The sequence below is a fragment of the Sutcliffiella sp. NC1 genome (assembly GCF_027594365.1).
GTDB lineage: Bacteria > Bacillota > Bacilli > Bacillales > Bacillaceae_I > Sutcliffiella > Sutcliffiella cohnii.
Genome location: NZ_CP115153.1, coordinates 2,971,006 through 3,028,676, shown reverse-complemented (window position 1 = coordinate 3,028,676; position 57,671 = coordinate 2,971,006). Strand labels below are relative to the sequence as shown.

The window sequence follows — 57,671 nt, the reverse complement described above, 5'->3', positions numbered from 1 at the left end:
AGGAAGAAATCGCAAAAGAAGAGCAATTATTTTTTAACCTAGTTGAAGATGTTGAAAAATTACGTATGTATAACGGAAACGTTAAAGTAAAAGGGACAGGAGTGGAAGTAACTTTAGCGGATGCTTCTTATGTTCCTAGTGAAGAAAATGTGAATAATTATATTGTACATGAGAGCCATGTTTTTAGAGTTGTTAATGAATTATTAATCTCAGGATCAGATGCAGTTGCTATTAACGGACAGAGAATTACAAAAAATTCGTATATTGTATGTAACGGTCCGGTTATTACAGTTGATGGAAATCAATATCCTGCCCCATTTGTTATTACGGCAATTGGTGAACCTGAAGTACTGATACCATCCTTAAATATAGTAGGTGGAGTGAAAGATCAGCTCGTTTTTGATAATATCACTGTTAAAATTACCCAAAAAGAAGAAATATTAATGGAACCTGTTATCCATTAAGGAAAAGGTGTTACATGTGTCCAAAGGAAAATTAAGTTTTTCACTCATTACTTTAATAATAGGTTTAATGTTAGCGATACAATTTCAGTCTATAAAAGAACCGGTCGTACGGGATACACGTGATACGTGGGAGCTTCGAAGTGACTTGAAAAAAGAACAGGAGGCTCAAGCTCAAATTATACAAGAAATTCGAAAATATGAAGAAACAATTAAACTTTATGAAGAGGAATTAAGTCAAAGTAAGGAGTATGCCCTCCGTTCTACTTTGGATGAATTAAAAAAAGAAGCAGGATTAACGGAAGTAAGTGGACCAGGTATCCGATTGACTGTAAAAACACTTTTTCCCGAAGACTCTTATGGGCAATCATATAACACAATTTCGGCCGAGTTGTTAAGGCGTTTTATTAATGAATTAAACTCGTATGATATTAAAGAAATTTCGATTGCAGAACAAAGAATTGTTCATAATACAGTTATTAGAGAGATTAATGGCCGCACTAAAATTAATAATGTGTGGGTGCCGGCTACTCCGTTTGAAATTATTATACTAACAGATGACCCTAGTAAACTGTATAACAGACTACAAGTATCGAGAGCAATGGATGAATTTGCAATCGAGAACTTCTTATTAGATATTTCTACACCTATTAATTATTTGACCGTTCCAGCTTACGAAGAGCCAATTCGTATTAAGTATATGGAATCAGTAAAAGGACATACGGAGGAAGGTTAAGCATGTGGCTCCCGTTAATTGGCTTATTAATTGGAATTTTTCTAGGTTTATCATCAGAAATTAAAGTGCCCGATGAATATTCGAATTATTTATCAATTGCAGTATTAGCTGCACTTGATACTCTTTTTGGTGGTATTCGTGCATATTTACAAAATAATTATGATGATAAAGTGTTTGTTTCAGGTTTTTTCTTTAATATAATTCTAGCTGCAAGTTTAGCTTTTCTTGGTGTTCATCTTGGTGTAGACTTATATTTAGCAGCCGTTTTCGCTTTTGGAGTAAGGTTATTCCAAAATATTGCGGTTATTAGACGTATTTTATTATCAAAATGGACATTTTTTAAAGAAAAAACTGAAAAAAAATAGTATTATAAAAAGGGAATAGAGAACGTATGTTGAATACTTTCTAGTATATTAAATTTGTAAAGTAATATTGTTGTTCTAATTTCGTTTTATAGTTTTTAAAGGAGGTGCCAGAGAATGAACAGCAATGCGATTTATGTAAGTTTAGACATCGGTACATCCAGTGTTAAAGTAATCATAGCTGAAATGTTAAATGATACTTTAAACATTATTGGAGTCGGTAATGTAAACTCTACCGGTATTAGAAAAGGATCGATTGTCGATATAGATGAAACAGTTCATTCCATTAAAAAGGCAGTAGAACAGGCAGAACGTATGGTTGGTATGTCTATCAATCGAGTGATTGTTGGAGTATCTGGCAACCATGTACACTTACAAAACTGTCATGGTGTTGTGGCAGTATCTAGTGATAATAAGGAAATAACAAATGAAGATATTACAAGAGTAATAGATGCCGCGCAAGTTTTCTCTATCCCACCGGAAAGAGAAATAATAGATTGTATTCCTAAACAGTTCATCGTGGATGGGTTAGATGGAATTAACGACCCACGTGGAATGCTTGGTGTACGTCTTGAGATGGAAGGTACTTTAATTACTGGCTCTAAAACTATATTACATAATGTACTCCGCTGTGTAGAAAGAGCTGGATTGGAGATCACTGACATTTGCTTGCAACCTTTGGCATTAGGCTCCATAGCATTGTCTAAAGATGAGAAAAATCTAGGTGTAGCACTTGTTGATATTGGCGGAGGTTCAACAACTGTAGCTATTTATGAAGAAGGTCAGCTAGTGACAACTAGTGTGATTCCAGTCGGTGGTCAACATATTACGAAAGACATCTCGATTGGATTACGAACTTCTACGGAAGATGCTGAAAAAATCAAAGTAAAACATGGACATGCTTTTTATGATTATGCATCTGAAGAAGAAGTGTTTAGTGTCCCAATTATAGGTAGTGATCAACATCAGCAATTTAACCAATTGGAAATTTCCGATATTATCGAAGCGAGAATGGAAGAAATTTTAGAACTTGTTCATCAAGAAGTGAAAAGACTAGGTGTGCAAGACATTCCAGGCGGTTATGTATTAACTGGTGGTGTTGTAGCGATGCCAGGTGTTCTTGAATTGTCACAAGCAATTTTAAAAAATAATGTACGCAAAGCAATACCAGATTATATAGGTGTTAGAGAACCACAATATACGACAGCTGTTGGTCTTATTCAGTTTGCATACAAGAATGCGAAGTTACAAGGAAGAAATGTCGAAGCAACTACACAAAATGAATTTACTGAAAACAGAGCACAAAAACAAAGTACTACCGTCACAAAAACTGTAAAACAAAAAGAAGAGCAAAAAACAGGTTCAAAGGTGAAAAAGTTTTTCGGGCTTTTCTTTGAATAAAACTCTCGGTAGAACATTTGGAATTAGGAGGATCAGTCATGTTGGAGTTTGATACTAGTATCGATCAATTAGCTACCATAAAAGTAATAGGAGTCGGTGGAGGCGGTAATAATGCTGTAAACCGAATGATTGAGCACGGTGTACAAGGAGTAGAATTTATCGCGGTAAACACAGATGCACAAGCTCTTAATCTATCAAAAGCTGAAGTGAAAATGCAAATAGGTGGGAAACTTACTAGAGGGTTAGGTGCAGGTGCTAATCCTGAAGTGGGTAAAAAAGCTGCTGAAGAGACGAAAGAACAAATTGAAGAAGCACTAAAGGGTGCAGACATGGTATTCGTTACAGCCGGTATGGGTGGTGGAACAGGTACTGGTGCAGCGCCTGTTATTGCTCAAATCGCCAAAGACCTTGGAGCATTAACGGTTGGAGTCGTTACTAGACCATTTACATTCGAAGGTAGAAAGCGTCAGACGCAAGCTACTGGTGGAATTGCTGCTATGAAAGAGGCGGTTGACACTCTAATTGTTATTCCAAATGATCGACTTTTAGAAATTGTAGATAAAAATACACCAATGTTAGAAGCTTTCCGTGAAGCAGATAATGTATTACGACAAGGTGTACAAGGTATTTCAGATTTAATTGCGACTCCTGGATTAATTAACTTAGACTTTGCTGACGTTAAAACTATTATGTCAAACAAAGGTTCTGCCCTTATGGGTATCGGTGTTGCAACTGGGGAAAATCGTGCTGCTGAAGCGGCTAAAAAAGCAATTTCCTCCCCATTACTTGAGAAATCAATTGATGGTGCTCAAGGTGTGTTAATGAATATTACTGGAGGAACAAACTTAAGTTTATACGAAGTGCAAGAAGCTGCTGATATTGTTGCTTCTGCTTCCGATGAAGAAGTTAATATGATTTTCGGATCCGTTATTAACGAAAACTTGAAAGAAGAAATAGTAGTTACTGTTATTGCGACAGGCTTTAGAGAAACTGACCTTGGTAGCGGCAATCAAAATAGTCGACCAAGTTTTGGAGCACCGAAGCAGCAACAACAACCAACTGTTAAAAGAGAAGTGAAACGCGAGGAGCATGTTCAAGAAGCACCTTCACGTCCTTCTCAATCAACTCAACCAGTTGAAGATACATTAGATATTCCAACGTTTTTACGAAACAGAAACAGACGTAGATAACATTAAGAGGATGGTATAGCTATTAGCTTACCATTCTCTTTTTTTACTTTACGTAGAGTCCTAAAGGCCATAACTTTTGTTATTAAAGTTGAGAAGCTTGAACACAATTAACCGTTTTTCATTAACAAATATTTAACATTTAAAAGAACGTTCCATCCCAATTTCAGGTAAGACTACGAACGTGTATTTGCTTTTGGCAGAACATCTACAATTCCTCCATAAAGCCATCATTTCATGACAAAATCCGAAAAGAATCCTCAAAAAATTGTTTTCTACTATCGGCATAAACTGACAGACTTTCTAATAGTGTGTACTATATACTAATTGCAAGTGAAAAAAGGTAGTGAACTGGATGTGGTAAAGAACTTCGTGAAAAAAACTATTGAATAAAAGAGGGACTATTTTGACTGTTTATTTAGATGCAATTTGGTTTTTAAATTTTACATTTGATTTTTTGCTCCTAAAAATTACAGCAATAGTTTTAAAAAGACAAACTGCAACGTGGCGTTTAGTTTTAGGTGCATTTATCGGTTCATTAATTGTTGTATTAATGTTTACATCTCTTCAAGCTATTGTTACTCACACTTTAGTAAAACTGGCATTCTCTGTTGCGATGATTTTAATATCGTTTGGTTTTAAACGGTTTCGATATACGTTTGAAAATTTATTAGTTTTCTATATTACTACATTTGCTGCAGGTGGTGGAATGATCGGTGTCCACTATTTTATTCAAGTAGATCAAACATTCGCGAAAGAGGCCATTCTTACCTTAACAGAAGGAATGGGAGATCCTATTTCATGGCTCTTTGTCATAATCGGTTTTCCGATTGTACTATACCTTTCACGGAGTCAGTCTACATTAGTGGAATCTAGAAAATATAAATATGATCAATTGGCATCTGTTTTATTAAAGATTGAAGAAGAAGAAATTGAACTAAAAGGTTTGATTGATAGTGGAAACCAACTTCAAGATCCGATTACAAAATCACCTGTAATGATATTACAAGTTTCAGAGGATACACAATTCGTACCGAAAGAAATCTTTCAAGCTATGGAGGCTTTAGACCAGATCGGTAATTGGCCAACTTTTCCAGAAGAGGGGAAATGGCTCAACCGTATTCGGATGATTCCTTTTAGAGCAGTTGGTAAGGATTCTACAATAATGATAGCTATTAAACCAGATAAAGCTATCATTCACCATGATGGATTAACATATGAAGTACATAAATTTTTAGTTGGTTTAACGAAAACGCCCCTTTCTTCTGAAGGAGATTATAACTGTATCCTACATCCAACAATGCTGAACGGAACGGAAAGTAAAAATGTATCTTAAAAATAGAAAGCATCAACATTATATCTGCTAAAAGGAGGAAGTTGTAAATGGGTAAATGGAAAATAAAAATTACGTATTTTTGGTATAAATTATTAATTAAACTTAAAATTAAAACGGATGAAGTGTACTATATTGGTGGGAGCGAAGCATTACCACCTCCACTATCTAAAGAAGAAGAAGAGCATTTATTAATTAAATTACCAAATGGAGATCAAGCTGCCAGATCTATTCTTATTGAACGTAACTTGCGACTTGTAGTATACATTGCCAGGAAATTTGAGAATACAGGTATCAATATAGAAGACCTAATTAGTATTGGTACGATTGGGTTAATTAAAGCAGTTAATACGTTTAATCCTGAAAAGAAAATTAAACTTGCAACGTACGCTTCAAGATGTATTGAAAACGAAATTTTAATGTATTTAAGAAGAAACAATAAAATACGATCTGAAGTTTCATTTGATGAACCTTTAAATATTGATTGGGATGGTAATGAGCTATTGTTATCCGACGTTTTAGGAACAGAAGAAGACATCATTACGAAAGATTTAGAAGCAAACGTCGATAGAAAGTTATTGTTAAAAGCGTTAGAACAGCTCAATGATCGTGAGAAGCAAATAATGGAGCTGCGTTTTGGTTTAATAGGTGGAGAAGAAAAAACACAAAAAGATGTTGCAGATATGCTTGGTATATCACAGTCATATATTTCTCGTTTAGAGAAAAGAATTATTAAAAGATTAAGAAAAGAATTTAATAAAATGGTGTAAAAAAATTTTTTAGCAACAAACATAATATTTACAAGGATTCCCAGTAGTTGTCAGAATTGCAAAAATTGTATATGTGCATAATTTTCCCTCTGAAGGAGATACTTAACTTTGAACAGCAACTCCTGTTAGGAGGGGAAGGAATGTCACGTAACAAAGTTGAAATTTGCGGAGTAGATACATCAAAGCTTCCTGTCTTAAAAAATGAAGAAATGCGGAAACTCTTTAAACAAATGCAAAGCGGAGATGACTCAGCACGGGAAAAACTTGTAAATGGAAATTTACGTCTAGTTTTAAGTGTTATACAACGATTTAATAACCGTGGTGAATATGTGGACGACTTATTCCAAGTTGGCTGTATTGGCTTAATGAAATCAATTGATAATTTTGATCTAGGTCAGAACGTTCGTTTTTCTACTTATGCTGTCCCGATGATTATCGGAGAAATTAGGCGGTATTTACGAGACAACAATCCTATTCGAGTGTCAAGATCTTTAAGGGATATTGCCTATAAAGCTTTACAAGTAAGAGAACGGTTAATAAGTGAAACTTCTAAAGAGCCAACAGCTGAGGAAATTGCCAAAGTATTAGACGTCCCACATGAAGAAATTGTTTTTGCATTAGATGCAATTCAAGATCCAGTTTCTTTATTTGAACCGATTTACAATGACGGTGGGGATCCAATTTTTGTAGTGGATCAATTAAGTGATGAGAAAAATAAAGATATTAATTGGATTGAAGAACTTGCATTAAAAGAAGGTATGAGAAGACTAAATGACCGGGAAAAACTTATCTTAAGAAAAAGGTTTTTTCAAGGCAAAACGCAAATGGAAGTTGCTGAAGAAATTGGAATATCCCAGGCGCAAGTTTCTCGGCTAGAAAAAGCAGCTATTAAACAAATGAATAAAAATATTCAAAGTTAGAAAAAACATCTTTTGGACAAGTCCAAAAGATGTTTTTTCATATTATATGGTGCACATCTTGCACCAGGCTAAAGTAACGCCCGCAACGACGCACAGGACGTGCTAGTGTCGACCGTTCGACAGACGAAAGCGGTACGGTCCACCAAGCACATGGCCTCCAGGAGCGACCGAGCCTAGGTCGTAATATATAGCGGGTGGGATTCCCGTCGAGAAAGAACTAGCCATTCACTCGTAGCGAGTCTTGGAGGGTAGGTGGTAACACGATACCTTTAAGCGTAGACAGTTAGGTGATGGGCCGTAGACCATAGCGACCAACTATGGTTGAAGGGAGAGAGCTTCGAAAACAGTGCTTGTTAGGAAGGCCGATATGTTCTGGAGCATAGAAGGCAACATTGTTACTGTCAATAAAGGCGAGAAAGTAACAACTTCCTCGGAGTCGTTCCCCGTGGCACGTTACACATTGATATATTACGGCAACTCGGGAGGTCCTTTAAGTCTCTCTTTATAGAGAGTAATGACGAACAAACGATAATAAAGTGAGGGCTGTCAAATGCTTAAAGGAAGTCGGATAGTGGCATAGTACCTATGAAATCGGACACAATCTGATGGAGGAAAGGCCACTACTCGTCACAACCCTTGAAAGGGACACATTTCTACACTCGGAGGTAGAGAAAGAATGGAAACAAAACTGACAAGGATAACAGAATTAGCGAAAACTAATCAAGACATGGTTTTCACATCGCTAGCACATTTACTCAATGAAGAAAATCTCAAACAATGTCATCATGAATTGCCAAGTAATAAAGCGACAGGTGTAACGGGAGTAACGAAAGCTGAATACGGCGAAAACTTGGATGAGAACATTAAGAATCTAGTAAGGAAGCTAAAGCAGAAGGCCTATCGTCCTGTTCCAGTTAAACGGACATACATCGATAAACCTGGAACTAAGATGAAAAGACCACTAGGTATTCCTGACCATGAGGATAAAATTGTTCAACGAGCCTTAGCTAAAATACTCAATGCGATATATGAGAATGACTTCTTAGACTCTTCCTTTGGTTTCCGACCAGGTAGGAACTGCCATGATGCATTGAAAATACTTAATGTATATATAGAAGAACGTTACACTAATTATGTGGTTGATGTCGACATTAAAGGATTCTTTGATAACGTAAATCATGAATGGATGATGAAGTTCCTTCAACATCGTATCAAAGACCTAAGTCTCCTAAGAATCATCGCAAGATTCTTAAAGGGCGGATATTTGGAGGAAGGTAAATATTTTGATACTAATAACGGAACTCCCCAAGGGGGTATCATTTCCCCAATCCTAGCGAATGTATATCTACACTATGTTCTAGATTTATGGTTCGAAATTGTGGTTCGAAAACAGTGCAAAGGCCAGGCTTATATGGTCCGTTATGCGGATGATTTTGTGTGCTGTTTCCAATATAAGAGTGATGCGGATGCATTTTATGCTTCCCTCAACGAGAGGTTACGAAAATTCCACCTTGAAATCGCAGAGGATAAGACGAAAATTATCTCGTTTGGTCGGTTTGCGGAGCGAGACAGTAATCGCAATGGGCAAGGAAAGCCCCCAACCTTCGACTTCTTAGGGTTTACTCACTACTGTGGCAAAAGCAAGAAAGGGACGTTCCGAGTTAAACGTAAGAGTAGTAGAAAGAAAGTGTCTGCCAAACTTAAGAAGCACAAAGAATGGCTAAAAGCTAATAGAACGATGGACATAAAAGACATCATGAGCAGAATAAATCGTTCACTGACAGGATACTACAACTACTATTGTATTACGGACAATCTAGAAAACGTAGAAAACTTTGAATATCGAGTCAGACTGTTGTTGTTCAAATGGTTGAATCGAAGAAGCCAACGGAAGTCTTTTAGTTGGGATAAATTCAACAAATTCTTAAGGAAGTACCCTCTGCGAAAACCAAGATTAAAAGTAAACATATACCACTTAAGGAAAGAGATAAACTACATTCTGTGAATGGTGTGACGAGAAGAGCCGTGTGCGGTAATACTGCACGCACGGTTCTGTGAGGAGTTAGGAACATCATCAAGTTGATGGTGTTTCGGCTTACTCGACCGCAGTGAAACGGACTACCATACTACTACCATGCTATTTTCATGGTAGACACACAAGCAAGCTAAATTTGCACCATGGTGTATGAAAATAGGGACTTGTATTTTGAACTGCTATATTGTCTTTTCCTCTCAAGGTCAAGAACCTAGAGTGGAACGTAGCGGAAGGTGTGAGACTCCTGCGGGAGTAGAGGGAAGGCTGAGACCCCACAGGGCTTTAGCCCGAGGGAGGCTCAGCTCCCTCCCCGCGGAAAGCGAACACCTGAAGCGAAGTGAAACGGACAAATTTAATACTGCCCTGCTATTTTCATGGTAGACCCTCATGCAAGTGAAATTATGCACCTATGAAAGCAATTCCGGCAATTTTAAAAGGAGTCACCATTCTACATAATTTCAATATATTTCGTACATGAAACAGCGCATTATTAACATATATATAGACTAACAGTATTTAAGCAAAATGGGATAGGAATGAGGAGGAACTAAAATGGTTAAAATATCAGAATTTCAAATAAAAGATGTTGTTAACGTTTCAGAAGGAAAAAGATTAGGAACAATAGGGGATATTGATATTAATTTAACTACTGGAAAAATTGAAGCAATAATCGTAAGCGGATCCGGAAAAATGTTAGGTCTATTCAATAAAGAACAAGAAATTATTATTCCATGGAGAAATATTGTGAAAATAGGAGCGGACGTTATTTTAGTTAGACATCAAACAAAATATGAAGAAATTGAGGAATAAGGAAGTCGAAATTTGAAAATACTCTTAAACTTACGGTGAATTATGGTACAATATGAAGGAATATGTAACAATTAGAGGTGTGAAAATGACTGAACCTTTTAAACTAGAAAAAGAATCATATTTGTCAATAATACCGTGGGAAAATGAAAACAGTACCTTAACAGTTGGCTTCTCAACAAAAAATGGTGGGTTCAGTCAAGGATATTTTTCTTCATTAAACTTAGGCTTACATGTTAATGACTCAGATGAAGATGTAAAGAAAAATAAAAAAACTCTCTCTAATCAACTTCAATGGGAAACAAAAGAGTGGGTTGCTTGTGAACAAATCCATAGTAATAATATAGTGAAAGTTCACGCACAGCATAAAGGATCTGGCTTATTTAACTATTCTAGTTCCATAAAAGGAACAGATGGAATATACACCAAAGAGAAAAATATATTACTTACGTTATGCTATGCAGATTGTGTACCTATTTATTTCTGGTCCGAACCTGATGAAATGATTGGTGTCGCACATGCTGGTTGGAAAGGTACTGTAAATGAAATCGGCAAAAAAATGATTGAAGCATGGTTGGAGGAAGGAATAAAAGTAGAAAATATTAAAGTGGCAATCGGACCTGCTATTTCTTCCTGTTGTTATGTCGTTAATGATTATGTTATGGATAAAGTGAAGCAATTAATTGGAGACAAGCCGGTTGATTCTATTTGGTCAGAAATAGAAACTGGCCAATATAAATTACATTTGCAACGCTTAAACGAAGCATTGTTGTTGCAAGTGGGTATAAAGAAAGAGAATATAATAGTAAGTTCATATTGCACTAGCTGTAATGATGATTTGTTCTTCTCTCATCGACGGGACGAAGGAAAAACAGGAAGGATGTTAAGCTTTATCGGTTTAAAGGAGGAGCAATAATTTGTCTGTGAAACAAAATCTCGAAAACATCCGAGGAAAAATAAAATCAACATGTGAAAAAGTAAATAGAAATGAATCTGACATAACGATTATTGCTGTTACGAAATATGTTAGTAATGATAGGGCAAAAGAAGCCATAAGTGCTGGTGTTACACATTTAGGTGAAAATAGAGATGAAGGATTTCGTGAAAAATGGGCAACTATACAGGAGGCTGCAACATGGCACTTTATTGGTACATTACAGACACGAAAAGTAAAAAACATAATAAATGAGATAGACTACATTCATTCTTTAGATCGCTTGTCCCTTGCGAAAGAAATAAATAATCGAGCTAATAGTGAAGTGAAGTGCTTCGTACAAGTGAATGTTTCTCAAGAAGATTCTAAACATGGGTTAAATCCTAATGACGTATTAACATTCATGAAAGATTTACATTCTTATCCAAACATTAAAGTAGTTGGTCTAATGACGATGGCACCATTTACAGACGACGAAGCGATTATTAGAGAGTGTTTTCGCAGTCTAAAGAAATTACAGTTAGATGTACAAGCTCTTAACTTAACATATGCACCTTGTACAGAGTTGTCAATGGGTATGTCTAATGATTATACAATTGCAATAGAAGAAGGTGCCACTTTTATTCGAATAGGAAGTGCACTAGTTGGTGAAGATTCGTAATTTGGGGGTGTTAATGAATGAGTATTAAAACAAAGATTAAAAGTTTATTTGCATTAGATGACGAATATGAATATAAAGAACAAGAAGTTTATGAGGAAGAAGAAGTAGAACCTCGCAAAACACGGTCTTCTATTCATCAAACTAACGGCCAAAGTAATGTTGTTAGTTTACAAAGTGTCCAAAAAACATCAAAAGTCATATTAATGGAGCCAAAATCTTATTCAGAAGCTACAGATATTGCTGACCATTTGAAAAATAGAAGAGCAGTAATTGTTAATTTACAAAGAGCTCATCAAGAAGAAGCTAGACAAATTGTTGATTTTTTAAGCGGGACTGTTTATGCAATAAGTGGTGAGATTCAAAAGGTTGGTATTAACATTTTTTTATGTACACCAGATACAGTTGATGTTGCAGGGTCCATCACGGAATTTTTACAACATGATCAGTCCAACAATACTGAAATAAAAAGGTGGTAAAAAGTTTATGGGTTTAATTTTATACATCGTAAGCCAATTAGTTATGTTCTATTCTTTTGCATTAATTATTTACGTCTTATTGTCATGGTTTCCAGGGGCAAGAGAGTCGGCATTTGGTAGAATTTTAGGTACAATTTGTGAACCATATTTAGATATGTTTCGTCGAATCATCCCACCACTAGGAATGATTGATATTTCTCCAATTGTAGGTATTTTAGCACTACGCTTTGCTTATAGTGGTCTAGTATCGTTATTTAGAATGCTTGGCTTAGTATAATTTTTAATACGAAAAAGATAGGATACTTTAACAATGAATATTTATCAACATTTTCGACAAGAGGAACATGATTTTATTGATCAAGTCCTTGAATGGAAAGAAACAGTTGAAGAACAGTATGCTCCTAAACTAACAGATTTTTTAGATCCAAGAGAGCAAGAAATAGTTCGAATAGTGGTAGGAGAAAATCAGGAAGTAAAAGTCGGCTTTCACGGTGGGAATGAAGGGGCAGAAAGAAAGCGAGCATTATTATATCCAAGTTATTTTAACCCTACATATGCTGATTACAATATAAAAGCATTTGAGTTGTCTTATGCAAGTAAGTTTATTAAATTAGAACATCCACAAATATTAGGTTCACTTATGAGTTTAGGCTTAAAAAGAAGTAAATTTGGGGATATCATATTTAAGGAAGATCGTATCCAAATTGTAGTCGCAGAAGAAATAAGTTCTTTTGTTGAACTGCAATTAAAAGAAATAGGTAGAGCATCTGTTTCTCTACGCTTAATCCCTTTAGAAAACATTAGTTCTGTAAAAGAAAACTGGGAAGAATCTACAACTACGATTACATCAACTAGACTAGATGTAATCGTAGCGTCAATTTATAATATGGCTAGACAAAAAGCAAAATTATTAGTAGAAGGCTCCAAAGTAAAAGTTAATTGGAGACTGGTGGAGCAGCCGTCTTTTGACTGTCAAGAAGGAGATGTTATATCGGTTAGAGGATATGGTCGATGTAAGCTAATTTCCCTTGAAGGTAAAACGAAAAAAGATAAATGGCGGCTTATTTTTGGAAAACGAAAATAAATGCTTGAAAAAGAAGGATTTCGTCTGTAATTGTCGAATATTACAAAGCAACATGATCGATCTATAAATGGAGGTGGCTTCTAATGCCGTTAACACCACTTGATATTCATAATAAAGAATTTAGTAAAGCCTTTCGTGGATATGATGAAGATGAAGTAAATGAATTTTTAGACCAAGTTATTAAAGATTATGAGATGATTATTCGTGAAAAGAAAGAGCTTGAAGAAAAAACGAAAGAATTGAATGAACGACTTTCTCACTTTAGTTCAATTGAACAAACATTAAATAAATCTATTCTCGTGGCACAAGAAACAGCAGAAGATGTAAAAAGTAATGCGCAAAAAGAGGCCAAATTAATTATTAAAGAAGCAGAAAAAAATGCAGATCGTATTATAAACGAAGCATTAATAAAATCTAGAAAAATTCAAACAGAAATCGATGAGTTAAAGAAACAGTCTAAAGTGTTCCGTAACCGTTTTAGAATGTTGATTGAAGCGCAATTGGAAATGATTCAAACGAATGATTGGGATCACCTAATGGAATACGAACAAAAAGATAAAGAATTAGAAGAAAATCGAGTATAAACTTGACTTTCAATCTTAAAATTATGTATAATACCTAACAAAATCACTTATTAATATTTAATAAAACGTAGATAGGGACAGTAGTTTTTTCACAAAATTATAAAAGCGAATCGAGGATGGTGGAAGCTCGATATAATTAGGAAAAATGAAGATCCCCCTTGAGTGCAAATTTGAAACTGTCATGGGAGTAAAAGATGCCGATTCATTCACGTTACGAATGATTTAAGTGGACTAATATGTATTAGTCAATTTAGGGTGGTACCACGGGAGTTTCTCTCGTCCCTTTCTAGGGATGAGAGAGCTCCCTTTTTATTTTATAAAGTAAACAAGTTGGAGGAAAGAAAATGGAGTATAAAGATACGTTACTCATGCCAAAAACGGAATTTCCGATGAGAGGAAATTTACCAAATAAAGAGCCGCAAATTCAAGAAAAATGGGCAGAAATGAACATTTATGAAAAAGTACAAGAAAGAACGAAAGGGCGCCCGATGTTCGTTTTACATGACGGACCACCGTATGCAAATGGAGACATTCATATGGGGCATGCTTTAAATAAAATTATTAAAGACATCATTGTCCGCTTTAAATCGATGAACGGTTACCATGCACCGTACGTCCCAGGATGGGATACGCACGGGTTACCGATTGAAACTGCTTTAACAAAGAACAAAAAAGTAAAACGTAAAGAAATGTCAGTTGCCGACTTTAGAAAGTTATGTGAAGAATATGCCTATGATCAAATAGAAAGACAAAGAGAGCAGTTCATGCGTCTAGGTGTACGTGGTGACTGGTTTAACCCTTATATCACATTAAAGCCAGAATACGAAGCACAACAAATTAAGGTTTTCGGAGAAATGGCAAAAAAGGAATTAATTTATAAAGGCCTAAAGCCTGTTTATTGGTCTCCATCTAGTGAGTCTGCATTAGCTGAAGCAGAAATTGAATACCAGGATAAACGTTCACCATCTATATATGTTGCGTTCCCAGTTATGGACGGAAAAGGTGTGTTAGATGAGACTGTTCGTATTATTATTTGGACGACAACACCTTGGACTATTCCAGCTAACCTAGGAATTTCTGTTCATCCAGAGTTAGACTATAGTGTAGTAAAAGTGAACGATGAGAAGTTTTTAATTGCATCTGCTCTTTTAGAAAATGTAACGAATGTATTAGAGTGGGAAAATGCAGAAGTAGTTCAAACGTTAAAAGGTGCACAGCTTGATAAAGTTGTTGCGAAGCATCCAATTTATGATCGTCCATCATTAGTAATGTTAGGAGAACATGTTACAACTGAATCAGGTACGGGCTGCGTTCATACTGCTCCTGGCCATGGGGAAGACGATTTTATCGTTGGTCAAAAATATGGTTTAGATGTTTTATGTCCAGTTGACGCTAAAGGATATATGACTGAAGAAGCAGTAGGTTTTGAAGGGTTATTTTATGATGAGGCAAATAAGCCAATTACAGAAAAATTAAAGGAAGCTGGAGCACTATTAAACCTTACCTTTATTACACACTCTTACCCACACGATTGGCGTACGAAAAAACCAACGATTTTCAGAGCAACTGCGCAATGGTTTGCTTCTATCGATAAAATTCGTGGCGAGTTACTACAAGCAATTAACGATACGAAATGGGTACCAGCATGGGGGGAAACACGATTATACAACATGGTTCGTGATCGTGGAGATTGGTGTATTTCTAGACAAAGAGCTTGGGGTGTGCCGATTCCAGTATTTTATGCTGAAAATGGCGAAGAGATTATAACGGATGAAACGATAGAGCATGTATCTAAATTGTTTAGAGAACATGGTTCAAACATTTGGTTTGAAAAAGAGGCGAAAGATTTATTACCAGCTGGATTCACGCATAAAGGTAGCCCAAACGGCCAGTTTACGAAAGAAACAGACATTATGGATGTATGGTTCGATTCAGGGTCTTCCCACCAAGCTGTATTAGAAGAAAGAGATGATTTACAACGTCCTGCCGACCTTTATTTAGAAGGTTCTGATCAATATCGTGGTTGGTTTAACTCTTCCTTATCAACAGGCGTTGCTGTAACAGGGAAAGCCCCATATAAAGGAGTTTTAAGTCACGGTTTCGCACTAGATGGTGAAGGTAGAAAGATGAGTAAATCATTAGGGAATGTAGTTGTTCCATCTAAAGTCATGAATCAATTAGGTGCGGATATTTTACGTCTATGGGTTGCATCTGTTGACTATCAAGCAGATGTACGTGTATCAGATAATATTTTAAAACAAGTGACAGAAGTGTATCGTAAAATCCGTAATACATTCCGATTCTTATTAGGTAACCTCGCTGACTTTAACCCAGCAGTAAATAAAGTAGAGGTTGAACAGTTGCGAGAAGTAGATCGTTACATGTTAGTGAAACTTAACAACTTAACAGATAAAGTTAAAAATGCATATGAAGAATATGAATTTGCTAGTATTTATCACGCAGTTCATAATTTCTGTACAATTGAACTAAGCTCCTTCTATTTAGATTTTGCAAAAGATATTTTATACATTGAAGCAACTGACGATCATGCTCGTCGTTCCATTCAAACAGTACTATACGAAACGTTACTTGCTTTAACAAAGCTAGTAACTCCTATTTTACCTCACACTGCCGATGAGGTATGGGGACATATTTCGTTTGTGGAAGAAGAAAGCGTGCAATTAGTTGATATGCCAACAACAATCCCAGTTAATAATGCAAAAGCAATTGAAGAAAAATGGGATGCGTTTATGACGCTAAGAGACGATGTACTAAAAGCATTGGAAGTAGCTAGAAACGAAAAAGTCATCGGTAAATCACTTAATGCGCATGTAACACTTTATCCAACAGAAACGACGAAAAACTTACTTCAGTCTATTGAAGAAAGTGTTCAACAAATCTTTATCGTTTCCGGTTTAACAATCTCTACTTCAATTAAAAATGAAGCACCTGAATCAGCTCAACAATTTGAAAATGTTGCTATTGAGATTGCACCAGCCGAAGGAGAAACTTGTGAACGCTGTTGGACAGTAACAACAACAGTAGGTGAAGATAAAGACCACCCAACACTTTGCCCGCGTTGTGCAAGTGTAGTAAAAGAAAACTATACAACTAACAATTAACAAACCGGTGCTCTTCATTGGATTAGTCCATGAAGAGCACTTTTTTTGATTTTTATGAAAAATTAGCACAATGGCGCATTAAAATGGGTGATTCGAATTTGTACAGCTATAACTTATTACCTTTAGGACCGTGAGTGGAACGGAGCGGAAGACACTTGACTCCAGCGGGAGATAGAGGGAAGGTCGAGACCCCACAGGCGCAGCCGAGGAGGCTCGAATCCACGAAAAGCGGAAGCGCATCGATCTAGCCCGTACAAACTGGAGCAGTCCGGTAGGAGATAAAGGAAACACAACGAAACGTTAGTTGAGTTGATGTTGACTTATCGTACGGACGGACTGGGAAGTTTGATAGGGCCAATGCGCTGGAGCTAGACATCTCCCCGCGGAAAGCAAGTGTCTGCAGCGAAGTGAAACGGACTAACTAATAACGAATTACAGTGATCAATGTTGATTTATAAACAAACCTATTTTCAGGCTAAACATCAACTATTCCAAATAAAATTGTCAATTCCCAAGCTGTTTTGATATAATTCTTAAAGTATATATATGACGGGGTGGAGGTACTAGCGTGATCTATTTTTTAATCGCATTATTTATAATCGCATTAGACCAATTAACAAAATGGCTTGTAGTAAAAAACATGCAAATTGGTGAAAGTATAACTATAATCGAAAACTTTTTATACATAACATCACATCGAAACCCAGGTGCTGCTTGGGGGATACTTGCTGGTCAAATGACCTTTTTCTACATCGTAACCCTTATTGTTGTATTAGGTTTAATTTATTACATAATGAAATTACCGAAAGATCAAAAGATATTCGGAATCGCTCTTTCCCTAATGTTAGGTGGAGCAATTGGTAATTTTATTGACCGTTTATTACGAAAAGAAGTTGTAGATTTTGTTAATACATACATTTTCACTTATGACTTCCCAATTTTTAATGTAGCAGATTCAGCGCTAGTAGTTGGCGTAGGTATTGTTTTAGTATTAACACTCTTAGAAGGCAAGAAAGAGAAGGAGCTATCAAAATAATGGAAGAAACCTTAACCATCATCATAGATGAAACAAAAAAGAATGACAGGCTTGATAAAGTGATTTCTGAAAGTGAATGGTCACGTACGCAAGTTCAACAGTGGATTAAAGAAGGACATGTACTTGTAAACGGACAGAAAGTAAAATCAAACTATAAAGTATCCATAGGTGATGAAATTCAAGTTACCGTCCCAGAAGCAATAGAGGTAGATATTTTACCAGAAGATATACCTCTAGATATTTATTATGAAGACAGTGATGTTATTGTTGTGAATAAACCTAAAGGAATGGTTGTCCATCCAGCAGCAGGTCATACGACAGGAACACTTGTAAATGCACTAATGGCTCACTGCAAAGATTTATCCGGCATAAATGGTGAACTGCGCCCAGGAATTGTTCATCGAATCGATAAAGATACGTCTGGACTATTAATGGTTGCTAAAAATGACATGGCTCATGAAAAATTAGTAGAACAGCTAGTTGCTAAAACAGTGACGAGAAAATATGAAGCATTAGTTCACGGAGTAATTGCACATGACGTCGGAACAATTGACGCTCCGATTGGGCGAGATAAGAAGGATCGTCAAAGTATGACTGTTACAGATGAAAATAGTAGACATGCTGTTACGCATTTTAAAGTGATAGAGCGTTATAAAGACTTCACACATGTGGAATGTCAATTAGAAACAGGTAGAACCCACCAAATTCGTGTGCATATGAAATATATTGGTTATCCATTAGTTGGGGATCCAAAGTATGGACCAAGAAAAACATTGGACATTAACGGGCAAGCTCTTCATGCAGGCGTTTTAGGTTTTAATCATCCAAGGACGAATGAATATATAGAGTTGACAGCACCAACTCCACCTGAATTTAATGATGCTTTAAAATTCATAAAAAATCGTTGACAACTCTTGCGAAATTTGTCATAATCAATTTAACAAGATAGACCTTTAAAATTAGTCCCGTGAGGCTGAGAAGGTAACGGTATGCAGAAGCTAGACTTTTCTAGTCTATTTCATTCTGCCAACTAAACCTCTCATCCTATAAGGTGAGAGGTTTTTTCGTTACAAAGGTGCAAATGATAAGAATGGGGTGATAATGTGGCGCAGAAAGCAATTGTTTTAGACGAACAAGCGATTAGAAGAGCACTCACACGTATCGCGCATGAAATAATTGAGAAAAATAAAGGAATCGAAGATTGCGTACTTGTTGGAATTAAGACAAGAGGTATTTATATAGCTAAGCGATTAGCTGAAAAAATATCTCAAATAGAGGAATCCACAATTGCAGTCGGTGAACTAGATATTACTTTATATCGAGATGATTTAACGAAAAAAACGAAAGATGCGGAACCTTTAGTAAAGGGGTCTAACATTCCACTTGATATTACGAATAAAAAAGTAATATTAGTAGATGATGTCCTATTTACTGGAAGGACTGTTCGCGCAGGATTAGACGCTTTAATGGATATCGGAAGACCAGCCCAAATTCAATTAGCGGTTTTAGTTGATCGTGGTCATCGCGAATTACCGATAAGGGCTGATTTTGTTGGGAAAAACATTCCTACGGCAAGCTCAGAAAAAATTGTAGTTGAATTAGAAGAAAAAGATGAAATAGATCAAGTAAGTATATATGAAAAATAAATACGGACCCTTTAAATGAAGTCCTGTGAGGCTATCAAAGGGGGATTACGGAGAAAACTAGGCTTCTTTTCGGCTGAAGTCTACTGTTTCTTAGTACCTCTTTGTGCGCTCACAAAGAGGTTTTTTTATACGAATTTTTAAACTAGGAGGAATTATTATGAATCAAAAACCAGTATTAGATGTACATGAAAAACCAGAGCTATCAAAATGGCTATTGTTTAGTATACAACATTTATTTGCAATGTTCGGTGCTACTGTTTTAGTACCACTATTAACAGGATTAAGCCCGGCTGTTGCGCTAGTATCTAGTGGATTAGGAACGTTAGCATATCTACTAATTACGAGAGGGCAAATACCAGCTTATTTAGGATCATCCTTCGCGTTTATTGCCCCAATCATTTCAGCGAACGCACTAGGAGAACCTGGAGCAGCGATGGTTGGAACATTTTTAGCAGGAGTTGTTTACGGTATTGTTGCATTACTCATAAAGAGTTTTGGAGTAGATTGGTTACTAGGGTTGTTGCCGCCAGTAGTAGTTGGTCCAGTTATAATCGTAATTGGATTAGGCTTAGCTGGTGTAGCGATAAATAACTCAATGTACGTAAATCCAGGTGCAGCAGAATTAGAATATAGTTTCACGCACATTTCCGTAGCATTAATAACATTAGCAATTACAATCTTTTCAACAATCTTCTTAAAAGGATTTTTCAAAATCATTCCTATCTTAATCGGAATAGTTGGTGGATATATTACAGCGTACCTTTTCGGAATTGTTAACTTCCAACCAGTGCTAGATGCGAAATGGATTCAAGCCCCAGAGTTCATGATTCCATTCGCTTCATATACACCAAGTGTATCAATGGCTATAGTTGCAATCATGGTTCCTGTCGCGATCGTAACGATTGCAGAACACATCGGTGACCAAATGGTCTTAAGTAAAGTTACAGGTAAAAATTTCGTGAAACAACCAGGTTTACACCGCTCCATTGCTGGAGATGGTGTTGCAACGATAATCGCATCATTAATAGGTGGACCACCAAATACTACGTACGGTGAAAACATTGGTGTGCTAGCAATAACAAGAGTATTCAGTGTGTTCGTAGTAGGTGGAGCAGCAGTGTTGGCGATTTGCTTCGGGTTTGTAGGAAAAGTATCAGCGTTAATTAGTACAATTCCAACTGCAGTAATGGGGGGCGTATCCATACTACTATTCGGAATAATTGCATCAAGTGGTCTAAGAATGCTTATTGATAATAAAGTAGACTTAGGAGAAAATAGAAACCTTATTATCTCATCCGTTATAACAATAGTTGGTGTAGGAGGAGCGTTCCTACAAATAGGAGAAAACATTACGGTTCCATCTATGGCGCTTGCAGCGATCATCGGTATTGTATTAAACCAAGTATTGCCAGGAAAAGAGCATGCGCATGGAGAAAAAGAAGTAGACACTACTAAAACATCACATACAGAAGAATCAGCTTAACCTTTTAAAGAAATACGAGATATTTCTAAGGGTGTCGCCATATGTTTAAGGAGCAAAAGTATTCTTTTCAACAGAATGCTTTGAATAAAAGCTCCTTTCCATTTGACTTGGTACTTGCTTGTTAAAAGTACCTTCCTTCACCCTATCTAACTTTGATAGGGTGTTTTTTTTTGGAGAATATAGAAATACAAAGATAGAAAGGGTGTAGTAATAATGAAGCATTTACTTACATTAAACGACCTACCGACAGAAGAAATATTCGACTTATTACAAACTGCCTCCAAATTCAAAAACGGCATGAAATGGTCCAGTGACCTTTTTGTAGCGAATCTATTTTATGAGCCGAGTACGAGGACGAAATGTAGTTTTGAAGTGGCAGAACGAAAGCTTGGTTTAAACGTCATTCCGTTCGAAGTATCGACTTCCAGTATACAAAAAGGAGAAACGTTATATGACACGGTGAAAACGTTGGAGTCACTAGGTGTAAATGTTTTCGTTATTAGACACCCTGAAGATAATTATTTTGAACAATTAGAAGGTATAAACGGTGCAATTATTAATGGAGGTGACGGTTGCGGTCATCACCCAACACAATCTCTTTTAGATTTACTTACTATTTATGAAGAGTTCGGAAGTTTCCATCGGCTAAAAGTAACGATTGCAGGTGACATTCGCCATAGTAGAGTAGCGAGATCAAACGCTCAAGTTCTTCAAAAACTAGGGGCGGAAGTAACTTTTGTATCCCCGAATGAGTGGCAAGATGCTACATTTTCGAAAGACCTGTACATTGATTTAGATACTGCAGTTGAAAATTCAGACGTCATTATGCTTTTAAGAATTCAGCATGAGCGACATTCTGCTTCTAAACAGGAAATGAATTCATACCATGAAACTTATGGTTTAACTGTAGAGAGAGAAAAAAGAATGAAACCTACAAGTATTATTATGCATCCAGCTCCAGTAAATCGAGGAGTGGAAATAGCTAGTGAATTAGTGGAATGTGAACGCTCGAGAATTTTTAAACAAATGGAAAATGGAGTTTATGTAAGGATGGCAGTTTTAAAGAGTGCAATCGATAAATTACAAGGGGGATCAGTACATGAGCACGCTATTAAAAAATGGAACTTGGTTTAATGAAAAGGGAGAATTAAATAGAGTAGATATTAGGATAGTGGATGGAAAGGTATATGAAATTAGTGAACATTTAATTAGAAAAGACGATGAAGAGGCAATCGAGCTTGACGGAAAATTCATTAGCCCAGGCTTTATCGATGTACACGTTCATTTACGAGAGCCAGGTGGAGAGAAGAAAGAAACGATTGAAACGGGTTCAAAAGCAGCGGCTAAAGGTGGATTTACTACAATTGCTGCCATGCCAAATACGAGACCAACACCTGATACGAAGGAGCAATTAAATTGGCTTACGAATCGTATAAAAGAAACTTCAGTTGTTAACGTACTTCCGTATGCTTGTATCACGACTAGGCAGCTTGGAGAAGAGTTAACTAATTTTGAAGAATTAAAAGAAGCTGGTGCATTTGCTTTTACAGACGACGGTGTAGGGGTACAAAACGCAAGTGTTATGTTACAAGCGATGAAAAAAGCAGCAGCACTCGATATGGCTATCGTAGCACATTGTGAAGAAAACACGTTAATAAACAAAGGATCTGTCCATGAGGGTAACTTTTCTAAACAGCACGGATTAAACGGTATCCCATCAGTCTGTGAATCTGTTCATATAGCACGTGACGTTTTATTAGCGGAAAGCACAAACTGTCACTATCACGTTTGTCATATTAGTACGAAAGAATCGGTACGTGTTGTACGAGATGCAAAAAGGGCAGGCATTCGAGTAACTGCCGAAGTTACACCACATCATTTATTATTAAGTGAGGAGGATATTCCATCCGTAGATAGCAATTATAAAATGAATCCTCCATTAAGAGGAAAAGCTGATCAAGAAGCGTTACTACAGGGGTTATTAGATGGCACAATAGATTTCATCGCAACCGATCATGCCCCACATACGAGTGAAGAAAAAAGGGAAGGGTTACAATTAGCACCATTCGGGATAGTAGGGTTGGAAACTGCCTTCCCATTACTATATACAAACTTTGTTGAAAGAGGAATTTTCACATTAAAACAACTAATCGACTGGTTAACAGTTCGTCCAGCTGAAACATTCCGCTTACCATCTGGAAAGATAGAAGTAGGAGCTGTAGCAGATATTACCATTATTGATTTACAGTTAAACGAAAAAATTGATCCAGAGCAATTTTTATCAAAAGGAAAAAATACACCTTTTACAAATTGGGAATGTAAAGGGTGGCCAGTAATGACATTTGTTAACGGAAAACTAGTTTGGGAGAAAGGTAGTGTACATGCATGAAAAGACAGCTCGTTTTAGAAGACGGAACTTTCTTTGTAGGAAAAGCATTCGGTAGCACGAAAGATTCAATTGGAGAGGTAGTATTTAATACAGGTATGACAGGCTACCAAGAAATATTATCTGATCCATCTTATTGTGGGCAAATTGTAACATTAACGTATCCGTTAGTTGGAAACTACGGGATCAACCGTGATGATTTCGAATCGATTCACCCTGCAATTAAAGGTTTTATCGTGAAGGAAGTTTGTGACCATCCATCTAATTTTCGCAGTCAAATGTCATTAGATGCATTTTTCAAGGCGAAAGACATTCCAGGAATTTCGGGAATTGATACGAGAAAACTTACAAGAATTATAAGAAATTACGGTACGTTAAAAGGTGCTTTCGTTTCACTAGATGCGGACCGTCAAGAAGTTATAGAAAAATTGAAATCTACTAATCTACCTACAAATCAAGTAGAGCAAGTTTCTACGAAAACGGCCTATCCTAGTCCTGGAAGAGGAAATCGTGTAGTGTTAGTTGATTTTGGAATGAAACACGGGATACTAAGAGAGTTAAACGAGCGGGGCTGCGATGTTGTCGTTGTACCTTATAATGTAACAGCGGAAGAGATTCTCCTATTAAATCCAGACGGTGTTATGTTGTCTAACGGCCCTGGAGATCCGAAAGATGTAGGTGAAGCGGTAACGATGATCCAAAACATTTTAGGTAAAATTCCTCTTTTCGGTATTTGTTTAGGGCATCAATTATTCGCTTTAGCATGTGGTGCGAATACGGAACGTTTAAAATTTGGCCATAGAGGATCTAACCATCCAGTAAAAGATGTAAGAACAGGTAAAGTAGCCCTTACTTCTCAAAATCATGGCTATGCTGTGGAGACAAATTCTATCGAAAATACTAGATTAGAAATTACACATATTGCATTAAATGATGGAACAGTTGAAGGGTTAAAACATAAAGATTTCCCTGCTTTTACAGTACAATATCATCCAGAAGCTAGCCCTGGACCAGAAGATGCAAATTACTTATTTGATGAATTTATTAGCTTAATCGAGACAACTAAGAAAGAGGGAGAAAAAGCATGCCAAAGCGTTTAGATATTAAAACAATTTTAGTAATTGGATCAGGACCTATTGTTATTGGGCAAGCAGCAGAATTTGATTATGCAGGAACGCAAGCATGTCTTGCATTAAAAGAAGAAGGATATCGTGTAATATTAGTGAACTCGAACCCTGCGACAATTATGACAGATACTCAAATGGCTGACAAAGTATATATGGAGCCGTTAACGTTAGAATTTTTAAGTAGAATTATTAGAAAAGAACGCCCAGATGCACTTTTACCAACGCTTGGAGGCCAAACAGGTTTGAACTTAGCCGTTGAATTAGCAGAATCAGGTGTGCTAGATGAGTGTAATGTGCAAATTTTAGGAACGAAATTATCCGCTATTAAAAAAGCGGAGGATCGTGATTTATTCCGAAATTTAATGAATGAATTAGGTGAACCTGTTCCCGATAGTGAAATTATCCATTCGATAGACGAAGCGGAAAAATTTGTTGCACAAGTTGGTTTTCCTGTCATTGTACGTCCAGCTTATACACTAGGTGGGACTGGTGGTGGAATTTGTTCGAATGAAGAAGAGTTAGAAGAAATTGTTACTAGCGGACTTAAAAATAGCCCAGTTCATCAATGTTTACTAGAAAAAAGTATTGCTGGTTTTAAAGAGATTGAATATGAAGTAATGAGAGATCGAAATGATAATGCAATCGTTGTATGTAATATGGAAAACATCGATCCTGTAGGAATACATACAGGAGACTCCATTGTAGTAGCACCAAGTCAAACGTTAAGTGACAGAGAGTACCAGTTACTACGAAATGTATCCTTAAAAATAATTAGAGCGTTAGAAATAGAAGGTGGCTGTAATGTGCAGCTAGCATTAGATCCACATAGTTTTCAATACTATATTATCGAAGTAAACCCGCGTGTTAGCCGTTCATCTGCACTAGCTTCAAAAGCTACAGGTTATCCAATTGCCAAGCTAGCAGCAAAAATAGCGGTAGGGTTAACGTTAGATGAAATGATGAACCCTGTAACAGGAAGAACATATGCATCATTCGAGCCTGCGTTAGACTATATCGTTACAAAAATACCAAGATGGCCGTTTGATAAATTTGAATCTGCCAATAGAAGCTTAGGAACACAAATGAAGGCAACTGGGGAAGTAATGGCCATCGGTAGAACATTTGAAGAATCCATCTTAAAAGCAGTGCGTTCGTTAGAGTCGAAAATTTTCCACTTAGAATTAGAGGATGCAGAGTCTATCAGTAACAGCACAATTGAAAAGAGAATTCGTAAAGCTGGGGATGAGCGCTTATTTTATGTAGCAGAAGCGTTACGTCGTGGCGTATCAATGGAAACCATTCATGACTGGAGTAAAATCGACTATTTCTTCCTACAAAAGTTCAGCAACATATTAGAAATGGAACAACGTATTAAAAACAATCCAGGGAATGAAGAATTATTAATAGAAGCTAAGCAAATGGGAATAAGCGATGTTACGATTGCGAAATTTTGGAATATAAGCGAACGAAATGTTTACGAAACAAGAAAGCAGCTACAATTGCAACCAGTTTATAAAATGGTAGATACTTGTGCAGCTGAATTTGAATCCGAAACTCCATATTTTTACGGCAGTTATGAAGAGGAAAATGAGTCGATTGTGACTAGTAAAGAAAGTATTGTCGTTTTAGGTTCGGGACCGATTCGAATTGGTCAAGGGGTAGAATTTGACTATGCTACTGTACACTCTGTATGGGCAATTAAAGAAGCAGGGTATGAGGCAATTATTATTAATAATAATCCTGAAACGGTATCTACCGACTTTAGTATTTCTGACAAACTATATTTCGAACCGTTAACGGTCGAAGACGTCATGAATATAATTGATTTAGAAAATCCAAAAGGGGTAGTCGTTCAGTTTGGAGGCCAAACAGCTATTAATCTAGCAGCAGAATTATCTGCAAGAGGAGTACGGATTTTAGGTACTTCTTTAGAAGATTTAGATCGTGCCGAAAATAGAGATAAGTTTGAACATACGTTAAATCAATTAGGAATTAGACAGCCAGTTGGTAAAACAGCAACTTCCGTAAGTGAAGCGATTACGATTGCCGAAAGTATTGGTTACCCGGTGCTAGTTCGTCCATCTTACGTACTTGGTGGAAGAGCGATGGAAATAGTTTATAAAACAGAAGAATTACTTCACTATATGGAGAACGCTGTAAAAGTAAATCCAGAACACCCAGTTTTAATAGATAAATATATGATTGGAAAAGAAATTGAAGTGGACGCTATTTCAGATGGGAAAGATGTGTTTATTCCTGGAATAATGGAACATATTGAACGAGCAGGTGTTCACTCAGGTGACTCCATTGCCGTTTACCCACCTCAAACACTATCGAAAAAGATTAAAGATGAAATCGTCGACTACACTATTCGATTAGCACGAGGTCTTAATATAGTAGGACTATTAAACATTCAATTTGTACTATATAAAGATGAAGTATTCGTAATAGAAGTAAACCCTAGATCAAGTAGAACAGTACCTTTCTTAAGTAAAATTACGAATGTGCCAATGGCAAATGTAGCAACAAAGGTAATTTTAGGAGAAAGTTTACAAGCTCAAGGTTATGCAACTGGGCTACAAGTTGAAACAGAAGGTGTTTTTGTAAAAGTACCTGTATTCTCGTTTGCTAAATTAAGAAATGTGGATATTACGCTCGGGCCAGAAATGAAATCTACCGGAGAAGTAATGGGGAAAGATATAACGCTAGAAAAAGCATTATATAAAGGACTAGTCGCATCGGGAATATCTATTAAAACGTATGGCTCTGTTTTGTTTACGATCTCTGATAAAGATAAAGAAGAGGCATTACAATTAGCGAAACGATTCCACCAAATAGGGTATAAACTTTTAGCAACGGAAGGAACAGCTACCTATTTTGAAAAAGAAAATATCCCTGTAACAGTTGTAAATAAAATCGGTGGAGAAGCACCAAACTTAATCGATGTAATTAGAAAAGGGAAAGCTCAGTTCGTTATTAACACACTAACAAAAGGAAAGCAACCAGCACGTGACGGGTTTAGAATTCGTCGTGAATCGGTAGAAAACGGTATTGCATGTTTAACTTCACTTGACACAGCAAATGCAATCCTTAGAGTGTTAGAGTCTATGACATTTTCTATTGATTCTATAGAACAATTACATCCTAGTGCGCAAGAGGTGGTGACAGTAGGATGAAAAAAGCTTACATGAATATCGTTTCGCATGAAAAAATAGCGAGAAATATTTATGAAATGACGCTACAAGGGGAGCTTGTCTCTCTTATGAATCATCCAGGTCAATTTGTTCATATACGGGTCGGAGACAGTTTAGATCCAATTTTAAGAAGACCGATTAGTATTGCAAAAATTAATAAGGAAGAACAAACTTTTACCATTGTCTATCGAGCTGAAGGAAAAGGAACCTTATTACTTTCTCAGAAAAAAATCGGTGACCTAGTAGATGTTCTAGGTCCACTCGGAAACGGATTTTCCATAAATACTGTACCTACAGGTGAGAAAGCATTAATTGTCGGGGGAGGAATTGGTGTTCCCCCGTTATTAGAACTGTCGAAACAGTTAAATGCAGTAGGAATAGAGACAATCCATGTTCTCGGGTTTCAGTCAAAGGAAGATGTGTTTTATGAACAACAATTTTTAAGCCTTGGTGATACGTATATTGCAACAGTAGACGGTTCTTATGGGACAGAAGGTTTTGTCACAAATGTTTTAAATGACAATCCATTCTCCTTTCATACTGTCTTTTCATGTGGGCCAACTGTGATGTTAAAAGTAATAGAAGAAAAGTATTCTACAAATTATCCTGTATTTCTATCATTAGAAGAAAGAATGGGATGTGGAATTGGGGCTTGCTTCGCTTGTGTTTGTCATAGAAAGGATGACCCTACTGGTTTTACTTATCGAAAAGTTTGCACGGATGGTCCGGTATTTCCGGCAGGGGAGGTTCTAATATGAACAGATTACAAATTGACTTGCCAGGTCTCTCGTTAAAAAATCCAATCATGCCTGCTTCTGGCTGTTTCGGATTTGGGCGAGAATACTCACGCTTTTATGATTTAAGCAAGCTCGGTGCGATTATGATCAAAGCAACTACGGAAATGCCGAGGTTTGGAAACGCAACGCCTAGAGTAGCTGAAACACCAGCTGGAATGTTAAATGCGATAGGGTTACAAAATCCAGGACTTCAGAAGGTTGTAGAGGAAGAGCTTCCGTTTTTACAACAATATGACGTTCCAATTATTGCCAACGTAGCTGGCTCAACAATCGAAGACTATGTGGAAGTAGCTAAAGAAATTTCAAAAGTATCGAACGTTCATGCTCTAGAACTAAACATTTCATGTCCCAATGTGAAAGAAGGCGGCATTGCATTCGGAACTCAACCTGAAGTTGCCTATGCTGTTACGAAAGCGGTTAAAGATGTTTCCGAAGTACCGGTATACGTTAAGTTATCTCCAAACGTCACAAATATCGTTGAAATCGCTCAAGCTATTGAACGAGCAGGAGCAGATGGATTAACGATGATTAACACGTTACTCGGAATGAGACTAGATTTAAAGACAGCTCAGCCAATTTTAGCAAATGGTACTGGTGGACTATCAGGCCCAGCAATTAAGCCAGTTGCCATCCGAATGGTGTACGAAGTTAGTCAAAATGTAAATATCCCTATTATCGGAATGGGTGGAGTACAATCAGCAGAAGATGTGCTAGAATTCTTTTACGCTGGTGCAAGTGCAGTAGCAGTTGGTACAGCTAATTTTGTTGATCCATATATATGTCCGACTTTAATTGATGACCTACCTCCATTGCTAGATAAACTAGGTATTGAGCATATATCAGAATGTATCGGAAGGAGCTGGAAAAAGTGAAACAGGATTTAATAGTTGCACTTGATTTTCCTACAAAAAAAGAGGTTGATACTTTTTTAAGCCATTTTGATGATGGACCACTATTTGTCAAAGTAGGAATGGAATTGTTTTATCAAGAAGGCCCTTCTATTATTGAAGATTTAAAGAAAAGAAATCATCGAATTTTTTTAGATTTAAAACTACATGATATTCCTAACACTGTGTATCAAGCAATGAAAGGTTTAGCCAATTTAGGTGTGGACTTAACGAATGTGCATGCTGCTGGTGGATGTGAAATGATGAAAGCAGCCCTAGAAGGTTTAACAGCTGGTAGTTTAGGAGAAAGACCAGCACTTATTGCAGTTACACAGTTAACAAGTATGTCAGAAGAACGTATGAAAAAGGATTTATTAATAGATCAAGCATTAAATGATGTAGTACTACATTATGCTAGCAATGCAAAAGAAAGTGGACTAGATGGAGTTGTATGCTCTGCCTATGAAGCGCCAATGTTAAACTCAGCACTAGGTGAATCATTTTTAAAAGTAACACCAGGTATTCGATTGGCATCCTCTTCAAACGATGATCAAGTTAGAGTTGTAACACCGAAAGAAGCATCAAGATTAGGTTCAAGCTATATCGTAGTTGGGCGTTCGATTACAGGAGCTAGTGATCCAAGAAAAGCATACGAAGAAGTGAATGAACAGTGGAGAGGGGTAGCAAAAAAATGAACGAGAAAATTGCTGAACATTTATTACGAATAAAAGCAGTATTTTTACAGCCGAATGATCCGTTTACTTGGTCTTCTGGAATGAAGTCTCCTATTTATTGTGATAACCGGTTAACTTTATCTTATCCAAAAGTAAGAAGTGATATAGCATCAGAGCTAGCTAAAGTGATACAAAATGAATTTGGCGATGTAAATGTGATAGCAGGAACAGCAACAGCTGGAATTCCCCATGCTGCGTTTGTTAGTGAAAGACTTAATCTACCAATGTGCTATGTGCGAAGTAAAGCAAAAGAACATGGAAAAGGGAAACAAATAGAAGGGAAAGTAGAGTCGGGTCAAAAGGTAGTAGTAGTAGAAGATTTAATTTCAACAGGTGGAAGTGCAATTAATGCAGTGGAAGCACTAAGAGCAGAAGGTTGCGAAGTGGTTGGAATTATCTCTATTTTTACGTACGACCTACCTGTTGGAAAAGAAAGGCTAGAAGCATCCAACATTAAAGCAGTCTCTATTTGCAACTATGAAACACTGTTAAAAGTAGCAGTGAAAGAAGGATACGTTGGAGAAAAAGACGTAGAAAAATTAACGAAATGGATGGAAAATCCCCAAGATGAGTCTTGGATGGCAAGTTAATATAATTAAAAAAACCACAAGAGTTGTTATATTGCAATCTTGTGGTTTTTTCGTTGTTAACTTAATTAGATTTTAATTTAATGACGAGCTCTTCATTAGGTGTTACAAAGATAGTTTGTTGGTTGTCATATATAACAAACCCAGGTTTTGATCCACTAGGCTTTTTAACGTGTCTTATTTTTGTGAAATCTACAGGAACACTGCTAGATTGTTTCGCCTTACTGAAGTAGGCAGCAATGGTCGCTGCTTCACGTATCGTATTATCAGTTGGTTCTAAATGACGAATCACGACATGTGAGCCAGGAATGTCTTTCGTATGAAACCAAATCTCGTCTCGGCGAGCAACTTTATTCGTTAAATAATCGTTTTGTTTATTGTTTTTACCAACTAAAATCTCTATCCCTTCAGAAGAAATATATTTTTCAAGTAAAGGCTTTTGTGGTTTGTTTTTCTTCGCACCTTTCTTTTGTTTCACTTTTAAATATCCTTCCTCGACCAACTCTTCTCTAATCTCTTGAACGTCTTTTGGAGAAGCGGCTTCGAGCTGTTGAAATAACATTTCGAAATAAGTAATTTCTTCTTTCGCTAGTTCTATTTGTTCACGAACGATGGAAAGTGAATTTTTCGCTTTCTGATATTTTTGGAAGTATCTTTGCGCATTTTCAGAAGGTGATAGTTTTGGCGATAATTCAATTTTAATACTGCTACCATTTTCATCATAATAATTGATAACTTCAATTTCTTTAGCGCCACGCTTAAGCCTATGTAAATTAGCTGTTAGTAATTCACCATACAATTGGAAAGTGTCGGCCTTTTTAGCGTCTTCTAATGTTTGTTCTAATTTTTTAATTTTCGTTTTATTTTTTTGTATTTCATTTTGTACAAATCTTTCTAAGTCATGTGCTTGTTGCTTAACTCTATCGCGTGAAGCTTTCCCAAAATAAAAACGATCCAGTAACTCGCTTAAAGAAGAATAACGTTTAATTTCACCCTTCACATGTGTTACATCCGTTAAATAAAAAATTTCTTTTTGTTCTGGTGTAATAATAATTTGCGGATGAATATCATCAGCAATTTCCTTCATTAGCTGGACAAATGCTTTCGGAAGAGTTTCTCTGTTCGCTAGTCCTGCACGGTGAACTGCTTCTCTAGCTAAAATAGGAGAAACTCCTGCAAAGAGAGAAACTAATTGTTTATCTAATTTACCAGAAAAATAATCTATTTTCGTTTGGACAATTTCCTCATTGGCCTCAAAAGGATTTATTTTTTCTTGTTGAGGTGGAAGAACGTAAGCTTGACCAGGAGCTATGCTACGGTGACGATTAAACGCCATCGAAATATGCTTAATACTATCAAGAATCATATTTTTTTCTTTATCCACGAAAATAATGTTAGAATGTCTGCCCATAATTTCAATAATTAATTGTTTATAAGATATATCACCAATTTCGTTTCGGGTTTTCATTTCGAAAACAATAATTCTATCCATATCAACTTGTTGAATAGAAGTGATGATACTCCCTTCTAAATGTTTGCGTAATAGCATACAAAACATAGGTGGTTCACTCGGATTGTCATACACTTCTTCCGTAAGGTGTACACGTGCGTAACTTGGGTGAGCAGATAGGAGTAATTTATGGTTTTTTCCGTTTGCGCGAATGGTAAACACTAGCTCTTGTTTATAAGGCTGGTAAACTTTCGAAATTCTACCGCTTTCTAAATTGTGTTTAAGTTCTTGCGTCATTTTATGTGTGAAAATTCCATCAAAGGACATAGGTAACTTCCTCTCTCATGTAACAGCATTTATATAATACTATCCGTTGTTTTAAATTTTAGTAAATTTGTATATCTCCTGCGGAAAAGCTCCAGTTTGATTGGACCTAACCGAGCCGCCTTCGCTTTTCTATGTCCAGCTCCGGCGCTTAGGCCCTATCAAACTTCCCGTTCCGTCCGTACGATAAGTCAACATCGGTTCACGCATTCGCGTTCACCGTGTTTCCTTTATCTCCTACCGGAACAGTCCAGTTTGTACGGGCCTGAGCAAAGCGCCTCCGCTTTTCTTATAATTATATCATTTTTTTGGACGAGTCTGAATAAGCTTTGGTGAGGGTAGTTTGTGTAAAGTTTGTGAGGTGGGGGAGAGGAAAAGATGAAATGGCATGAAATGAGGGTCGAAGAGGTAGAGGAACGAATAAACTCCGACCTTGAGAATGGCTTGAATGATGAAGAAGTAATTAAGCGGATTGAACAGTTTGGGCCGAATGAGCTAAAGGAAGCAGAAAAACAAAATGTATTACTACTATTTTTAGAACAATTTAAAGATTTTATGGTTGTTGTTTTATTAGCTGCAACGTTAATATCAGGTTTATTAGGTGAGTATATTGATGCAATTGCGATTATGGCTATTGTATTAATTAATGGACTTTTAGGTTTTTTCCAAGAAAGAAAGGCAGAAAAGTCGTTACATGCATTAAAGGAGTTGTCGGCTCCTCAAGTTACCGTACTTCGGAACGGTGAATGGAAAAAGGTACCTTCAAGAGAAGTAGCTGTCGGAGATGTAGTGAAGTTTTCTAGTGGAGATCGTATAGGGGCAGACATGAGAATCGTTAAGTCAAGCTCTTTAGAAATTGAAGAATCTGCGTTAACTGGTGAATCGTTGCCGGTAGTGAAGAAAGAATCGCCAATTGTAGGGGATAACATCTCTATTGGTGATCAAGAGAATATGGCTTTTATGGGAACGGTTGTAACACGGGGGAGTGGCGTAGGAGTTGTTGTTGCGACAGGTATGCACACAGCAATGGGGCAAATTGCCGATCTTTTGCAATCTTCCGAAACGATTATAACCCCTTTACAAAGAAGATTAGAACAGTTAGGTAAAATTCTAATTGTAGTAGCGTTAATTTTAACCTTTCTCGTAGTAGCTATTGGAGTATTACAAGGTCATGATATATATACGATGTTTCTAGCTGGGGTTTCGTTAGCAGTTGCTGCCATTCCAGAAGGGTTGCCTGCTATCGTAACAATTGCGCTGTCTCTAGGGGTAACGCGCATGATTAAACAAAAATCGATTGTTCGAAAACTACCTGCAGTCGAGACGCTAGGTTGTGCGTCTGTCATCTGTTCTGATAAAACAGGTACTTTAACACAAAATAAAATGAGCGTTACGAACATTTGGTCTAGCGGTAAAGTGTGGAAAGTTTCTGGTGTTGGGTATGAGCCAAAAGGGGATTTTATTTTAGAGAATAAAGAAATGAATCCTAATAATGAAAAGCCACTTCAACAATTGTTAACTTTTGGGTTACTATGTAATAATGCTAATATCGTAAAGAAAAATGGACATTACGTATTAGACGGTGATCCTACTGAAGGAGCATTAACCGTCGCTGCTATGAAAGCAGGTTTAACGAGGGAAGGTCTTTTATCACAATTTAAATTAGTGAAAGAGTTTCCATTTGACTCGGAACGTAAAATGATGACTGTAATTGTGGAAGACAAACAAGGAAAAGCATTTGCAATTACAAAAGGTGCCCCAGATGTTGTAATGGACGTATCTAACTCCATTTTATGGGACGGTAGGAAGGAAACTTTCACACCAAAATTTAAAGACGAAGTCCAAGGTGCTGTTTATCAATTTGCATCAGATGCGTTACGAAATATCGCAATTGCATTTAAGCCGTTAGAAAACAATAACGTAAGCCAATTTGAGGCTGAAAAAGATTTAACACTTATTGGAATACAAGGAATGATTGACCCACCAAGACCGGAAGTACAAGCTGCAGTAAAAGAATGTAAGGCTGCAGGCATTAAAACGGTTATGATTACAGGAGATCATGTCGTTACGGCAAAAGCAATCGCATTACAATTAGGTATTTTACCTTTTGGAGGAAAAGTTTTAGATGGTAAAGCATTGTCAAACATGACGGATGATGAGTTAGAAGAAATAGTTGATGATGTTTATGTGTACGCGCGAGTGTCTCCTCAGCATAAATTAAAAATAGTGAAGGCACTACAAAGAAAAGGACATATAGTGGCGATGACTGGCGACGGAGTAAATGATGCTCCGGCAATAAAAGCTTCTGATATCGGAATTGCTATGGGGATAACTGGTACTGATGTAGCAAAAGAAGCGTCCTCACTAGTTTTACTAGATGATAATTTCGCTACAATCAAATCCGCAATAAAAGAAGGAAGAAATATATACGAGAACATACGAAAATTTATTCGCTACTTGTTGGCTTCCAATGTTGGGGAAATATTAGTTATGCTATTCGCAATGCTAATGGGACTACCGTTACCACTAGTAGCAATACAAATTTTGTGGGTTAATTTAGTTACAGACGGCTTGCCAGCTATGGCACTTGGATTAGATCAGCCAGAAGATGATGTCATGAAAAGAAAACCACGAAATCCGAAAGAAGGGGTATTTGCACGGGGACTATGGTGGAAAATAATTAGTCGAGGATTTTTAATAGGGATTGTTACATTAATAGCATTTGTTATTGTATACAATCAAAACCCAGACAATTTACCGTACGCTCAAACAGTAGCTTTTGCAACGTTAGTAATGGCTCAATTAATTCATGTTTTTGATTGTCGAAGTGAAAAATCAATTTTTCACCGTAATCCGTTTGAAAATATGTATTTAGTTGTAGCAGTACTTTCTTCTGTTTTACTAATGTTAATTGTTATATACTATCCACCGTTACAAACTATATTCCATACTGTTTATTTAGACCCGAAAGAATGGTTGTTAATTTTAGGTTTAGCATCCTTGCCAACTTTTTTACTAGTTGGGTCACTTTTTACGCGAAAACAAAAGGAGAATATGGTATAATTCTTAAAGGTAGTAGAGATTACTCTATTACCTTTTTCCTTGTTATTTCATTTTTTCCTTTGAAAATGACGAAAAGAATGCTAAGATTATTTTTGCTTAGCGTATAGTTTAGCACCATTTTTTTGAAAGAAACGGATGTGACAGAATGGTAAAAAGTATGACTGGCTATGGTAGTGCCTTTTTACAAACAGATACCTATACCATTACAGTGGAAATGAAATCAGTTAACCATCGTTTCTGCGAAATAAATATGAGAATGCCTAAGCAATTACTTTCCTTAGAAGAAAAGATGAAACGTGTAATAAATATGTTAATACATAGAGGCAGAGTAGAAGTTTTTATAACGATAGATGGAATAGGTCTTTCTTCGCGAAAGTTAGAAGTTGACTGGGATTTATTAAGAGACTATATAAAAAAAACGGAAGAAATAAAGAGTTCCTCTAATATACAAGGTTCTATTACTATTAGTGATGTTCTTCAGCTAGATAACGTTTTAATTGTTAATGAGGTAGAGGACTACCAATCTGAATTAGAGACACAATTACTTCAGTTAGTAGAAACAGCAACAAGAAAATTAATTGAAATGCGAACCTCTGAAGGTGAAACAATAAAAACAGACCTATTAAATCAAGTGAAAGAGGTTGAGCAAACTTCTTTACAGTTAATGGAATACGCACCAAATGTAATACTTACATATAAAGAAAGATTAGAAAAAAGAATGAAGGACTGGGTTCAAGGTTCAGTCGATGAACAACGAATCGCCACCGAAGTAGCGATATTTGCAGATAGATCCGATATTAATGAAGAATTACAACGTATTCAAAGTCATGTTCATCAATTCCAAAGAACACTAGAAACAGATGCTCCTATCGGGCGAAAGCTTGATTTTATTATACAAGAATTAAATCGAGAGACTAATACGATCGGTTCAAAAAGCAATGATGCTAAAATTAGTAATACGGTAATTAATATGAAAGCTTGTTTAGAAAAGATGAAGGAACAAGTTCAAAACATTGAATAATTTTGATTACATTTTTTCGTAGAGGTAAAGAATAGAGTTGTAACTAAAGGTGGGGAAAGCATGAGTATTAAGTTAATTAACATCGGATTTGGTAATATTGTATCTGCAAATCGTATTATTTCTATTGTAAGTCCAGAGTCCGCTCCAATTAAACGTATCATTCAAGATGCACGTGATCAAGGTATGTTAATAGATGCTACATATGGTAGGAGGACTCGTGCAGTTATCATAATGGATAGCGATCACGTAATTTTATCTGCCGTGCAACCAGAAACAGTTGCGCAAAGGCTTGTTAATAAAGATGAAATGTCTGATGAAGGGTAGGTAACATAAAGACATGATTGAAAGAGGTTTATTAATTGTTCTTTCTGGCCCGTCTGGTGTTGGTAAAGGAACAGTAAGGAAAGCGATATTTTCAAAAGATGATGTCGATTTTGAGTATTCAATTTCGATGACAACAAGAAAACCCCGAGAAGGAGAAGTAGATGGAGTTGACTACTTCTTTAAATCGAAGGAAGAATTCAAGTCTTTAATTGAAAAAGATAAATTTATTGAATGGGCGGAATACGTAGGTAACTACTACGGCACTCCTGTCGATTATGTAGAACAATGTTTATCGCAAGGAAAAGATGTCTTCCTTGAAATTGAAGTGCAAGGTGCGTTACAAGTAAAGAATAAATTTCCAGAAGGTGTTTTCATTTTCTTAGCACCACCAAGTCTTTCCGAATTAAAGAAACGAATTACAACTAGAGGAACAGAAACAGCAGATTTAATTAATAATCGTATGACTGTTGCAAAAGAAGAAATTGAAATGATGGACGCATACGACTACGTGGTGGAGAATGATGAAGTGGATTTAGCTTGCTCAAGAATTCAATCCATCGTAGTTGCCGAACATTGTAAACGCACAAGAATACGAGAAAAATACCAAAGAATGTTGGAGGTTGAATAAAATGTTAAATCCTTCTATCGACTCATTAATGAAAAAATTAGATTCCAAATACACGTTAGTAACAGTTTCAGCAAGACGTGCACGTGAATTACAACAAGATGGAACAGTAATGTTAAGTAAAACAGTTTCCCATAAAAATGTAGGGAAAGCGTTAGAAGAAATCGATGCAGAATTATTGAAAGTAATTCATGTAAGTTCTACAGAACGCAGTGAAGGTATTTTAAACAGCAAATAATACAGCCTCTCGTTTAGGTTGTGGAGCGGAAAGGACGAATATTTCTTCCTTTCCATATTCATAAATACGTTCTACATCATAAATGGGCAACCTAGCAATAGGTTGTTATTTTTTTAGTCTTTTCAAAGCTAAAAGCTTAGATAACCGTAAACGGAATTAGCACTAAAGAGCTAGAAATGGATGTATATATTATTTGAACAGCTTCAATGTTTTACCTTTCATGTTTTAGAACCGTGAGTGAAACGTAGCGGAAGACACTTGACTCCTGCGGGATGTAGAGGGAAGGTCGAGACCCCACAGGCGCAGCCGAGGAGGCTCGAATCCCTCCCCGCGGAAAGCAAGTGTCTGTAGCGAAGTGAAACGTATTGCTTAAAACATATAAACAACATTCATTGCTGTCTATAATGCAATGCTTTTTCTTAAACACACCTATTTTCTAGAGAAGACCCACCAAACAATCTTAAAAGTCGACGAAACCAATCATTTTGTTTATATTAGAATAAAGTTTTTCCTAATAATCGTTACATGAATAAATAAACTGTTACATATAATTTTTCATTTTGGGGGAATGAGAAAATGAAAGATAAAAAAATACTACTTTGTGTAACTGGCGGAATTGCTGCCTACAAAGCAATCGCACTAACTAGTAAATTAATTCAAAAAGGTGCTATCGTCAAAGTAATCATGAGTGACTCAGCAGTGAAATTTGTAACACCACTAGCATTTCAAGCACTCTCACGCAACGATGTTTACACAGATACATTCGAAGAAAAAGATCCCAAAGTTATCTCTCATATAGAATTAGCTGATTGGGCAGACATCGTACTTATAGCACCTGCCACTGCAAACGTAATTGGAAAATTAGCAAACGGAATTGCAGACGATATGATTACTACTACACTATTGGCAACGAAGGCTCCTGTATGGGTAGCCCCAGCTATGAACGTAAACATGTATGACCACCCAGCCGTTCGAACTAACATGACAACATTAACTACATTTGGATATCACTTTATTGAGCCTCAAGCTGGATTTTTAGCATGTGGATGGATTGGGAAAGGGCGATTAGAAGAACCAGAAACAATTGTACAATTGTTAGAAGACTTTTTTTCTGAAAATAAAGGTCAACAACTAATTTTAAAAGGTAAAAAACTACTAGTTACAGCAGGACCAACGGTTGAAATCATTGATCCTGTACGGTATTTAACTAATCGATCTTCTGGTAAAATGGGGTACGCAATTGCCGAAGCGGCCCAACATTTAGGTGCAGAAGTAGTGCTAATTTCTGGGCCGACCGCTTTACAGCCCCCTCCAAATGTTCAAACTATTTTTGTAGAATCAGCAGAACAAATGCTACAAGAAGTTTTAAAGCATTACGACCAATCGGACATTGTTATTAAGGCCGCAGCTGTTGCAGACTATCGACCTAAGTTCGTATCGGAAAGTAAAATCAAAAAGAATGACGGAAGCATAGTCATTGAAATGGAAAGAACGACAGATATTTTAAAAACGTTAGGTGAAAGAAAGAAACAACAACTTTTAGTAGGATTTGCAGCCGAAACTAACAATGTTGAGCAATATGCAAAAGGAAAACTAGAAAAGAAAAACTTAGATTATATTGTAGCGAATAATGTGACAGAAGAAGGTGCTGGTTTTAATACAGATACGAATATTATTTCCATTTACAGTAGAAACGAAAAACCTACTTCTTTCCCTAAATTAACGAAATTAGAACTAGCGTACAAAATATTACAGCATATTGCTTCAAAAGGTAGTGATATGTAAATGACATATGCGAGTGTAATCGTTGATGTACCAGCAAAGCAAATTGATCGAACGTTTGATTATGGGGTGCCTGAACAATGGAAGGATATTGTTCAACCAGGGGTGAGAGTAATTGTTCCTTTTGGTCCCCGTAATGTACAAGGTTTCGTTGTCTTTTTGAAGGATAATACCGAATTAGAGAAGGTAAAGCCGATTCAATCTGTTTTAGATTTACAGCCTGTCTTAACGAGTGAACTATTACAATTAGCACAATGGTTAAAAAATCACACACTTTGCTATACAATAAGTGCTTTACAGGCGATGCTTCCTGCTGCATTAAAAGCTAAATATGAAAAATGGTTAATTGTTAAAAATACGGAAACATTGCCAACGGAACTACACTCTATATTTGGGGAAAATGGACGGGTTTTGTACGATAATGTGAAGGATCAACCGTATTTTCCAATCATTCAAAAGCTGGTGAAACAAGATAAAATTGAGCTCTATTATCAAGTAAAGGATAAGGCAAAGAAAAAAACGATCAAAATGATAGATGTCCAGTTCTCACAAGAACAGTTAACATCATACATGAAACAATTGACTAAAGGTGCAAAAGCGCAAACACGAGTACTGACGTATATCATGGAAAATGAAATTGCCAAAATTTCCAAACAAGAGCTATTAGAAATGACACAAACTAGTAGTTCCGTTATAAAAACTTTAACGAACGAAGGTATTATAACGGAAATAGAGGAAGAGATTTATCGTGACCCGTACAAAGATAGAAATTTTCAAAAGTCTCACCCGTTGCCATTATCAGATCAACAGCTAAACGCAATAACTCCTATTCTTCGTTGCATTGAAAAAGGTCGACATGAAAGTTTTGTCATGTTCGGTGTTACAGGAAGCGGAAAAACGGAAGTGTATATGCAGGCTGTTGATGCTGTGTTGCAAAAAGGTCAAGAAGCAATCATATTAGTTCCAGAAATTTCATTAACACCACAAATGGTAAACCGATTTAAATCTCGATTCGGTGATGAAGTTGCTGTTTTACATAGTGGACTAGGAATCGGAGAAAAATACGATGAATGGAGAAAAATTCATCGAAAAGAAGTGAGAGTAGTAGTTGGTGCAAGATCTGCTATTTTTGCTCCGTTTGAGAATGTAGGTATTATTATCATTGATGAGGAGCATGAATCAAGCTACAAACAAGAGGAAACACCACGATACCACGCTAAAGATGTAGCAATCCAACGAGGGAAATATCATAATTGCCCTGTTGTTCTAGGAAGTGCTACTCCAACATTAGAGACATTTGCACGTGCTAAAAAAGGATTATACACACTGTTAACGATGGATAAGCGTATGAATGAGCAAGCAATGCCAACTGTTGAAATTGTAGATATGAGGGAAGAATTAAGAGAAGGAAATCGTTCGATGTTTTCTCGAGTGCTTGTAGAAAAGCTACAAGACCGAATTGATAGAGGAGAGCAATCTGTTTTATTTTTAAATAAACGTGGTTATTCTTCATTTATGATGTGTAGAGATTGTGGATTTGTTATTGAATGTCCTCATTGCGATATTACTTTAACCTATCATCGTTTTTCTAACTCTATGAAATGTCATTATTGTGGATTTGAAGAGCCGGTAGTTTCAACTTGTCCTTCTTGTCAAAGTGAACATTTTCGATTTTTTGGTACAGGTACACAAAAAGTGGAAGAAGAATTAGTTAAAATAATGCCAGAAGCGAAAATAATAAGAATGGACATTGATACTACTTCTAAAAAAGGTTCACACGAAAAACTGTTAGAACAATTTGGTCAGAAGAAAGCGAATGTTCTTTTAGGTACGCAAATGATTGCAAAAGGATTAGATTTTCCTGATGTCACATTAGTAGGTGTATTAACGGCAGATACGATGTTAAATGTGCCAGACTTTAGATCCGCAGAAAAAACGTTTCAATTATTAACACAAGTAAGCGGACGAGCAGGACGGCATGTGCTTCCCGGGGAAGTTATAATTCAAACGTATACGCCTGAGCATTACAGTGTGCAATTAGCAAGCACTCATGATTATCATTCCTTCTATAATAAGGAAATGATGGTCAGAAAACTTCACCAATATCCACCGTTTTACTATACTGTCCTTTTAACTGTTTCACATGAGGAACTACCAAAAGTAGTACAAGTTACGGAGAAAATATCATTTTTCTTAAAGCAACAATTGTCCAACGAAGCTATCATATTGGGACCAGTTGCGTCACCAATTGCACGAATAAAAGACCGTTACCGCTATCAATGTATAATTAAATACAAAAGAGAGCCAAAACTAAACGATTTATTAAAAACTATCTTAGATAAATATCAACAACAAATGGTAAGGGAAAAACTATTAATTTCAGTAGATTTAAACCCGTACATGATGATGTAGGTCGGAGGAAATAAATGATTTTAGAAATTGTAAAACACCCAGCAGAAGTATTAGAAACACAATGCGAAAAGGTAACTGTTTTCGATAAAAGACTAGCAAAATTATTAGATTCTATGTATGAAACGATGCTAGAAGCGGATGGTGTTGGTCTTGCTGCACCACAAGTAAATGTTAGGAAACAAATTGCAGTTGTAGATATTGATGACCATCATGGGAAGATTGAATTAATTAATCCAGAAATAGTCGAAGAAGATGGAGAGCAAGTAGGACCAGAAGGATGTTTAAGCTTTCCAGGGCTTTTTGGGGAAGTTGCCCGACCGAATTATGTAAAAGTAAAAGCACAAAATAGACGCGGGAAATTTTTTGAACTACAAGCGACGGGTTTTTTAGCCCGAGCAATTGTCCATGAAGTGGATCACCTGCATGGTGTGCTATTTACGAGTAAAGTAACAAAATATTACGAAGAAGATGAATTAGAAGGTGAATAAAATGAAAAATATAGTATTTATGGGGACGCCAGATTTTGCAGTTCCGGTTTTACAGCAATTAATAAATGATCAATATAATGTGATCGCTGTAGTAACTCAACCAGATCGTCCAAAAGGGAGAAAAAAAGTTCTGACTCCTCCACCAGTTAAAGTGGAAGCAGAAAAGCATAAAATCCCTATTTATCAACCAGAAAAAATACGCTTAGAGGAAGAATATAAAAAAATCATCGAGCTACAACCAGATTTAATCGTCACCGCTGCATTCGGTCAAATTCTTCCTAAATCATTATTAGATGCACCTAAATATGGATGTGTTAATGTTCATGCATCCCTATTACCTAAACTACGCGGAGGCGCTCCGATTCATTATTCTATCATTCAAGGCGAAGCGAAAACAGGCGTAACAATTATGTACATGGTAGAAAAGTTAGATGCTGGCGATATTTTAACACAAGTAGAAGTTGAAATTTTAGAAAGTGACCATGTTGGTACATTACATGATAAGTTAAGTGTAGCAGGTTCAAAGTTATTGTCAGAAACATTACCTCTTCTGTTTGAAGGGAAATTAAATGCTATAAAACAAAATGATGATGAGGCTACTTTTGCGTACAATATTAAACGAGAACAAGAAAAAATAGATTGGTCCAAAGATGGAGAGGGAATATATAATCACATTCGTGGTTTACATCCTTGGCCAGTTGCTTATACAACGTTAGATGGTCAAGCAGTAAAAGTTTGGTGGGGAGAAAAGATCTCAACAACTAAATCTGGTAACCCCGGTGAAGTAATTCACATAGAAAATGATGGGTTTGTTGTGAAAACTGGCAATAATATTGGAATAAAGATAACAGATCTTCAGCCTGCTGGTAAAAAGAGAATGACTGGAGAGCAATACCTAAACGGTGCGGGGTCCGCCTTAAAAGAAGGAGCTTTGTTAGATTAAATGAAAAATGTTCGTGAATTAGCAGTTGATGCATTATTAAGTATAGAAAAAAATCAATCATATTCTAACCTATTACTCAATCATTATTTGGACCAACATAAAGTGCAAAAAAAAGATGCTGGACTTTTTACAGAGATTGTTTACGGAACAGTACAAAGAAGGATGACGATTGACTATTATTTAGCTCCTTTTATTGCTAAACAAAAAAAGCTTCAAGACTGGGTTAAAATATTATTGAATATCTCTCTATACCAAATGTTATATTTAGACAGAATTCCAGAGCGAGCTGTCATTTTTGAAGCGGTTGAAATAGCCAAAAAGAGAGGACATAAAGGGGTAGCATCTGTTGTAAATGGTGTATTACGGTCCATACAAAGAAATGGTGTACGTTCGCTTGATGAAATAACGGATGAAATAGAGAAAATATCTATAGCAACAAGTCATCCGAAATGGTTAGTTGAAAAATGGGTCGAACAATATGGACTAGAACAAACAACTTTAATGTGTGAACAAAATTTAAAGCCACCTTTTCAAACCGCTCGAGTAAATACACACAAAGCAACTGTAGAAGAAGTAATGGAAATGCTAATAGATGAAGGGTACAATGTTGTAAAAGGAGAAGTTTCCCCTTATGCAATTGTTTTAAAACAAGGGAATCTTGCCTACTCTAAAGTCTATAAGAAAGGCTTATTAACGATCCAAGATGAAAGTTCCATGTTAGTGGCACCTTCGTTAGGTGTAGAAATTGGACAAACGGTATACGATTGTTGTGCTGCACCAGGAGGAAAAACGACGCATATTGGTGAATTGTTAAAAGGAACTGGTAAAGTTTTTGCAACAGATTTACACGAACATAAAGTTAAATTAATCGTTAGCCAGGCAACCCGTCTTGGACTAACAAACATTGAGGCTAAAGCATACGATAGCCGAAAAGTACAAGATATATTTGAACATGAAAGTTTTGATAAAGTTTTAGTTGATGCTCCGTGTTCGGGATTTGGGGTTATTCGAAGGAAGCCAGACTTAAAATATGCTAAATCAGCAAAAGATATAGAGCAATTAGCTACCATTCAAAAAAATATATTAACTCATGTTGCTCCTTTAGTAAATAAAGGTGGCACACTAGTTTATAGTACATGTACAATTGATAAAGAAGAAAATATGGAAGTTGTTTCCGAATTTTTAAAAGAACATCCTCATTTTTCTTTAGATGCAGAATTTAGAAATTTAATTCCCGAGGTTGCACACAAATACGTGGAAAACGGTATGTTGCAAATTTTACCTCATTATTTTAATAGCGATGGATTTTTTATTGCGAGACTAAAAAGGCAGGTGTAAAAGATGGAGAAAACAACACGAAAGCAGCAAGATGCAACAATAACGAAACCTTCCATCTACTCGCTTCAACTTCATGAGTTAGAAGCTTGGTTAATTGAAAATGGTGAGAAGAAATTTAGAGGAAAGCAAATTTTTGATTGGCTCTACATTAAGAGGGTAACTTCTTTTGAGGATATGTCGAACCTTTCAAAAACTTTAAGAGAAAAGCTAGAGGAACAATTCGTACTTACGACCCTAAAAACACTTATTCAACAAACATCATCTGATGGAACTATGAAGTTTTTATTTGAATTGCATGATGGATATTCCATTGAAACAGTTTTAATGCGACATGAATATGGTAATTCAGTATGTGTCACAACACAAGTAGGTTGCCGAATTGGCTGTACATTTTGTGCCTCTACATTAGGGGGATTAAAGCGAAACCTAGAAGCTGGGGAAATTGTAGCTCAAGTTGTTAAAGTGCAACAGGCAGTAGATGAAATGAATGAACGAGTAAGTCATGTAGTTATAATGGGAATTGGCGAACCGTTTGATAATTTCGATGAAATGTTGGATTTCTTAAAAATTATCAACCATAACGATGGTTTAAATATTGGTGCAAGACATATTACGGTTTCTACGAGCGGAATTATTCCAAAGATTTATAAGTTTGCTGATGAAAATATGCAAATAAACTTTGCTATATCCCTACATGCTCCAAATACAGAGATTCGCTCAAAGCTTATGCCAATTAACCGTGCGTATAAGTTACCAGACTTGATGGAAGCTGTTAAGTACTATATTGAAAAAACAGGACGTAGAGTTAGTTTTGAATATGGGCTTTTTGGTGGAGTTAATGACCAAGTGGAACATGCGGAAGAATTGGCAAGATTAGTGAAAGGAATAAAATGTCATATTAATTTAATTCCTGTAAACTATGTTCCAGAAAGAGACTATGTAAGAACACCGAAAGAACAAATTTTTGAATTCGAAAAAACATTAAAGAAATATGGGGTAAATGTTACGATCCGTCGCGAACAAGGTCATGATATTGATGCAGCTTGTGGACAACTTCGTGCGAAGGAGCGTAAAGAGGAGACGAGGTGAATTCATTGAAGAGTGTCTTTTTAACCAATAAAGGGAAAGTACGCACACATAATGAAGACCATGGTGGAATTTATGAAAAAAATGATGGATTAACCTTGGCGATTGTGTGTGATGGAATGGGCGGTCATCAAGCTGGTGATATTGCAAGTAAGCTAGCAGTTGAAAAAATGGAGGCATATTGGAATGAGGAGGAAGTTTTCTCCTCTCCTAATGATACAGAAACGTGGCTTAAAAATAAAATTGTACAAGTTAACTCAGACTTATATCAATATGCGAGCGAACATACAGAATGTAATGGAATGGGAACAACAATTGTCGCGGCAGTATGTACCTCTTCGTACGTTACGATTGGGCATGTAGGGGATAGTCGTTGTTATTTATCATCAGAAGAACAAATAAAACAATTAACAGATGACCATTCCTTCGTAAATGAACTTGTAAAGAGTGGTCAAATTTCTAAGGAAGATGCTGAACATCATCCGAGAAAAAATGTTATTTTACAAGCTCTCGGGACAGAGCAGTCAGTGAAAGTAGATATAAGAACGCTCCCACTTGAGGAAGATGGTTATTTGTTATTATGTTCTGATGGACTAACGAATAAAGTAAGTGATGAAGAATTAATCTCTATACTACATAATAGTGAAATGTTACTACAAGAAAAAGCGGAACAAATGATTAATCTTGCGAACGAATATGGTGGAGAAGATAATATATCCGTTGCAATAGTCAACTTATCTGTCACCGAAATGGAAAGCAGGTGATATGTATGTTAATAGGAAAAAGATTGAACGGACGGTATAAAATTGAACAAGTAATTGGTGGCGGGGGAATGGCAAATGTCTATCTTGCCCACGACATGATTTTAAACCGTGACGTTGCAGTAAAAGTGTTACGTTTAGATTATGCTAATGATAATGATTTTATTCGCCGCTTTAGAAGAGAAGCCCAATCCGCAACTAGTTTAGATCATCCAAACATCGTTAGTATTTATGATATCGGTGAAGAGAATGATATTTATTATATTGTAATGGAATATGTGAAAGGGCAAACTTTAAAACAATATATCCAGCAGAACGCACCAGTTGCTTTTAACAAAGTAGTTGAAATAATGGATCAATTAACGTCAGCTATTGCTCATGCTCACGATAATGGAATTATTCACCGTGACATTAAACCACAGAATATCCTTATTGATACAGAGGGTAATATAAAAGTAACAGACTTTGGAATAGCGATGGCTTTATCGTCCACAACAATTACACAAACAAATTCTTTACTCGGCTCTGTTCATTATTTATCACCCGAACAAGCTAGAGGTGGAATAGCGACAAAAAAATCAGACGTATACGCAATTGGAATAGTAATGTTTGAAATGTTAACAGGAAGCTTACCGTTTTCTGGAGAATCGGCTGTCTCAATTGCATTAAAGCATTTACAATCAGACACTCCGTCGCCTAAGCGTTGGAATCCTACCATTCCACAAAGTTTAGAAAATATTGTACTTAAATCGATGGCGAAAGACCCGTTATATCGATACGAGTCTGTAGACGAAATGAATGATGATATAAGTACGGCATTAGAACCTCATCGGAGAAATGAACAACCATTTTCTATACCAGATGAAGACGAAGAAGCTACGAAAGCCATTCCGATAATTAAAGGCGCAGCTTTAAGTTCAGCAAACTTAAAAAATGAAGATACAATTCCACCTACTTCCGAACAGAAAGAAAAGAAAGAGAAAAAGAAAGATGCTCCTCCAAATAAGAAAAAAAGTAAAAAGAAAAAATGGCTTATCGTTCTTTTCACTCTTCTTTTCTTACTCGTTGCCGGAGGAATTTTCGCGTTCACTGTACTGCCTTCTTTATTAATTCCAGAAGAAGTAGAAGTGCCTGATGTTGTTAATTACGAATATGATGATGCCGTGGAGCATTTATTATCACTTGGCTTTGAAATAAACGAACCAATTGATGAAACTAGTGATGATATTCAAGAAGGAAACGTAACAAGGACAAATCCGGTAGCTGGCAGAAGGGTAAAAGAAGGTTCACCAATTACTATATATCGTAGTATCGGGAAAGAAACATCTGAAATGGACGATTATCGTACTCTGTCCTTGGAAGATGCTGAACGACGGTTAAAGTTAAAAGGTCTAGACAATATTGAAAAAGTAGAAGAGTATTCTGAATCGGTAGAAGCTGGAATTGTTATGGAACAAGATCCTGCTCCAGGAACAGCAATTATACCAGAAGAAACGATCGTACGACTAATAGTATCAAAAGGATCACAACCGATTAAATTAACTAATTATAAAGGTTCAACGGCCGAATTCGCCCAAAATCATCTTACAGATTTAGGATTTTCAGTAAAAGTAGATGAGGAATATAGTGAGACTGTCCCAGAAGGTAATGTAATAGATCAAAATCCAAAGCCTGATACGGAAGTTCAAAAGAACAGTGCGGTGCAGCTAATTGTTTCAAAAGGTCCGGAACCTGTAGATATAACGGTGAGCATTACTGTAAATATTCCTTATAGTGGGGAAGAAGAAGATCAAGAACAGACGGTTTCTATTTTTATAGAAGACTTAAATAATACGATGGAATCACCTGTTGAGTCGTTTAAAATTACAGAAGATACGAATCAAGAAATATCATTAACCATTCCTTATAAAGGGAAAGCTAGTTACAAAATTTTAGTTGATGAAACGGAAGTATTAAGTAATACAGTCGACTATGATGAAATGAAAGATTATTAAGGAGGAATTATATGCCAGAAGGCAAAATTGTCAAAGCATTAGCTGGTTTTTACTATGTTTTGGCAGACGATGGATCTATTACTCAATGTAGAGGAAGAGGGGTATTTAGAAAAAATAAAATTACCCCTCTAGTTGGGGATATCGTAAAATTCCAGGCTGAAAATGCTCAAGAAGGCTATGTGTTGGAAGTGCTTGATAGAAAAAATGAGTTAACAAGACCTCCTATTGCCAATATTGACCAAGCAATTTTAGTTTTTTCGGCTGTTGAACCAGATTTTAGTACAGCATTACTAGATAGATTTTTAACACTAATTGAATCAAAACATATTACTCCAGTAATTTGTATAACAAAGATGGACTTGCTTACAGATGACAGAAAAGTAAAAGAATATGCTAGTTATTATGAAAATATCGGATATACAGTATTAATGACCTCTAATAAGGATCCTGAGGGAGTAGCCACAATATACCCGTATTTAGCCGATAAAGTATCAGTAATTGCTGGACAGTCTGGTGTTGGAAAATCATCTTTACTTAACGTGTTACGTCCAGACTTAGACTTGAAAACGGACGAAATTTCCATGCATCTAGGACGTGGAAAACATACTACTAGACATGTGGAATTAATAGAAGTGGAAAAAGGGTATGTAGCCGACACTCCTGGCTTTAGTTCGCTTGAGTTTTTAGAGTTAGAAGTTGAAGATGTGAAAGATTGTTTCTTAGAGTTTGTACGATTAAGTGAGGGATGCAAATTCAGGGGATGCACTCACTTAAAAGAACCAAAATGTGCGGTAAAAGAAGCAGTCGAAAATGGTGAAATAGCGCTATATCGGTATGAACATTATATGAATTTTGTAGAAGAGATAACGAATAGAAAGCCGAGGTATTAACAACGATGATCAAAATTGCACCTTCTATACTTTCCGCTGATTTTGCAAATTTAGAACGAGAAATTAAAGATGTTGAGCAAGGTGGAGCTGATTACATCCACGTGGACGTAATGGACGGCCATTTTGTCCCTAATATTACGATAGGTCCACTAATAGTAGAAGCAGCTCGCCGAAGCACAACTATTCCTTTAGATGTACATTTAATGATTGAAAGTCCTGACCAGTATATTGAAAGCTTTGTAAAAGCTGGTGCAGACATTATTACGGTCCATGTTGAAGCCTGTACTCATCTACATAGAACGATTCAACATATTAAATCATTTGGTATAAAAGCTGGTGTTGTATTAAATCCTGCTACACCTGTTGAAACAATTAAACATATTATTAAAGATGTTGATTTAGTGTTACTAATGACAGTGAATCCTGGATTTGGTGGACAAGCATTTATTCACGAAGTATTACCTAAAATTAAAGAAGTTGCTCAGTTAGTTAAAGAGAATAGCCTTGATGTTGAAATTGAAGTAGACGGTGGAGTGAACGAGGAAACAGCTAGACTTTGTGTAGAAGCAGGTGCTAACGTATTAGTTGCAGGCTCCGCTATTTATAATCAACAGAATCGTAAAGAAGCTATTGAGCTAATTCGAGGATCCTACAACTCTTGAATTAATAAGTGTTTATAATAAGTGGGGAAAACGAATCGTTTTTCCCACTGTTTTGTTTTTATTAGAGTCTTTTTGAAAGTAGCTGGAAACGCTTGCTAATCCAGTGCCTATTATGTTGAGGGCTAAAATATGAACTATGTCCAGACTACATATTGGAAATTGGGAAGCTTTTATTGATTGTTTAGTATAAAAAGATGGGTCCCAAAAGCTAGTTTCTAGTTTGGACTTCCTCAATTTTTAACTATTTTTATCGCCCATTTTATGAAAAAAGAAGAGAGGAAAAGATGAAAATGAATATACATATAGTGGCTGGTGGGCCAGTAGAGAATATGCCTAACTTGCATGAATGGGTAGGGGAAAATGTAGTTTGGGTTGGAGTAGATCGTGGCACATGGATTCTACAAAAGGAATATGGAATTATTCCGGATAAAGCATTTGGTGATTTTGATTCAGTTTCTCATGATGAATTAATGGAATTAAAGAAAAAAACAACGAACTTATTTTTATTGCCTAGTGAAAAAGATGAAATTGATACAGAAATTGCAGTAAACTGGGCTATTAACGAAAAACCGGCTAGTATTAAATTATTCGGTGGTACTGGTGGGAGGCTAGATCATTTTTTTGGGAACATACAACTCCTCCTTAAAGGAATAAATGAAGGGTGTTCTATACAAATAATAGATAACCAAAACATTTTATATGTAGTAAAACCAGGTAAATACAACTTGGAACAAGATGTGCGTTTTCCTTATATTTCTTTTATCCCAATAACCCCAGAAGTAAAAGAACTCACCCTAACAGGCTTTAAATACAATTTAAAAAATAGGAATATTTTTTGGGGTGAGACATTATGTATTAGTAATGAACTCATTTTTAATTCTGGTACTTTTTCATTCATAGAAGGCATATTATTGGTTATAAGAAGCCAAGACAGAAACATTTAATGTGTTCAGTGATAAAATGATGCGGTAGAGGAAACTTTTCGAGGAGGGAATAGAATGAAATTTTATACAATTAAACTTCCTAAATTTCTTGGTGGAATTATAAAAGCGATGTTAGGGTCATTTAAAAAAGAGTAGAGCACCTATCGAGGGTGCTTTTTTACTTTTAGCAGATAGTGGCTCTCCATTCGTTCTTATGAAAAATAATCATCCGATAAACATGTTTACCCCTTTATCAAAACAAAACTATTAATAAACAATAAACTTCTTATGTTAACTTTATGTTGAGTAGCACGGAAGAACAGATTAACTTAAACACAAACAATGTTGTCTACTAACTTTAAAGTATGTACACACAAAAAACCAAAATAAAAAAAGCGACTACAAGTCGCTTTTTTGTATGAGATTATACTCGTTCTACTTTACCTGATTTTAATGCTCTAGCTGAAACGTAAACACGTTTTGGTTTACCGTCAACTAAAATACGAACTTTTTGAAGGTTTGCACCCCAAGTACGTTTATTAGCGTTCATTGCGTGAGAGCGTGCATTACCAGTACTAGTCTTTTTACCTGTGATTACACATTTGCGTGCCATTTAATTCCCTCCTAACTACAACAATACTACAAGTTATTTTCATTTTAGAGACTAAAAAAGAGATGTTCTTTTCTAATCCTGTATGAAAAACGAAGAAAAGTATTTACAATATGTAAATATATTCTACAGTTTTTCTGATTATGGAATGTTTGAAAATACTTATATAATTTAACATACAACCTTAGAGAATGCAATAGTTCAATGAAAAGCTTTCAAGAAAAAAACCTTGACATACATGTTTTTAGCATTCAGTATTATAATAGTGTTATGTGCAAAAAAGTTTAAGTACCTTTAAAAATGCAATTATTTATAGTAAAATAAGCAATAGTTCATAAGGTTCATAAATCTATAATAAGGGGGATCCTTTATGTCCATCGAATTAAAAACATCTTACGGTCAAATAGATATCTCTAACGATGTAATTGCAACAATTGCTGGAGGAGCGGCTGTTGATTGCTATGGGATTGTGGGAATGGCTTCAAAAAACCAAATTAAAGATGGGTTATCAGAAATTCTTCGAAAAGAGAACTTTACTAAAGGAGTAATTGTTCGTCAAGAAGAGGATGAAATACATATCGATATGTACATTATTGTTAGTTACGGTACGAAAATTTCAGAAATTGCTCATAATGTTCAAACGAAGGTGAAATACACATTGAATCAAACACTAGGTTTATCGGTTGATTCATTAAACATTTTTGTACAAGGTGTTCGTGTAACGAACCCGTAATAAGGAGGAAGTTTTGTGTCAGTTCATGTTTTAGATGGAAAACAGTTTGCTCAAATGATTTTACAAGGAGCAAATCAGTTATCTAATAATGCAAAAACAGTAGATGCTCTTAATGTTTTCCCTGTTCCAGACGGAGATACAGGGACAAATATGAATCTTTCTATTACTTCTGGAGCGAAAGAAGTAAAGAATAATATTCAACCACATATTGGTAAGGTGGGGTCAGCTCTTGCAAAAGGGCTATTAATGGGTGCAAGAGGTAACTCTGGTGTTATTCTTTCTCAATTGTTCCGTGGTTTCTCTAAAGCGATAGAACAAAAAGAAACAATTAATAGTAAAGAGTTTGCAGCTGCATTTGAAGCTGGTGTAGCCACTGCATATAAAGCTGTAATGAAGCCAGTTGAAGGTACGATTTTAACTGTTGCCAAAGATGCTGCAAAAATAGCAGTACAAGTTGCAGAAACAGAAGACGATATAGTTGTAGTTATGGAAGCAACTTTAAAGGAAGCAAGAGCATCTTTAAAACGAACACCTGATTTATTACCGGTATTAAAGGAAGTTGGGGTAGTTGATAGTGGTGGTCAAGGGTTAGTTCACGTTTATGAAGGATTTTTAGCAGAACTTAAAGGTGAAGCGCTACCAGAAGCTACTACAATGCCTTCGTTAACGGACTTAGTAAACGCTGAGCATCATAAAAATGTCCACGGCCATATTAGTACGGAAGATATCGTTTATGGCTATTGTACAGAATTTATGGTCCGTTTCGAAAATGGTAAAGAGCAATTCGTGGAAGAGAAGTTTCGTATCGACCTATCAGCATATGGTGATTCCTTACTAGTAATTGCAGATGATGAGGTTGCGAAAGTACATATTCATTCCGAACAGCCTGGTAGTGTTTTAACGTACGGTCAAAAGTATGGAAGCTTAATAAGCATGAAAATTGAAAACATGCGTGAACAGCATAGCAACCTACTCGAAGAAGCTTCAAGTACAAAGCCAGCCGAAACTGAGAAAAAAGAAAAGTTCGGTATTATTACGGTTGCGATGGGTGAAGGAATAGCTGACTTGTTTAAAAGTATAGGGGCAAAAGTTGTCATTGAAGGTGGTCAAACAATGAACCCTAGTACGGAAGATATTGTAAAGGCAATTGAACAAGTAAATGCTGAAAATGTTATTATACTGCCAAACAATAGTAATATCATTATGGCTGCAAACCAAGCAGCTGATGTTGTAGGTGAGAACGTAGCTGTTATCCCGTCTAAAACAGTTCCACAAGGAATGGCTGCTATTTTAGCATTCAATCCGACGGGTGATCTTAAAGCTAACGAACAAACAATGACAGCTTCTTTACAAATGGTGAAGACTGGTCAAGTAACATATGCTGTAAGAGATACAAGTATTGATGGGATTGAAATTCAAAAAGACGATTATATGGGAATTGCAGAAAGTAAAATCGTTACAACTAGTAAAAATAAAGTAGAAGCGGCACAACAGCTACTTCAAACTTTATTAGATGATGATTCAGAAATTTTAACAATTATTTACGGTGAGGATGTTTCAGAAAAAGAAGCAGAAAAGCTGTCCGAGCAAGTGGAAGAGCAATATCCTGATGTTGAAGTAGAGATTCATAACGGAAAGCAACCGTTATATTCTTATATTTTCTCTGTAGAATAATATATAAAACTAAAGGTAGTGTGAAAATGAAGGGAGATAAGGTTAACAGCCAACTCCCTTCTTTTGTGATTTAATACGTTTTTTTATCGTTAAAGAAAATATAAATTTTGACAGTTTGTAGGCAACTGATGACTTGTGTTCTACGTCTAGCTCCTACGCTTTTGGTTCTTGTTTTGTAATTCTAACTAGTTCAGAAATTTATTATTTTATGGTATTGTTTATATAATGATTAAAAATAGGTCCTTTCTTCGATTATATGTTTGCTTATCGTAATGTTACTTCCAGAAATTATAGGCGTAACCTAACAATGTACATGTATACATTCGAAAAAGACCTAGAAAAAGATAACTTTGCTTTATAAGGATGGGGAGACGATTATGAAGTATAGAAGTGTTTTTGATATTATCGGTCCGATAATGATAGGTCCTTCAAGTTCACATACAGCCGGCGCAGCTAGAATTGGAAGAGTTGCTCGTAGTCTTTTCGGGAAACAACCAAAATGGGCAAAAATTTCATTTTACGGTTCATTTGCAAAAACGTATAAAGGTCACGGAACAGATGTAGCAATTGTCGGGGGTATACTAGATTTTGATACGTTTGATGAGAGAATTAAGTCTTCTTTAAAGCTTGCAGAAGAACTCGGTTTAGAAATTACTTTTACAGAAGAAGAGGCTGTTACAGATCATCCAAATACAGCAAAAGTAATAATAGGTGACGATGATAACGAACTTGAACTCGTCGGAATTTCTATAGGTGGGGGAAAGATAGAAATTATTGAATTAAATGGCTTTCAATTGAAATTATCTGGTAATCACCCTGCTCTATTAGTTGTGCATAATGACCGATACGGTGCCATTGCTGGAGTAGCAAATGTATTAGCGAAATATGAAATTAACATAGGACATATGGAAGTAGCTCGGAAAGAAAAAGGAAAACAGGCGTTAATGACTATTGAAGTAGATCAAAATATAGAAACGATTATACTGGAAGAATTATCTAAATTACCAAATATAACAAAAGTTACAAAAATAGTAGAATAATGATAACGCTTACTTTTGTGTTGACTTGGAGGGGAAACAAATGTTTCGAAATGTTGCTGAATTAGTTGAGCTTGCAGAGAGCCAAAACAAAAAAATAGCAGAAATAATGATTGAGCAAGAAATGGAGTTTACAGGTAAAAGCAGAGAAACAATTATTGCCCAAATGGAAGCAAATTTAGATGTAATGGAAAAGGCGGTTGAACGAGGGCTTGCTGGTGTTCAATCTGTTTCAGGCTTAACCGGAGGGGATGCTGTTTTAATACAAGAGTATCTTCAAAAAGGTAACTTTTTATCGGGGGATATCATTTTAGATGCGGTAAGTAAGGCGGTAGCTACTAATGAAGTAAATGCTGCAATGGGTACAATTTGTGCTACCCCAACGGCAGGTTCAGCAGGTGTTGTTCCGGGTACATTATTTGCAGTTAAAAATAAACTAAACCCAACGAAAGAAGATATGGTTAATTTCTTATTTACATCTGGGGCATTCGGTTTTGTTGTTGCAAATAACGCGTCTATTTCTGGAGCAGCAGGTGGATGTCAAGCGGAAGTAGGATCGGCTTCTGGAATGGCTGCAGCAGCTATCGTTGAAATGGCTGGCGGAACACCATCTCAATGTGCCGAAGCAATGGCCATCACACTGAAGAATATGCTAGGATTAGTATGTGACCCGGTAGCAGGCTTAGTAGAAGTACCGTGTGTTAAACGTAATGCAATGGGTGCTGCTAATGCGATGGTAGCCGCAGATTTAGCTCTAGCAGGGGTAACAAGTAGAATTCCATGTGATGAAGTAATTGATGCGATGTATCGTATCGGTCAAACGATGCCAACAGCTTTAAAAGAAACAGCACAAGGAGGGTTGGCGGCAACACCAACGGGTAGAGAATTAGAAGCGAAAATATTTGGTGTGTCGCTCCAAAAAGGTGAGTAACTTAAAAAAATTACCTGTAACTGAAATAAAAGGAATAGGCGAGGAAACAGCGATAGCCTTAAGTACAATGGGGATTTCGACAGTAGAAGATATTTTACTGTACTTCCCTTACCGCTATGAAGATTTTCGCTTGCGGGATCTTGCGGATGTTAAGCATGAAGAAAAAATTACAGTTGAGGGGAAGGTTCATGGTGAGCCTTCTCTTATGTATTATGGCAGAAAAAAATCTCGACTTACGTTTCGTGCGTATGTTGGACGTTATTTAGTTAAAGCGGTTTGTTTTAATCGGCCATACTATAAAGATAAATTACATATTAATGAATCTGTCACGATAACTGGTAAATGGGATCAGCATCGACAGACGATTACGGTTTCTGAAATTCATTTTGGTCCTTTTAATCGACAGCAAGAAGTTGAGCCGATATATTCTGTTAAAGGAAATGTAACGGTTAAACAGATGAGGAGGTTTATCGCCTCTGCTATTAAACAATTTGGTAATAGTTTGGAAGAGTTATTACCTTTTGAATTAGTAAAAAAGTATAAGCTTCCGTCTCGATTTGAAGCAATGAATGTTCTGCATTTTCCTCAATCTTCTAATTACTTAAAGCAAGCGAGAAGATATTTTGTTTACGAAGAATTTTTACTGTTCCAATTAAAGATTCAAGCGTTAAGAAAATATAAAAGGGAACATTCAAAAGGTATCACCCAACATTTTAACAGTGATGTTTTAAATGAATTTATAGAGTCTTTACCGTTTCCACTAACGAATGCACAAAACCGTGTAGTGAATGAAATATTACGAGACCTTTCTACACCGTATCGAATGAATCGGTTGTTACAAGGTGACGTAGGTTCTGGAAAAACAGTCGTTGCGGCAATCTGTTTATATGCTACAATACTATCTGGCTTTCAAGGTGCATTAATGGTTCCAACTGAGATATTAGCAGAACAACATGTTCATTCTTTAAAAGGGTTGTTTCAGCAATATGACATATCTATCGAACTGTTATCAAGTTCTGTCAAAGGAAAAAAAAGAAGGTTGTTATTAGAAGATCTTCAAGAAGGGAAAATAAATATCATCGTAGGAACTCATGCACTTATTCAAGATGACGTTAACTTTGCTAAATTGGGCTTAGTTATTACAGATGAACAGCACCGTTTCGGTGTAGAGCAAAGGAGGGTTTTAAGAGAAAAAGGGTTTAATCCAGATGTATTATTTATGACCGCTACCCCAATCCCAAGAACTCTTGCTATTACAGCTTTCGGTGAAATGGATGTATCAACGATTGATGAAATGCCAGCCGGGAGAAAAGTAATTGAAACATACTGGGCAAAACACCAAATGATTGATAGAGTGTTAGCTTTTGTTGAAAAAGAACTCCAGCTAGGTAGACAAGCATATGTTATTTGTCCATTAATTGAAGAATCGGAAAAAATAGATGTGCAAAATGCAATTGATGTTCATTCGATGTTAACTCATTTTTATAACGGTCGTTGGCAAGTTGGGTTAATGCATGGAAGATTAACAGCTGATGAAAAAGAAGACGTGATGCGTCAGTTTAGTGAAAACGAAGTACAAATTCTAGTATCTACGACTGTCGTTGAAGTAGGT

The 57,671-nt window shown here is 36.3% G+C and carries 53 protein-coding genes and 1 other annotated feature (2 of these 54 only partly in view); of the genes, 51 read left to right on the top strand and 2 right to left on the bottom strand.

Translation table 11 applies throughout. The annotated features are described in order from the left end of the window. From O1A01_RS15755 to pyrE, 29 genes are all read left to right on the top strand, one after another. Positions 1-464 carry the 3' portion of a DUF881 domain-containing protein gene (locus O1A01_RS15755; protein ID WP_066417619.1) on the top strand. Its footprint begins 223 nt before the window's first position, so 464 of the gene's 687 nt are visible here — the last part of the coding sequence; its start codon lies off the left edge, out of view; the stop codon is at positions 462-464. A 16-nt stretch (positions 465-480) separates the two neighbouring features. After that, positions 481-1,197 (top strand): DUF881 domain-containing protein, encoded by a 717-nt coding sequence (locus tag O1A01_RS15750; protein WP_066417617.1) that lies wholly within the window; start codon positions 481-483, stop codon positions 1,195-1,197. Between the two features lie 2 nt (positions 1,198-1,199). Next, positions 1,200-1,562, top strand: a complete 363-nt coding sequence (locus O1A01_RS15745) for a small basic family protein (protein ID WP_066417614.1) — start codon at positions 1,200-1,202, stop codon at positions 1,560-1,562. A gap of 114 nt (positions 1,563-1,676) precedes the next feature. Continuing rightward, the gene (gene ftsA, locus O1A01_RS15740; RefSeq protein WP_066417611.1) at positions 1,677-2,960 is read left to right on the top strand and encodes a cell division protein FtsA; all 1,284 of its coding nucleotides are present in this window, start codon (positions 1,677-1,679) and stop codon (positions 2,958-2,960) included. A gap of 38 nt (positions 2,961-2,998) precedes the next feature. After that, entirely contained in the window at positions 2,999-4,150 is a 1,152-nt protein-coding gene (ftsZ, locus tag O1A01_RS15735; protein WP_066417608.1) for a cell division protein FtsZ, read from the top strand. 403 nt (positions 4,151-4,553) lie between these two features. Then, the gene (gene spoIIGA, locus O1A01_RS15730; protein ID WP_066417605.1) at positions 4,554-5,483 is read left to right on the top strand and encodes a sigma-E processing peptidase SpoIIGA; all 930 of its coding nucleotides are present in this window, start codon (positions 4,554-4,556) and stop codon (positions 5,481-5,483) included. Positions 5,484-5,530: 47 nt separating this feature from the next. Beyond that, the gene (gene sigE / locus O1A01_RS15725; RefSeq protein WP_066417603.1) at positions 5,531-6,250 is read left to right on the top strand and encodes an RNA polymerase sporulation sigma factor SigE; all 720 of its coding nucleotides are present in this window, start codon (positions 5,531-5,533) and stop codon (positions 6,248-6,250) included. A 140-nt stretch (positions 6,251-6,390) separates the two neighbouring features. Then, the gene (gene sigG, locus O1A01_RS15720) at positions 6,391-7,170 is read left to right on the top strand and encodes an RNA polymerase sporulation sigma factor SigG (protein ID WP_066417600.1); all 780 of its coding nucleotides are present in this window, start codon (positions 6,391-6,393) and stop codon (positions 7,168-7,170) included. 676 nt (positions 7,171-7,846) lie between these two features. Beyond that, positions 7,847-9,175: a group II intron reverse transcriptase/maturase gene (gene ltrA / locus O1A01_RS15715; RefSeq protein WP_270064476.1), complete on the top strand. Its 1,329-nt coding sequence runs from the start codon at positions 7,847-7,849 to the stop codon at positions 9,173-9,175. 582 nt (positions 9,176-9,757) lie between these two features. After that, the gene (locus O1A01_RS15710) at positions 9,758-10,015 is read left to right on the top strand and encodes a YlmC/YmxH family sporulation protein (RefSeq protein WP_066417594.1); all 258 of its coding nucleotides are present in this window, start codon (positions 9,758-9,760) and stop codon (positions 10,013-10,015) included. Between the two features lie 85 nt (positions 10,016-10,100). Next, positions 10,101-10,928 carry a peptidoglycan editing factor PgeF gene (gene pgeF, locus O1A01_RS15705; protein WP_270064475.1) on the top strand — a complete coding sequence of 276 codons (828 nt, stop codon included), beginning with the start codon at positions 10,101-10,103 and terminating at the stop codon, positions 10,926-10,928. A gap of 1 nt (position 10,929) precedes the next feature. Beyond that, a complete protein-coding gene (locus tag O1A01_RS15700) occupies positions 10,930-11,607 on the top strand; it encodes a YggS family pyridoxal phosphate-dependent enzyme (RefSeq protein WP_066417588.1) in 678 nt (225 codons plus the stop codon). A gap of 17 nt (positions 11,608-11,624) precedes the next feature. After that, entirely contained in the window at positions 11,625-12,083 is a 459-nt protein-coding gene (locus tag O1A01_RS15695; protein ID WP_270064474.1) for a cell division protein SepF, read from the top strand. Positions 12,084-12,090: 7 nt separating this feature from the next. After that, positions 12,091-12,360, top strand: coding sequence for a YggT family protein (locus tag O1A01_RS15690; RefSeq protein ID WP_066417584.1), 270 nt, complete (start codon positions 12,091-12,093; stop codon positions 12,358-12,360). Between the two features lie 33 nt (positions 12,361-12,393). Beyond that, positions 12,394-13,167 (top strand): YlmH family RNA-binding protein, encoded by a 774-nt coding sequence (locus O1A01_RS15685; RefSeq protein ID WP_066417577.1) that lies wholly within the window; start codon positions 12,394-12,396, stop codon positions 13,165-13,167. An 83-nt stretch (positions 13,168-13,250) separates the two neighbouring features. Next, positions 13,251-13,751 carry a DivIVA domain-containing protein gene (locus O1A01_RS15680; RefSeq protein WP_270064473.1) on the top strand — a complete coding sequence of 167 codons (501 nt, stop codon included), beginning with the start codon at positions 13,251-13,253 and terminating at the stop codon, positions 13,749-13,751. 59 nt (positions 13,752-13,810) lie between these two features. Beyond that, positions 13,811-14,038 (top strand) — a binding site (T-box leader). A gap of 57 nt (positions 14,039-14,095) precedes the next feature. Beyond that, positions 14,096-16,873: an isoleucine--tRNA ligase gene (ileS, locus tag O1A01_RS15675; protein WP_066417571.1), complete on the top strand. Its 2,778-nt coding sequence runs from the start codon at positions 14,096-14,098 to the stop codon at positions 16,871-16,873. Positions 16,874-17,441: 568 nt separating this feature from the next. After that, the gene (gene lspA / locus O1A01_RS15670) at positions 17,442-17,909 is read left to right on the top strand and encodes a signal peptidase II (protein ID WP_270064472.1); all 468 of its coding nucleotides are present in this window, start codon (positions 17,442-17,444) and stop codon (positions 17,907-17,909) included. Then, a complete protein-coding gene (locus tag O1A01_RS15665) occupies positions 17,909-18,817 on the top strand; it encodes an RluA family pseudouridine synthase (protein ID WP_270064471.1) in 909 nt (302 codons plus the stop codon). The genes lspA and O1A01_RS15665 overlap by 1 nt, the downstream gene beginning before the upstream one ends. A 195-nt stretch (positions 18,818-19,012) precedes the next feature. Then, positions 19,013-19,555, top strand: a complete 543-nt coding sequence (gene pyrR / locus O1A01_RS15660) for a bifunctional pyr operon transcriptional regulator/uracil phosphoribosyltransferase PyrR (protein WP_066420618.1) — start codon at positions 19,013-19,015, stop codon at positions 19,553-19,555. 157 nt (positions 19,556-19,712) lie between these two features. After that, a complete protein-coding gene (locus O1A01_RS15655; RefSeq protein WP_066420616.1) occupies positions 19,713-21,038 on the top strand; it encodes a solute carrier family 23 protein in 1,326 nt (441 codons plus the stop codon). A gap of 213 nt (positions 21,039-21,251) precedes the next feature. Further along, positions 21,252-22,172: an aspartate carbamoyltransferase catalytic subunit gene (locus tag O1A01_RS15650; RefSeq protein ID WP_066420614.1), complete on the top strand. Its 921-nt coding sequence runs from the start codon at positions 21,252-21,254 to the stop codon at positions 22,170-22,172. Beyond that, positions 22,138-23,427, top strand: a complete 1,290-nt coding sequence (locus O1A01_RS15645; protein ID WP_066420613.1) for a dihydroorotase — start codon at positions 22,138-22,140, stop codon at positions 23,425-23,427. The genes O1A01_RS15650 and O1A01_RS15645 overlap by 35 nt, the downstream gene beginning before the upstream one ends. Continuing rightward, on the top strand, positions 23,424-24,524 hold the full coding sequence (locus O1A01_RS15640) for a carbamoyl phosphate synthase small subunit (protein WP_066420611.1): 1,101 nt from the start codon (positions 23,424-23,426) through the stop codon (positions 24,522-24,524). The genes O1A01_RS15645 and O1A01_RS15640 overlap by 4 nt, the downstream gene beginning before the upstream one ends. Continuing rightward, positions 24,509-27,727, top strand: coding sequence for a carbamoyl-phosphate synthase large subunit (carB, locus tag O1A01_RS15635; RefSeq protein WP_066420610.1), 3,219 nt, complete (start codon positions 24,509-24,511; stop codon positions 27,725-27,727). The genes O1A01_RS15640 and carB overlap by 16 nt, the downstream gene beginning before the upstream one ends. Continuing rightward, a complete protein-coding gene (locus tag O1A01_RS15630) occupies positions 27,724-28,503 on the top strand; it encodes a dihydroorotate dehydrogenase electron transfer subunit (protein ID WP_066420609.1) in 780 nt (259 codons plus the stop codon). Before carB ends, O1A01_RS15630 begins: the two co-directional genes overlap by 4 nt. After that, a complete protein-coding gene (locus tag O1A01_RS15625; protein WP_066420608.1) occupies positions 28,500-29,414 on the top strand; it encodes a dihydroorotate dehydrogenase in 915 nt (304 codons plus the stop codon). Before O1A01_RS15630 ends, O1A01_RS15625 begins: the two co-directional genes overlap by 4 nt. Next, positions 29,411-30,124 (top strand): orotidine-5'-phosphate decarboxylase, encoded by a 714-nt coding sequence (pyrF, locus tag O1A01_RS15620; protein WP_270064470.1) that lies wholly within the window; start codon positions 29,411-29,413, stop codon positions 30,122-30,124. The genes O1A01_RS15625 and pyrF overlap by 4 nt, the downstream gene beginning before the upstream one ends. Beyond that, positions 30,121-30,753: an orotate phosphoribosyltransferase gene (gene pyrE, locus O1A01_RS15615; protein ID WP_066420605.1), complete on the top strand. Its 633-nt coding sequence runs from the start codon at positions 30,121-30,123 to the stop codon at positions 30,751-30,753. The genes pyrF and pyrE overlap by 4 nt, the downstream gene beginning before the upstream one ends. A gap of 61 nt (positions 30,754-30,814) precedes the next feature. Here pyrE and O1A01_RS15610 read toward each other — a convergent pair whose 3' ends face one another. Continuing rightward, positions 30,815-32,527: an Rqc2 family fibronectin-binding protein gene (locus tag O1A01_RS15610; protein WP_066420604.1), complete on the bottom strand. Its 1,713-nt coding sequence runs from the start codon at positions 32,525-32,527 to the stop codon at positions 30,815-30,817. Between the two features lie 375 nt (positions 32,528-32,902). Here O1A01_RS15610 and O1A01_RS15605 point away from each other — a divergent pair, with 375 nt between their 5' ends. The 17 genes from O1A01_RS15605 (at position 32,903) to spoVM (ending at position 51,230) form a co-directional block, all read left to right on the top strand. Further along, positions 32,903-35,587, top strand: a complete 2,685-nt coding sequence (locus tag O1A01_RS15605; RefSeq protein WP_066421864.1) for a calcium-translocating P-type ATPase, SERCA-type — start codon at positions 32,903-32,905, stop codon at positions 35,585-35,587. A gap of 145 nt (positions 35,588-35,732) precedes the next feature. Beyond that, positions 35,733-36,608 (top strand): YicC/YloC family endoribonuclease, encoded by an 876-nt coding sequence (locus O1A01_RS15600; protein WP_270064469.1) that lies wholly within the window; start codon positions 35,733-35,735, stop codon positions 36,606-36,608. A 60-nt stretch (positions 36,609-36,668) separates the two neighbouring features. Next, positions 36,669-36,932: an extracellular matrix/biofilm regulator RemA gene (gene remA, locus O1A01_RS15595; protein WP_066421858.1), complete on the top strand. Its 264-nt coding sequence runs from the start codon at positions 36,669-36,671 to the stop codon at positions 36,930-36,932. 13 nt (positions 36,933-36,945) lie between these two features. Continuing rightward, positions 36,946-37,560 (top strand): guanylate kinase, encoded by a 615-nt coding sequence (gene gmk, locus O1A01_RS15590; RefSeq protein ID WP_066421856.1) that lies wholly within the window; start codon positions 36,946-36,948, stop codon positions 37,558-37,560. Position 37,561: 1 nt separating this feature from the next. Further along, complete coding sequence (gene rpoZ, locus O1A01_RS15585; RefSeq protein WP_066421853.1) at positions 37,562-37,795, top strand: DNA-directed RNA polymerase subunit omega; 234 nt, start codon at positions 37,562-37,564, stop codon at positions 37,793-37,795. 576 nt (positions 37,796-38,371) lie between these two features. Next, positions 38,372-39,580: a bifunctional phosphopantothenoylcysteine decarboxylase/phosphopantothenate--cysteine ligase CoaBC gene (coaBC, locus tag O1A01_RS15580; RefSeq protein ID WP_066417725.1), complete on the top strand. Its 1,209-nt coding sequence runs from the start codon at positions 38,372-38,374 to the stop codon at positions 39,578-39,580. After that, the gene (gene priA / locus O1A01_RS15575; RefSeq protein ID WP_066417724.1) at positions 39,581-41,989 is read left to right on the top strand and encodes a primosomal protein N'; all 2,409 of its coding nucleotides are present in this window, start codon (positions 39,581-39,583) and stop codon (positions 41,987-41,989) included. It abuts the gene before it with no gap. A gap of 14 nt (positions 41,990-42,003) precedes the next feature. Beyond that, positions 42,004-42,477, top strand: coding sequence for a peptide deformylase (def, locus tag O1A01_RS15570; RefSeq protein WP_066417721.1), 474 nt, complete (start codon positions 42,004-42,006; stop codon positions 42,475-42,477). Between the two features lies 1 nt (position 42,478). After that, a complete protein-coding gene (gene fmt / locus O1A01_RS15565; RefSeq protein ID WP_066417718.1) occupies positions 42,479-43,420 on the top strand; it encodes a methionyl-tRNA formyltransferase in 942 nt (313 codons plus the stop codon). Then, entirely contained in the window at positions 43,421-44,758 is a 1,338-nt protein-coding gene (rsmB, locus tag O1A01_RS15560; protein WP_270064468.1) for a 16S rRNA (cytosine(967)-C(5))-methyltransferase RsmB, read from the top strand. 3 nt (positions 44,759-44,761) lie between these two features. Beyond that, positions 44,762-45,847, top strand: a complete 1,086-nt coding sequence (rlmN, locus tag O1A01_RS15555) for a dual-specificity RNA methyltransferase RlmN (RefSeq protein WP_066417711.1) — start codon at positions 44,762-44,764, stop codon at positions 45,845-45,847. Positions 45,848-45,852: 5 nt separating this feature from the next. Then, a complete protein-coding gene (locus O1A01_RS15550; RefSeq protein WP_270066425.1) occupies positions 45,853-46,608 on the top strand; it encodes a Stp1/IreP family PP2C-type Ser/Thr phosphatase in 756 nt (251 codons plus the stop codon). 5 nt (positions 46,609-46,613) lie between these two features. Then, positions 46,614-48,599, top strand: a complete 1,986-nt coding sequence (gene pknB, locus O1A01_RS15545) for a Stk1 family PASTA domain-containing Ser/Thr kinase (RefSeq protein WP_066417710.1) — start codon at positions 46,614-46,616, stop codon at positions 48,597-48,599. A gap of 11 nt (positions 48,600-48,610) precedes the next feature. After that, the gene (gene rsgA / locus O1A01_RS15540; protein WP_270064467.1) at positions 48,611-49,489 is read left to right on the top strand and encodes a ribosome small subunit-dependent GTPase A; all 879 of its coding nucleotides are present in this window, start codon (positions 48,611-48,613) and stop codon (positions 49,487-49,489) included. 5 nt (positions 49,490-49,494) lie between these two features. Beyond that, positions 49,495-50,151, top strand: coding sequence for a ribulose-phosphate 3-epimerase (gene rpe, locus O1A01_RS15535; protein ID WP_270064466.1), 657 nt, complete (start codon positions 49,495-49,497; stop codon positions 50,149-50,151). A 290-nt stretch (positions 50,152-50,441) separates the two neighbouring features. After that, positions 50,442-51,095, top strand: coding sequence for a thiamine diphosphokinase (locus O1A01_RS15530; RefSeq protein ID WP_066417727.1), 654 nt, complete (start codon positions 50,442-50,444; stop codon positions 51,093-51,095). Between the two features lie 54 nt (positions 51,096-51,149). After that, positions 51,150-51,230 carry a stage V sporulation protein SpoVM gene (gene spoVM / locus O1A01_RS15525; RefSeq protein WP_066417706.1) on the top strand — a complete coding sequence of 27 codons (81 nt, stop codon included), beginning with the start codon at positions 51,150-51,152 and terminating at the stop codon, positions 51,228-51,230. Between the two features lie 268 nt (positions 51,231-51,498). Here spoVM and rpmB read toward each other — a convergent pair whose 3' ends face one another. Further along, positions 51,499-51,687: a 50S ribosomal protein L28 gene (gene rpmB, locus O1A01_RS15520; protein ID WP_066417703.1), complete on the bottom strand. Its 189-nt coding sequence runs from the start codon at positions 51,685-51,687 to the stop codon at positions 51,499-51,501. A 367-nt stretch (positions 51,688-52,054) separates the two neighbouring features. On the opposite strand from rpmB, the gene O1A01_RS15515 reads away from it, so the two are divergent. The 5 genes from O1A01_RS15515 to recG form a co-directional block, all read left to right on the top strand. Further along, a complete protein-coding gene (locus O1A01_RS15515) occupies positions 52,055-52,417 on the top strand; it encodes an Asp23/Gls24 family envelope stress response protein (protein WP_066417700.1) in 363 nt (120 codons plus the stop codon). Positions 52,418-52,432: 15 nt separating this feature from the next. Next, positions 52,433-54,091, top strand: coding sequence for a DAK2 domain-containing protein (locus O1A01_RS15510; protein WP_270064465.1), 1,659 nt, complete (start codon positions 52,433-52,435; stop codon positions 54,089-54,091). Between the two features lie 377 nt (positions 54,092-54,468). After that, positions 54,469-55,131 carry an L-serine ammonia-lyase, iron-sulfur-dependent subunit beta gene (sdaAB, locus tag O1A01_RS15505; RefSeq protein WP_270064464.1) on the top strand — a complete coding sequence of 221 codons (663 nt, stop codon included), beginning with the start codon at positions 54,469-54,471 and terminating at the stop codon, positions 55,129-55,131. A 40-nt stretch (positions 55,132-55,171) separates the two neighbouring features. Then, a complete protein-coding gene (sdaAA, locus tag O1A01_RS15500; RefSeq protein ID WP_270064463.1) occupies positions 55,172-56,059 on the top strand; it encodes an L-serine ammonia-lyase, iron-sulfur-dependent, subunit alpha in 888 nt (295 codons plus the stop codon). After that, positions 56,052-57,671, top strand: the 5' portion of a protein-coding gene (gene recG / locus O1A01_RS15495) for an ATP-dependent DNA helicase RecG (protein ID WP_270064462.1). It continues 429 nt past the right edge of the window; 1,620 of the gene's 2,049 nt are visible here — the first part of the coding sequence; the start codon lies at positions 56,052-56,054; the stop codon falls past the right edge of the window. Before sdaAA ends, recG begins: the two co-directional genes overlap by 8 nt.

Bases quoted from the DNA above. Each gene is read 5' to 3' on its own strand.
- O1A01_RS15745 (WP_066417614.1), top strand. From the start codon at position 1,200: ATGTGGCTCCCGTTAATTGGCTTATTAATTGGAATTTTTCTAGGTTTA.
- ftsA (WP_066417611.1), top strand. From the start codon at position 1,677: ATGAACAGCAATGCGATTTATGTAAGTTTAGACATCGGTACATCCAGT.
- ftsZ (WP_066417608.1), top strand. From the start codon at position 2,999: ATGTTGGAGTTTGATACTAGTATCGATCAATTAGCTACCATAAAAGTA.
- sigE (WP_066417603.1), top strand. From the start codon at position 5,531: ATGGGTAAATGGAAAATAAAAATTACGTATTTTTGGTATAAATTATTA.
- sigG (WP_066417600.1), top strand. From the start codon at position 6,391: ATGTCACGTAACAAAGTTGAAATTTGCGGAGTAGATACATCAAAGCTT.
- ltrA (WP_270064476.1), top strand. From the start codon at position 7,847: ATGGAAACAAAACTGACAAGGATAACAGAATTAGCGAAAACTAATCAA.
- O1A01_RS15710 (WP_066417594.1), top strand. From the start codon at position 9,758: ATGGTTAAAATATCAGAATTTCAAATAAAAGATGTTGTTAACGTTTCA.
- pgeF (WP_270064475.1), top strand. From the start codon at position 10,101: ATGACTGAACCTTTTAAACTAGAAAAAGAATCATATTTGTCAATAATA.
- O1A01_RS15695 (WP_270064474.1), top strand. From the start codon at position 11,625: ATGAGTATTAAAACAAAGATTAAAAGTTTATTTGCATTAGATGACGAA.
- O1A01_RS15690 (WP_066417584.1), top strand. From the start codon at position 12,091: ATGGGTTTAATTTTATACATCGTAAGCCAATTAGTTATGTTCTATTCT.
- O1A01_RS15685 (WP_066417577.1), top strand. From the start codon at position 12,394: ATGAATATTTATCAACATTTTCGACAAGAGGAACATGATTTTATTGAT.
- O1A01_RS15680 (WP_270064473.1), top strand. From the start codon at position 13,251: ATGCCGTTAACACCACTTGATATTCATAATAAAGAATTTAGTAAAGCC.
- ileS (WP_066417571.1), top strand. From the start codon at position 14,096: ATGGAGTATAAAGATACGTTACTCATGCCAAAAACGGAATTTCCGATG.
- O1A01_RS15665 (WP_270064471.1), top strand. From the start codon at position 17,909: ATGGAAGAAACCTTAACCATCATCATAGATGAAACAAAAAAGAATGAC.
- O1A01_RS15655 (WP_066420616.1), top strand. From the start codon at position 19,713: ATGAATCAAAAACCAGTATTAGATGTACATGAAAAACCAGAGCTATCA.
- O1A01_RS15650 (WP_066420614.1), top strand. From the start codon at position 21,252: ATGAAGCATTTACTTACATTAAACGACCTACCGACAGAAGAAATATTC.
- O1A01_RS15645 (WP_066420613.1), top strand. From the start codon at position 22,138: ATGAGCACGCTATTAAAAAATGGAACTTGGTTTAATGAAAAGGGAGAA.
- O1A01_RS15640 (WP_066420611.1), top strand. From the start codon at position 23,424: ATGAAAAGACAGCTCGTTTTAGAAGACGGAACTTTCTTTGTAGGAAAA.
- carB (WP_066420610.1), top strand. From the start codon at position 24,509: ATGCCAAAGCGTTTAGATATTAAAACAATTTTAGTAATTGGATCAGGA.
- O1A01_RS15630 (WP_066420609.1), top strand. From the start codon at position 27,724: ATGAAAAAAGCTTACATGAATATCGTTTCGCATGAAAAAATAGCGAGA.
- O1A01_RS15625 (WP_066420608.1), top strand. From the start codon at position 28,500: ATGAACAGATTACAAATTGACTTGCCAGGTCTCTCGTTAAAAAATCCA.
- pyrE (WP_066420605.1), top strand. From the start codon at position 30,121: ATGAACGAGAAAATTGCTGAACATTTATTACGAATAAAAGCAGTATTT.
- O1A01_RS15610 (WP_066420604.1), bottom strand. From the start codon at position 32,527: ATGTCCTTTGATGGAATTTTCACACATAAAATGACGCAAGAACTTAAA.
- O1A01_RS15605 (WP_066421864.1), top strand. From the start codon at position 32,903: ATGAAATGGCATGAAATGAGGGTCGAAGAGGTAGAGGAACGAATAAAC.
- O1A01_RS15600 (WP_270064469.1), top strand. From the start codon at position 35,733: ATGGTAAAAAGTATGACTGGCTATGGTAGTGCCTTTTTACAAACAGAT.
- remA (WP_066421858.1), top strand. From the start codon at position 36,669: ATGAGTATTAAGTTAATTAACATCGGATTTGGTAATATTGTATCTGCA.
- gmk (WP_066421856.1), top strand. From the start codon at position 36,946: ATGATTGAAAGAGGTTTATTAATTGTTCTTTCTGGCCCGTCTGGTGTT.
- rpoZ (WP_066421853.1), top strand. From the start codon at position 37,562: ATGTTAAATCCTTCTATCGACTCATTAATGAAAAAATTAGATTCCAAA.
- coaBC (WP_066417725.1), top strand. From the start codon at position 38,372: ATGAAAGATAAAAAAATACTACTTTGTGTAACTGGCGGAATTGCTGCC.
- priA (WP_066417724.1), top strand. From the start codon at position 39,581: ATGACATATGCGAGTGTAATCGTTGATGTACCAGCAAAGCAAATTGAT.
- def (WP_066417721.1), top strand. From the start codon at position 42,004: ATGATTTTAGAAATTGTAAAACACCCAGCAGAAGTATTAGAAACACAA.
- fmt (WP_066417718.1), top strand. From the start codon at position 42,479: ATGAAAAATATAGTATTTATGGGGACGCCAGATTTTGCAGTTCCGGTT.
- rsmB (WP_270064468.1), top strand. From the start codon at position 43,421: ATGAAAAATGTTCGTGAATTAGCAGTTGATGCATTATTAAGTATAGAA.
- rlmN (WP_066417711.1), top strand. From the start codon at position 44,762: ATGGAGAAAACAACACGAAAGCAGCAAGATGCAACAATAACGAAACCT.
- pknB (WP_066417710.1), top strand. From the start codon at position 46,614: ATGTTAATAGGAAAAAGATTGAACGGACGGTATAAAATTGAACAAGTA.
- rsgA (WP_270064467.1), top strand. From the start codon at position 48,611: ATGCCAGAAGGCAAAATTGTCAAAGCATTAGCTGGTTTTTACTATGTT.
- rpe (WP_270064466.1), top strand. From the start codon at position 49,495: ATGATCAAAATTGCACCTTCTATACTTTCCGCTGATTTTGCAAATTTA.
- O1A01_RS15530 (WP_066417727.1), top strand. From the start codon at position 50,442: ATGAATATACATATAGTGGCTGGTGGGCCAGTAGAGAATATGCCTAAC.
- spoVM (WP_066417706.1), top strand. From the start codon at position 51,150: ATGAAATTTTATACAATTAAACTTCCTAAATTTCTTGGTGGAATTATA.
- rpmB (WP_066417703.1), bottom strand. From the start codon at position 51,687: ATGGCACGCAAATGTGTAATCACAGGTAAAAAGACTAGTACTGGTAAT.
- O1A01_RS15515 (WP_066417700.1), top strand. From the start codon at position 52,055: ATGTCCATCGAATTAAAAACATCTTACGGTCAAATAGATATCTCTAAC.
- sdaAB (WP_270064464.1), top strand. From the start codon at position 54,469: ATGAAGTATAGAAGTGTTTTTGATATTATCGGTCCGATAATGATAGGT.
- sdaAA (WP_270064463.1), top strand. From the start codon at position 55,172: ATGTTTCGAAATGTTGCTGAATTAGTTGAGCTTGCAGAGAGCCAAAAC.